47 protein-coding genes (1 of these 47 running past the window's edge) are annotated in these 53,837 nt (G+C 50.2%); 32 read left to right on the forward strand and 15 right to left on the reverse strand.

The features are described from left to right. Positions 1–33: 33 nt before the first annotated feature. A complete protein-coding gene (gene ssb / locus BTJ40_RS02875) occupies positions 34–657 on the forward strand; it encodes a single-stranded DNA-binding protein (RefSeq protein WP_108731682.1) in 624 nt (207 codons plus the stop codon). Positions 658–672: 15 nt separating this feature from the next. After that, positions 673–1,521 (forward strand): sugar nucleotide-binding protein, encoded by an 849-nt coding sequence (locus BTJ40_RS02880; protein ID WP_108731683.1) that lies wholly within the window; start codon positions 673–675, stop codon positions 1,519–1,521. Between the two features lie 59 nt (positions 1,522–1,580). Here BTJ40_RS02880 and fabB read toward each other — a convergent pair whose 3' ends face one another. Then, positions 1,581–2,804, reverse strand: coding sequence for a beta-ketoacyl-ACP synthase I (gene fabB / locus BTJ40_RS02885; protein WP_108731684.1), 1,224 nt, complete (start codon positions 2,802–2,804; stop codon positions 1,581–1,583). Positions 2,805–2,871: 67 nt separating this feature from the next. Beyond that, on the reverse strand, positions 2,872–3,396 hold the full coding sequence (fabA, locus tag BTJ40_RS02890; RefSeq protein ID WP_108731685.1) for a 3-hydroxyacyl-[acyl-carrier-protein] dehydratase FabA: 525 nt from the start codon (positions 3,394–3,396) through the stop codon (positions 2,872–2,874). A gap of 317 nt (positions 3,397–3,713) precedes the next feature. Between fabA and galU the strand changes: the two genes are divergently transcribed. Both galU and BTJ40_RS02900 read left to right on the forward strand, forming a co-directional pair. After that, positions 3,714–4,565 carry a UTP--glucose-1-phosphate uridylyltransferase GalU gene (gene galU / locus BTJ40_RS02895; protein WP_108731686.1) on the forward strand — a complete coding sequence of 284 codons (852 nt, stop codon included), beginning with the start codon at positions 3,714–3,716 and terminating at the stop codon, positions 4,563–4,565. Next, positions 4,562–5,908 carry a phosphomannomutase gene (locus BTJ40_RS02900; RefSeq protein WP_108731687.1) on the forward strand — a complete coding sequence of 449 codons (1,347 nt, stop codon included), beginning with the start codon at positions 4,562–4,564 and terminating at the stop codon, positions 5,906–5,908. The genes galU and BTJ40_RS02900 overlap by 4 nt, the downstream gene beginning before the upstream one ends. An 85-nt stretch (positions 5,909–5,993) precedes the next feature. Here the strand turns inward: BTJ40_RS02900 and BTJ40_RS02905 are convergent, their stop codons facing one another. Both BTJ40_RS02905 and ispB read right to left on the reverse strand, forming a co-directional pair. After that, positions 5,994–6,623 (reverse strand): hypothetical protein, encoded by a 630-nt coding sequence (locus tag BTJ40_RS02905; RefSeq protein WP_108731688.1) that lies wholly within the window; start codon positions 6,621–6,623, stop codon positions 5,994–5,996. Positions 6,624–6,894: 271 nt separating this feature from the next. Continuing rightward, on the reverse strand, positions 6,895–7,857 hold the full coding sequence (gene ispB, locus BTJ40_RS02910; RefSeq protein WP_108731689.1) for an octaprenyl diphosphate synthase: 963 nt from the start codon (positions 7,855–7,857) through the stop codon (positions 6,895–6,897). Between the two features lie 250 nt (positions 7,858–8,107). Between ispB and rplU the strand changes: the two genes are divergently transcribed. The 4 genes from rplU to proB all read left to right on the forward strand — a co-directional run bounded on the left by rplU (position 8,108) and on the right by proB (position 11,299). Beyond that, positions 8,108–8,419: a 50S ribosomal protein L21 gene (rplU, locus tag BTJ40_RS02915; protein WP_108731690.1), complete on the forward strand. Its 312-nt coding sequence runs from the start codon at positions 8,108–8,110 to the stop codon at positions 8,417–8,419. Positions 8,420–8,436: 17 nt separating this feature from the next. Then, positions 8,437–8,694, forward strand: coding sequence for a 50S ribosomal protein L27 (gene rpmA / locus BTJ40_RS02920; RefSeq protein ID WP_073277572.1), 258 nt, complete (start codon positions 8,437–8,439; stop codon positions 8,692–8,694). 189 nt (positions 8,695–8,883) lie between these two features. Next, positions 8,884–10,092 carry an Obg family GTPase CgtA gene (cgtA, locus tag BTJ40_RS02925; protein WP_108731691.1) on the forward strand — a complete coding sequence of 403 codons (1,209 nt, stop codon included), beginning with the start codon at positions 8,884–8,886 and terminating at the stop codon, positions 10,090–10,092. A gap of 70 nt (positions 10,093–10,162) precedes the next feature. Next, positions 10,163–11,299, forward strand: a complete 1,137-nt coding sequence (gene proB, locus BTJ40_RS02930; protein WP_108731692.1) for a glutamate 5-kinase — start codon at positions 10,163–10,165, stop codon at positions 11,297–11,299. Positions 11,300–11,366: 67 nt separating this feature from the next. On the opposite strand, the gene rpsT is transcribed toward proB, so the two are convergent. The 5 genes from rpsT to BTJ40_RS22100 form a co-directional block, all read right to left on the reverse strand. Beyond that, positions 11,367–11,633 (reverse strand): 30S ribosomal protein S20, encoded by a 267-nt coding sequence (gene rpsT / locus BTJ40_RS02935; RefSeq protein WP_108731693.1) that lies wholly within the window; start codon positions 11,631–11,633, stop codon positions 11,367–11,369. Positions 11,634–11,776: 143 nt separating this feature from the next. Beyond that, positions 11,777–13,801 (reverse strand): ATP-binding protein, encoded by a 2,025-nt coding sequence (locus BTJ40_RS02940; protein WP_108731694.1) that lies wholly within the window; start codon positions 13,799–13,801, stop codon positions 11,777–11,779. A gap of 35 nt (positions 13,802–13,836) precedes the next feature. Beyond that, positions 13,837–14,526, reverse strand: a complete 690-nt coding sequence (gene pdsR / locus BTJ40_RS02945) for a proteobacterial dedicated sortase system response regulator (protein ID WP_108735148.1) — start codon at positions 14,524–14,526, stop codon at positions 13,837–13,839. Between the two features lie 211 nt (positions 14,527–14,737). Beyond that, the gene (locus tag BTJ40_RS02950) at positions 14,738–15,424 is read right to left on the reverse strand and encodes an OmpA family protein (RefSeq protein ID WP_108731695.1); all 687 of its coding nucleotides are present in this window, start codon (positions 15,422–15,424) and stop codon (positions 14,738–14,740) included. Positions 15,425–15,543: 119 nt separating this feature from the next. Next, positions 15,544–15,717, reverse strand: a complete 174-nt coding sequence (locus BTJ40_RS22100; RefSeq protein WP_157953867.1) for a hypothetical protein — start codon at positions 15,715–15,717, stop codon at positions 15,544–15,546. A 174-nt stretch (positions 15,718–15,891) separates the two neighbouring features. Here BTJ40_RS22100 and murJ point away from each other — a divergent pair, with 174 nt between their 5' ends. The 12 genes from murJ to BTJ40_RS03010 all read left to right on the forward strand — a co-directional run bounded on the left by murJ (position 15,892) and on the right by BTJ40_RS03010 (position 30,157). After that, positions 15,892–17,502 (forward strand): murein biosynthesis integral membrane protein MurJ, encoded by a 1,611-nt coding sequence (murJ, locus tag BTJ40_RS02955; RefSeq protein WP_108731696.1) that lies wholly within the window; start codon positions 15,892–15,894, stop codon positions 17,500–17,502. 99 nt (positions 17,503–17,601) lie between these two features. Next, a complete protein-coding gene (gene ribF, locus BTJ40_RS02960; protein WP_238152115.1) occupies positions 17,602–18,582 on the forward strand; it encodes a bifunctional riboflavin kinase/FAD synthetase in 981 nt (326 codons plus the stop codon). A gap of 51 nt (positions 18,583–18,633) precedes the next feature. Beyond that, the gene (gene ileS, locus BTJ40_RS02965) at positions 18,634–21,438 is read left to right on the forward strand and encodes an isoleucine--tRNA ligase (RefSeq protein WP_108731698.1); all 2,805 of its coding nucleotides are present in this window, start codon (positions 18,634–18,636) and stop codon (positions 21,436–21,438) included. Then, positions 21,431–21,958, forward strand: coding sequence for a signal peptidase II (lspA, locus tag BTJ40_RS02970; RefSeq protein WP_108731699.1), 528 nt, complete (start codon positions 21,431–21,433; stop codon positions 21,956–21,958). The genes ileS and lspA overlap by 8 nt, the downstream gene beginning before the upstream one ends. A 6-nt stretch (positions 21,959–21,964) precedes the next feature. Further along, a complete protein-coding gene (locus tag BTJ40_RS02975; protein WP_108731700.1) occupies positions 21,965–22,405 on the forward strand; it encodes a peptidylprolyl isomerase in 441 nt (146 codons plus the stop codon). Positions 22,406–22,448: 43 nt separating this feature from the next. Further along, a complete protein-coding gene (ispH, locus tag BTJ40_RS02980) occupies positions 22,449–23,381 on the forward strand; it encodes a 4-hydroxy-3-methylbut-2-enyl diphosphate reductase (protein WP_108731701.1) in 933 nt (310 codons plus the stop codon). A 312-nt stretch (positions 23,382–23,693) separates the two neighbouring features. Beyond that, entirely contained in the window at positions 23,694–24,209 is a 516-nt protein-coding gene (locus BTJ40_RS02985) for a GspH/FimT family pseudopilin (RefSeq protein WP_108735149.1), read from the forward strand. Positions 24,210–24,238: 29 nt separating this feature from the next. Continuing rightward, complete coding sequence (gene pilV, locus BTJ40_RS02990; protein WP_108731702.1) at positions 24,239–24,718, forward strand: type IV pilus modification protein PilV; 480 nt, start codon at positions 24,239–24,241, stop codon at positions 24,716–24,718. A gap of 2 nt (positions 24,719–24,720) precedes the next feature. Continuing rightward, positions 24,721–25,731, forward strand: a complete 1,011-nt coding sequence (locus BTJ40_RS02995; protein ID WP_108735150.1) for a PilW family protein — start codon at positions 24,721–24,723, stop codon at positions 25,729–25,731. A gap of 35 nt (positions 25,732–25,766) precedes the next feature. After that, positions 25,767–26,264: a PilX N-terminal domain-containing pilus assembly protein gene (locus BTJ40_RS03000; RefSeq protein ID WP_238152200.1), complete on the forward strand. Its 498-nt coding sequence runs from the start codon at positions 25,767–25,769 to the stop codon at positions 26,262–26,264. A 12-nt stretch (positions 26,265–26,276) separates the two neighbouring features. Further along, complete coding sequence (locus tag BTJ40_RS03005) at positions 26,277–29,642, forward strand: pilus assembly protein (protein ID WP_108731704.1); 3,366 nt, start codon at positions 26,277–26,279, stop codon at positions 29,640–29,642. A 59-nt stretch (positions 29,643–29,701) separates the two neighbouring features. Further along, the gene (locus BTJ40_RS03010) at positions 29,702–30,157 is read left to right on the forward strand and encodes a type IV pilin protein (protein WP_108731705.1); all 456 of its coding nucleotides are present in this window, start codon (positions 29,702–29,704) and stop codon (positions 30,155–30,157) included. 6 nt (positions 30,158–30,163) lie between these two features. Here BTJ40_RS03010 and BTJ40_RS03015 read toward each other — a convergent pair whose 3' ends face one another. The 3 genes from BTJ40_RS03015 to BTJ40_RS03025 all read right to left on the reverse strand — a co-directional run bounded on the left by BTJ40_RS03015 (position 30,164) and on the right by BTJ40_RS03025 (position 33,928). Then, positions 30,164–30,727 (reverse strand): GspH/FimT family pseudopilin, encoded by a 564-nt coding sequence (locus BTJ40_RS03015; RefSeq protein WP_108731706.1) that lies wholly within the window; start codon positions 30,725–30,727, stop codon positions 30,164–30,166. A gap of 100 nt (positions 30,728–30,827) precedes the next feature. Continuing rightward, positions 30,828–32,228 carry a sigma-54 dependent transcriptional regulator gene (locus BTJ40_RS03020; protein WP_108731707.1) on the reverse strand — a complete coding sequence of 467 codons (1,401 nt, stop codon included), beginning with the start codon at positions 32,226–32,228 and terminating at the stop codon, positions 30,828–30,830. A gap of 116 nt (positions 32,229–32,344) precedes the next feature. Further along, positions 32,345–33,928, reverse strand: a complete 1,584-nt coding sequence (locus BTJ40_RS03025) for a PAS domain-containing sensor histidine kinase (RefSeq protein WP_108731708.1) — start codon at positions 33,926–33,928, stop codon at positions 32,345–32,347. Positions 33,929–34,020: 92 nt separating this feature from the next. Between BTJ40_RS03025 and BTJ40_RS03030 the strand changes: the two genes are divergently transcribed. Beyond that, positions 34,021–35,649, forward strand: coding sequence for an NAD+ synthase (locus BTJ40_RS03030; protein WP_108731709.1), 1,629 nt, complete (start codon positions 34,021–34,023; stop codon positions 35,647–35,649). Positions 35,650–35,709: 60 nt separating this feature from the next. Here the strand turns inward: BTJ40_RS03030 and BTJ40_RS03035 are convergent, their stop codons facing one another. Then, positions 35,710–36,660, reverse strand: coding sequence for an outer membrane protein assembly factor BamD (locus BTJ40_RS03035; protein ID WP_238152116.1), 951 nt, complete (start codon positions 36,658–36,660; stop codon positions 35,710–35,712). 100 nt (positions 36,661–36,760) lie between these two features. Here BTJ40_RS03035 and rluD point away from each other — a divergent pair, with 100 nt between their 5' ends. The 5 genes from rluD to BTJ40_RS03060 all read left to right on the forward strand — a co-directional run bounded on the left by rluD (position 36,761) and on the right by BTJ40_RS03060 (position 45,841). Then, entirely contained in the window at positions 36,761–37,714 is a 954-nt protein-coding gene (gene rluD, locus BTJ40_RS03040; RefSeq protein WP_108731711.1) for a 23S rRNA pseudouridine(1911/1915/1917) synthase RluD, read from the forward strand. Between the two features lie 76 nt (positions 37,715–37,790). Then, complete coding sequence (pgeF, locus tag BTJ40_RS03045; RefSeq protein ID WP_108731712.1) at positions 37,791–38,558, forward strand: peptidoglycan editing factor PgeF; 768 nt, start codon at positions 37,791–37,793, stop codon at positions 38,556–38,558. A 285-nt stretch (positions 38,559–38,843) separates the two neighbouring features. Next, entirely contained in the window at positions 38,844–41,447 is a 2,604-nt protein-coding gene (gene clpB, locus BTJ40_RS03050) for an ATP-dependent chaperone ClpB (RefSeq protein WP_108731713.1), read from the forward strand. Between the two features lie 275 nt (positions 41,448–41,722). Continuing rightward, complete coding sequence (locus tag BTJ40_RS03055) at positions 41,723–42,757, forward strand: efflux RND transporter periplasmic adaptor subunit (RefSeq protein WP_238152117.1); 1,035 nt, start codon at positions 41,723–41,725, stop codon at positions 42,755–42,757. Between the two features lie 18 nt (positions 42,758–42,775). Next, positions 42,776–45,841: an efflux RND transporter permease subunit gene (locus BTJ40_RS03060; protein WP_108731715.1), complete on the forward strand. Its 3,066-nt coding sequence runs from the start codon at positions 42,776–42,778 to the stop codon at positions 45,839–45,841. A 15-nt stretch (positions 45,842–45,856) separates the two neighbouring features. Here BTJ40_RS03060 and BTJ40_RS03065 read toward each other — a convergent pair whose 3' ends face one another. Further along, the gene (locus BTJ40_RS03065) at positions 45,857–46,921 is read right to left on the reverse strand and encodes an AraC family transcriptional regulator (RefSeq protein ID WP_108731716.1); all 1,065 of its coding nucleotides are present in this window, start codon (positions 46,919–46,921) and stop codon (positions 45,857–45,859) included. Between the two features lie 254 nt (positions 46,922–47,175). Here BTJ40_RS03065 and BTJ40_RS03070 point away from each other — a divergent pair, with 254 nt between their 5' ends. Together BTJ40_RS03070 and BTJ40_RS03075 are read left to right on the forward strand one after the other, a co-directional pair. Then, on the forward strand, positions 47,176–48,393 hold the full coding sequence (locus BTJ40_RS03070; protein WP_108731717.1) for a hypothetical protein: 1,218 nt from the start codon (positions 47,176–47,178) through the stop codon (positions 48,391–48,393). A 29-nt stretch (positions 48,394–48,422) separates the two neighbouring features. Further along, complete coding sequence (locus tag BTJ40_RS03075; RefSeq protein WP_108731718.1) at positions 48,423–49,502, forward strand: hypothetical protein; 1,080 nt, start codon at positions 48,423–48,425, stop codon at positions 49,500–49,502. A 13-nt stretch (positions 49,503–49,515) separates the two neighbouring features. On the opposite strand, the gene BTJ40_RS03080 is transcribed toward BTJ40_RS03075, so the two are convergent. After that, positions 49,516–49,983, reverse strand: a complete 468-nt coding sequence (locus BTJ40_RS03080; RefSeq protein ID WP_108731719.1) for a DUF4124 domain-containing protein — start codon at positions 49,981–49,983, stop codon at positions 49,516–49,518. Positions 49,984–50,435: 452 nt separating this feature from the next. Here BTJ40_RS03080 and BTJ40_RS03085 point away from each other — a divergent pair, with 452 nt between their 5' ends. The 4 genes from BTJ40_RS03085 to pssA all read left to right on the forward strand — a co-directional run. Then, positions 50,436–52,172, forward strand: coding sequence for an acetolactate synthase 3 large subunit (locus tag BTJ40_RS03085; RefSeq protein ID WP_108731720.1), 1,737 nt, complete (start codon positions 50,436–50,438; stop codon positions 52,170–52,172). Between the two features lie 11 nt (positions 52,173–52,183). Then, positions 52,184–52,675, forward strand: coding sequence for an acetolactate synthase small subunit (ilvN, locus tag BTJ40_RS03090; protein ID WP_108731721.1), 492 nt, complete (start codon positions 52,184–52,186; stop codon positions 52,673–52,675). A 23-nt stretch (positions 52,676–52,698) separates the two neighbouring features. After that, the gene (gene ilvC / locus BTJ40_RS03095) at positions 52,699–53,724 is read left to right on the forward strand and encodes a ketol-acid reductoisomerase (RefSeq protein ID WP_108731722.1); all 1,026 of its coding nucleotides are present in this window, start codon (positions 52,699–52,701) and stop codon (positions 53,722–53,724) included. Between the two features lie 112 nt (positions 53,725–53,836). Beyond that, a protein-coding gene (gene pssA / locus BTJ40_RS03100) for a CDP-diacylglycerol--serine O-phosphatidyltransferase (protein WP_108735151.1) crosses the window boundary here: on the forward strand, position 53,837 shows a 1-nt sliver of it. The gene runs 875 nt beyond the window's last position; only 1 of the gene's 876 nt is visible here; only part of the start codon is in view: it crosses the right edge, with 1 base visible at position 53,837; its stop codon lies beyond the right edge, outside the window.

The following is a 53,837-nucleotide window of genomic DNA, read 5'->3' on the forward strand; positions in this document are numbered from 1 at the left end:
GGGTGGAGCCCGGGTTGACGAGAGGAGAGGGCCATGGCCAGGGGTATTAATAAAGTAATTCTGATCGGTAATCTGGGGAATGACCCGGAAACCAAATATATGCCTAGTGGCGGTGCTGTTACCAACATCAGCCTGGCTACCAGTGAGAGCTGGAAAGACAAGCAGACTGGCCAGCAGCAGGAGCGCACTGAGTGGCACCGAGTAGTATTTTTTAACCGCCTGGCTGAGATCGCCGGCGAGTACTTGCGCAAGGGGGCCAAAGTTTATGTAGAGGGCTCCCTACGCACCCGTAAGTGGCAGGACAAAAATTCCGGCCAGGATCGCTACACTACTGAAATCGTTGCCAGCGAAATGCAGATGTTGGACGGTCGCGGTGAGCAGGGCGGCTTTGGTCAGGGTATGGGTGGCGCTGGAATGGGCGCTGCCGCAGGTGGTCAGATGGGTGGCGGCCAGCCGATGGGTGGTCCCAGCGGTTTTGACCAACAGGGCGGCGGTTTCCAGGGTGGCTACCAGCAGCAGGGCGGCCAGGAGGCATACGGACAGGGGCGTACCGCTCCCTCACCGATGGCACCAGCTAACCAGCAGCCCCAGCAACAGCCAAACCAGGGTCCTGCCGGTGGCTTCGATAATAGCTTCGATGACGACATTCCGTTCTAAGAACTGGGTTTTCCAGTGTCTGAATTGAATACAGGTTATATGCCGGATACCGTCGCCATTATCACAGCAGGTAATGAGATTGATGGCGCGCTGCAGAAGAGACTGCAGCGCGCGGGCTTTCGCTTACAGCAGCTGGCTCCCGGGGAAATCGATCAATTGAGGCCGGGCTCGATTGTGATTAATGCTTCAGCCTGTGCCGACAATCGAGGCATGCCGGAGTCACTGCTGGTGAGTAAGCGGCTTTGTGCTGCACCCTGTGAACATATTATTCACCTCTCATCCTACCAAGTTTTTTCTGGCGGTGAGCGCCGCCGCTATGACGAGGATGAGCCCGCAGAACCACAGTCCCCGAGTGGACGCGAATGGCTGGCCTGCGAAGATGCCTTTAATGGGCTGCAAAACCTGACGATTTTGCGTTTTGGCTGGATGGTGGACAGTGGTCAGGATGCCTTGTTAGGGCGTATTTTACGCAACTTTGTGTCTGGGGAGCCTTTAGCCCTGGATGGAAGGAACAGTGGCAACCCAGTAACAGTGGTGGATATGGCTCGTGTCGCAGTGGCGGTTGCCCAGCAGCTCGCTAGCGGGGCCAAGGCAGGAGGCGTTTATCACTACGGTAGCTCTGATAGTTGCACAGCGATGGAGTTTGCCTTGGAGGTAGTCGAACGCGCCCAGGCTTTTTACGATGAAGAGCGCTTTGCTCAATTTACTTCACTAGGGGATGAGGCTGAAAAGCAGGATCGCAGCATTGTGCTTTCCTGTGGCAAGCTGCGGGATGTCTTTGGTGTTCAGCAGCGTAGCTGGAGGCAGGGGCTGACGCGCCAGGTTGAGCTGTGGTTGGAGCGCCTGCACGCAACTCCGGAATAGTTTGATTTCTGTTGTGCAGTCAATAAAAAGGGCGCCGCGAGGCGCCCTTTTTATTTCGATTAGATTTTATCGAATATCAGGCAGGCATTAGTTCCGCCAAAACCAAAGCTATTGGACATAGCCCGTTTGACTTCAGTCTCACGCAGCTGGCGGACAAGGTCCATGCCTTCCGCAGCGGGGTCGAGGTTCTCTACATTGGCTGATGCAGCAATAAAGTTATTCTGCATCATCAGCAGGCTGTAAATGGCCTCCTGAACCCCTGCAGCTCCCAGCGAGTGCCCTGTCAGAGATTTGGTAGAGGCGAATGCCGGAACTGTATCTCCGAAGACTTCACGCATGGCCTTCAACTCGGCGATATCGCCTACAGGCGTAGAGGTGCCGTGGGTATTGATATAGTCCACGCTACCCTGCAGCCCTTTGCCGTCCATACCGGCCAGAGCCTGCTGCATGCAGCGGGCGGCGCCTTCACCGCTTGGGGCAACCATATCGTAACCATCGGAAGTTGCGCCGTAACCGGTCAGCTCCGCATAGATGGTCGCACCGCGAGCCAGGGCGTGTTCCATTTCCTCGAGTACCAGGCAGCCACCGCCGCCAGCGATCACAAAACCATCGCGATCTGCATCGTAGGGTCGAGAGGCATGAGATGGATTGTCGTTGTATTTGCTCGATAGGGCTCCCATAGCATCAAACAGGTGGGTGAGACTCCATGCGAGTTCTTCACCGCCGCCGGCAAAGATAACATCCTGTTTACCCATCTGGATTAACTCGGCTCCGTGGCCAATACAGTGGGCACTGGTAGCACAGGCTGAGGAAATACTGTAATTGACCCCCTTAATTTTGAAGGGGGTAGCTAGGCATGCAGATACGGTGCTACCCATTACCTGAGGAACGCGGTAGGCGCCAACGCGGCGCACGCCTTTTTCTTTCAGGGTATGTGCGGCGTCAATAATCTGTTGGGTAGATGTACCCCCAGAGCCCATTACGATGCCTGTACGCGGGTTGGAAACATCGGTCTCTTCGAGGCCAGACATATCAATAGCTTCTCGCATGGCTATGTACGCATAGGCCGCGGAGTCGCCCATAAAACGCAATTGCTTGCGATCGATATGCTCCTTGAAATCGATGTCCACAGGCCCGGCCACCTGGCTGCGCAGGCCGAGTTCCTTGTACTCTTCTTGGAAGCGAATGCCGCTTCGGCCAGATTTTAGTGACTCGGTGACTTCTTTAGTATTGGTACCGATACAGGAAGTGATACCCATTCCGGTAATGACGACCCGACGCATAGTGATCTCCAGCATAGCTTGTCGGCAGAGGACTGATGGTTTCTACCGGTTTTAGTCTTAAACGAGTTTAAAAATTATCCGTACGGGTAAATAAGCCTACGCGAAGATCCTTAGCGGTGTAAATTTCCCTTCCATCCACTGAGACACTGCCGTCGCCAATACCCATAACAAGCCTGCGCTCAACAATCCGGCTCATTTGGATATGGTAAGTCACCTTTTTGCTGGTGGGGAGGATCTGGCCAGTAAATTTAACTTCCCCGCAGCCCAGTGCGCGACCGCGGCCGGGATTTCCTTTCCAGGCTAGGAAGTAGCCCAGTAATTGCCACATGGCATCCAGACCCAAGCAACCGGGCATTACAGGGTCGCCAGGAAAGTGGCAGTCGAAAAACCATAGATCGGGGTGAATGTCGAGCTCAGCGATCAGCTCTCCCTTGCCGAAGGCGCCCCCTTCTTTAGATATATGGGTTATGCGATCAAGCATTAACATATTGGGAGCCGGCAACTGGGCGTTGCCTGGGCCGAACATCTCGCCACGGGAGCAGGTCAGAAGCTCCTCTCTGGTATACTCACTTTTTTGTACAAAATTACTCATCATTTCCCCGTTAGTGGGTGGTTATGCAATTGAGATTGGACACTTTTGCAAGATCGGGCATTCTAAGGGCTGTGTGTCGCTTGTCCAGTCGGTCAAGGCGCTTTTTGTGACTGGCGCGAAAATTGTCTTCACAAATACCATCTCTTTAGCGTATTAATTCCCCAATATATTCTGATAGTTTCGGTGTTTATCCTCGGGGAAATTCACATTTTGGGCCAAGTTTAACGTTATCGTGTGTAAGTGCTCGCGCCACGACGCTATGATACGTTGCCTGCCCTGCGCGGGGTGCGCTGTTTTAAATTGATTGGGGGAGCAGAATGCTCAAGAAATGCCTATTTCCTGTTGCCGGTTACGGCACTCGTTTTCTTCCTGCCACTAAGGCAATGCCGAAAGAAATGTTACCGTTAGTGAATAAGCCACTGGTTCAGTATGGCGTTGAGGAAGCTATAGAGGCAGGACTCACCGAGATCGGTTTTGTCACAGGGCGAGGCAAGCGTGCAATTGAGGACCACTTTGATACTAACTTTGAGTTGGAACACCAGATTGCTGGTACTGGTAAAGAGCGTTACCTGGACTCAGTGCGGAAAGTGATCGATAGAGCGAGCTTTTCTTATACGCGCCAGGGTGAAATGAGAGGCCTCGGCGATGCCATTTTGCAGGGACACCGTCTGGTTGGCGACGAGCCGTTTGCCGTCGTATTGGCTGACGACCTTTGTCTGAATGAAGATATAGGCGTTTTGGGGCAAATGGTTCAGCTATATAAGCAGTTTCGCTGCAGTATTGTTGCTGTAGAGGAAGTACCGAAGGAGCAGATTCATAAGTTTGGTGTGATCGGTGGTAACGAGATTAAGCCCGGCTTGTACCAAGTTACCAATATGGTTGAGAAGCCCGCAGCGGAAGATGCCCCCAGTAATATGGCAATTATCGGTCGCTATATTTTGACACCGGATATCTTTGACCTGATCCGCGATACCCCGCCAGGCAAAAATGGTGAGGTCCAGATAACCGATGCGCTGATGGCGCAAGCTCAACAGGGCTGTGTATTAGCTTATGCCTTCAAAGGTCGCCGCTATGATTGTGGCTCTGTAGAGGGCTTTATCGATGCTACTAACCACGTTTATGAGAATGTGTATTTGCCAGAGCAGGCTGCTGAGGAGAAAAGCAAGTGAGTGAGCTGACTTGCTTTAAGGCTTATGACCTTCGCGGCCGTGTTCCCGATGAACTTAATACCGATGTTGCCTATCGAGTGGGGCGTGCCTTTGCCCAGTTCCTGAATGCTCGTCGAGTAGTTGTTGGGCATGATATTCGGCTTACCAGTGGTGAGCTGACTGATGCACTGGTGAATGGATTGCGAGATGCGGGTGCCGATGTTTTCCATATCGGCGAGTGTGGTACAGAAGAAGTCTACTTTGCCAATTTCCATGGGGACTTTGACGGCGGTATTTGTGTTACTGCTAGTCACAATCCTATGGACTACAACGGCATGAAGTTTGTACGTGCAGGCAGTAGTCCAATCAGTGGTGATACCGGTCTACTGGATATCAAGCGCTTGGCAGAAGAAAACAACTTTGCTCCGGTTGAGCAAAGAGGCACTTTGCAGCGCTTTGAACACCGTGCTGATTTTGTGCAGCACTTATTGGGGTATATCGATAATACTGCATTGAAACCATTAAAATTGGTGGTTAATGCTGGTAATGGTGGTGCAGGGGCGGTAGTTGATGCGCTGGCTCCACACCTGCCGTTTGAGTTTGTGCGAGTTCACCACGAGCCCGACGGCAACTTTCCCAACGGTATTCCCAACCCAATTTTGCCAGAAAACCGCAATTCTACTGCCGAGGCAGTGCGGGCAAGCGGCGCTGATTTTGGTATAGCCTGGGATGGTGATTTTGATCGCTGTTTTTTCTTCGATGAAAGTGGTGATTTTATTGAAGGTTACTATGTTGTTGGCTTGCTGGCAGAAGCTTTCCTGGCAAAAAACAGCGGAGCCAAAGTTGTTCATGATCCACGCCTGCTCTGGAATACCGAGGATATTGTCCGCGCTGCTGGTGGAGAGCCGGTGCAGAGCAAAACTGGTCATGCCTTTATTAAAGAGCGTATGCGCAAGGAAGATGCCATTTATGGCGGTGAAATGAGTGCGCACCATTATTTCCGGGATTTTGCCTACTGCGATAGCGGTATGATTCCATGGTTATTGGTCGCTGAGTTGGTAAGTCGCAGTGGTAAATCGCTGTCACAGCTTGTTGGTGAACGCATGGCTGCTTTCCCATGTTCGGGAGAGATTAATTCAAAGGTTCAGGATGCTGCAGCACTGTTAAAGGCGGCAGAGGAAAAGTATGGACCTGCAGCTGACAGCGTTGAGCACGTGGATGGGTTGAGCATCGCTTACCCCGAGTGGCGTTTTAATTTGCGTATGTCAAATACTGAACCAGTCGTCCGCTTGAATGTTGAATCCCGGGGAAATGAGGTGTTAATGCGGGAAAAAACAGAGGAGATTCTTCAGCTAATAGGTTGATATCTGCTTTCGATTTTAAAAGCCCTGCAAATGCAGGGCTTTTTAGTATGTGCGCTTACCTGAGCCATTGTTGTTTAAGAAGGGCTTACAGGAGTCGGGTGACGGCTTGAATTGGTCCTTTGGGAGTTTTTAGATGCTGAGAATAGATTTGCCACTGATTCTTGACTCGCACCCCAATAACAGAGGCGTAATCTGTATAGGCGTGATGGTGGGGTTTCAGGGCTGAACGTCCAAGAGACTTTTGAACTCCGCCAAAAACCCAGAACTTCCCTCGGTTGATAATGGCATTGTGGGTGGCTAGTCCATTAAGCCCCTGCTTTTTCCTTGGACGAATGTGGGCAACGACCGGCATGTTTGCGTTGTGTCCGCCAATGCAGAAGCAGCAGTCACTGAGTTGCCCGGTAATCATAATGTCGGCACCGCTTCGCATTTGATATGGCTCAATACGATCTAAGGAGAGGTCTTCGTCCCAGTCAATCATGCGGATATGGTGAACTTTAGTTGTCTGTGGATCTTCGATAAAGGTCCCGTTTGGATCAAAAGCAAATAATTCATTGGGTTTATCGTCGCCGGACGCGCCCATGTTCATGGTGTAGGTCCCGAATTGATAACCCATAATTCCGGTCTTCTTTGTACCGGTTATTTTTACTAGATTGCTTCCTAGGAATATCTCTGGGTAATTCTTTAGCTGGTAAAGCGCAGTAGAGCTTTTCATATCCTGGTCTCTCTATGCCAATAATTTTTGGCTTGTCACTTTTGGCACCAGAGGAATCGATGTTGGCGCTTAAAATTGCAAGCAAAACAATCGTACCTAAAACTGTGCAGGTGATGGAAAATAGATATGAATAAAGCTAAGTCGCTGGTCAGGAATGCCTTTTTATGGTTGTGAAATAGTGATGCGGGTAAGGGGGAGTGCTTTATTTTATATTTTGTTGGAGATGTCGACACTGCCCGAGCCGTGACTATAGCTCGGGCAACATATACTTTTAGACGTTTCTCTCTATAGCAAAGCTCGCCAATTGCTGCAGGGCGGTTTTCTGTTCGCTCTCGGGCATAAAGGCCAACTGCTTTTTGGCGTCTTCTACAGCGGCCCGGGCACGATCCATGGTGTAGTCCAGTGCACCGCAGGCTTCAATGGCCTCTACTATTTCACTGAGCTTCTCTGCACTGCGCTGTTCAATTGCAGTTCTCACCAGCAGTGCCTGGTCCTTGCTGCCGTTGGCCATGGTGTAGATCAAGGGCAGGGTCGGCTTGCCCTCCGCCAGGTCATCACCAACATTCTTACCCAGTTCTTCTGAATTGCCGCGATAGTCGAGAGCGTCATCAACCAACTGGAAGGCGAGCCCCAGGTGTCGGCCGTAGAGTTTCAGTGCAGTTTGCTCTTTACTTGAGCAGTTGGCTAATACGGCCGCGGTTTCACAGGCGGCTTCAAACAGTGCGCCGGTCTTTTTGTGGATAACGGTGAAGTAATTCTCTTCGCTTACCGCGGGATCACCGGCGTTGACCAACTGCTGTACTTCACCCTCTGCGATGGTGTTGGTGGTCTCTGAGAGTATTGCCATGATGCTCATGTCTTCCAGGGCAACCATCATCTGGAAGGCGCGGGAATAGAGGAAATCTCCCACGAGTACGCTGGGCGCATTGCCCCACTTGGCATTGGCGGTAAGGCGGCCGCGGCGCATGTCAGAGGTGTCTACAACATCGTCGTGCAGTAGGGTAGCAGTGTGAATAAACTCAATAATTGTGGCGAGATCGATATGGTTCTCACCCTGATAGCTGCAAGCTTTGGCACAAAGCAGTACCAGTAGTGGGCGCAGGCGCTTGCCTCCGGCTTCGACCAGGTAGTGACCTATATTTTCCACCAGGGGAACGTCCGAGTGCAGTTGATCGAGAATGCGCTGGTTAACCGCAGCAAAGTCTTCGGCGGCGACCCGGTGAAAAGGCAGCATGTGAGAGTTCCTTATACGACTAGACAGAGGCCTCCCGGGGGGCCGGAAGGCGAAGGGGCGCTATTGTATCAACCCGGCGAATTGATTAGAATCTGCGCCCCGCCAATTGCGGGCTCTTTGCGGCTATTGGGTCGTCTGCGGGCCTTTTGGCGAATAGATGTTAAACACACGGCGCAAGCTCCCGAAATGCGGAGCAGTGACTTACTGGTCCTCCCGCTGCTTCGTGTCGTCCTTACCGGAGCATAGAAATATGTACGCTGTTTTTGAGAGCGGTGGCAAGCAACACCGTGTAGAGGAAGGCGAAGTACTTCGCCTGGAGAAGCTGGAAGTAGCAACTGGCGAATCCATCGATTTTGATAAAGTGTTCATGGTTGTCGATGGCGACAAGATCAACATTGGCGCTCCTGTTGTAGATGGCGCTAAAGTAACTGCTGAAGTGGTAAGCCACGGCCGCGGCGAGAAGGTGAAGATCATCAAGTTCCGTCGTCGTAAGCACTCCATGAAGCGCCAGGGCCACCGTCAGTGGTACACCGAAGTTAAAATCACTGGCATCAAGGCATAAGAGAGGAGTAACGACTCATGGCACATAAGAAAGCTGGCGGTAGTACGCGAAATGGTCGCGATTCCGAGAGTAAACGCCTGGGCGTGAAGCGCTTTGGCGGCCAGTCTGTAGCAGCAGGCAATATCATCGTTCGTCAGCGTGGCACCAAGTTCCACGCCGGTGTTAACGTTGGTATGGGCAAAGACCACACCCTGTTCGCCACTGCGGACGGCGTTGTGAAGTTTGAAGTTAAGGGCCCCAACAACCGCAAGTTCGTTTCTATCGAAACTGCTTAAGCGGTCATTAGCCCAAGCTTCATAAAAAGCCCCGCTATTGCGGGGCTTTTTTGTTGGAAAAGTCGCAAAAAGACCGCGACGGGAAGTTAGGGTGGCAGTTGCCCACAGGAGGCGGCTTGTCGGCTGGTATGATGATAGTGCGCGCATCTGCGCACCGGATGAGACAACCGCTGTGGCGGTGGAGTGATTATGAAGTTTGTCGATGAGGCGCCCATCTCTGTGCAGGCAGGCAAGGGCGGCAATGGCTGCCTGAGCTTTCGCCGGGAAAAATTTGTTGAGAAGGGTGGCCCGGATGGCGGTGACGGCGGCGATGGCGGCTCCGTGTACCTGGAAGCTGATGATTCCCTGAACACCCTGGTGGATTATCGCTACCAGCCCCGCTACGCCGCCGAGAGTGGCCAGCCGGGTCGGGGGCGCAACTGCACTGGCGCCAAGGGTGAGGACCTGGTCCTTAAGGTGCCGGTGGGCACCACGATCATTGATGCGGATACCGGCGAGACTATCGGCGATATGACCGAAGCCGGTGAGCGTCAGCTGGTGGCCCAGGGAGGCTTCCACGGCCTGGGTAATACCCGATTCAAGTCCAGTACTAACCGTGCGCCGCGTCAGACCACACACGGCACTGAGGGTGAGATGCGCAGTCTCAAGCTCGAGCTGAAGGTTCTGGCAGATGTGGGCATGTTAGGACTGCCCAATGCGGGTAAATCCACGTTTATTCGCGCCGTCTCTGCGGCCAAACCGAAAGTGGCCAACTACCCCTTTACCACCCTGGTACCAAATTTGGGGGTGGTGCAGGTTCAGAAGCATCGCAGCTTTGTGATTGCAGATATTCCCGGCCTGATTGAAGGTGCAGCCGAAGGGGCGGGCCTGGGGATTCGCTTCCTCAAGCACTTAACTCGCTGTCGTGTTTTGTTGCACCTGGTTGACCTGGCTCCCTTTGATGGCTCTGATCCGGTAGAGAATGCCCGAGCCATTGAGCGTGAGTTGTCCACCTTTAGCCCGACACTGGCTGGGCGTGAGCGCTGGCTGGTATTGAACAAGACCGACCTGGTTCCCGCTGCGGAGCTGGAAGAGCGCTGTCAGGCGGTAGTGGATGCTCTGGGCTGGGAGGGGCCTGTGTTCCGTGTGGCAGCTATTCGCAAAGAGGGTACCGATGCCCTCGGTGGACGCTTGATGGATTACCTGGAAGAGCGCCAGGAAATTGAGGAGCGAGATCCCGACTTGGCTGTGGCGGAGCTGGAAGCGCAGCGCCAAATGCAGCGCGAAGCTCGCGAGCGAATCGAAGAGTTGAGAGAGAGTCATCGCGCCAAGCGCAAAGCGGCCAAGGGGCAGGTGGATGACGACGAGGATTGGGATGATGACGACGACCACGATGTGGATGTTGAGTATCGCTCTTAAATTGTGTGGAGCGAGCAGTTGCTGAGTTCGCCTGGCTCGCTCAATAGTTATCTTGTCCTGAGGGGGAAGCATGGACTCCGCAACAGTGTCCCGGCAGGCGTTGACCAAGGCCCAGCGGTGGGTGGTAAAAATTGGTAGCGCCCTTCTGACAGATAATGGTCGAGGTGTGAATACCGCTGCCATTTCTGCCTGGGTTGCACAGATGGCTGATTTGCGCCGTCGAGGGATCGAAGTTGTTCTGGTTTCATCCGGTGCTGTTGCGGCCGGAATGGACCGGTTGGGTTGGTGTCGCCGGCCCGAGTCTATCCACCAATTGCAGGCGGCTGCCGCTGTGGGGCAGAGCCACCTTGTGCAGGTGTATGAGCAGGCTTTTGGGTGCTTTGATATTCGCAGCGCTCAGATCCTGTTGGATCACGATGACCTTTCCAATCGCACTCGCTACCTGAATGCTCGCAGCACCTTGCGGACGCTCCTGTCACTGGGGGCTGTGCCTATCGTGAATGAAAATGACACGGTAGTGACTGATGAGATACGTTTCGGCGACAACGATACCCTGGCGGCCCTGGTTGCAAATCTGGTTGAGGCAGATGCGCTGCTAATTTTGACAGATGCGGATGGGCTGTTTACTGAAGATCCCCGCGATAATCCCGAAGCAGAATTAATTAGTGAGGCATCTGCGCTTGATCCCAAGCTGCTGGAGATGGCGGGGGATTCCCGCAGCGGTCTGGGTCGTGGTGGTATGACCACCAAGGTGCGCGCAGCGCAGCTGGCAGCGCGCTCAGGGGCTCGCACAGTGATCGCTGGCGGCGCCCTGGAGGCGGTGATAGATAAAGTCTGTGCCGGCGAGCAGCTGGGTACCCTGTTGCTGCCAGAGGCAGACCCCTTGGCGGCGCGTAAGCGCTGGCTCGCGGGGCAGTTGCAGGTGCGCGGAACCCTGTTAGTGGATGCCGGTGCCGAGGCGGCTATGACTGGGAGTGGTAGCAGTCTGTTGCCGGTGGGGGTTACCGCTGTTGAAGGGCGTTTCAGGCGGGGGGATCTGGTGTCTTGCAGGAATGCTGAAGGTCGCGAGATAGCGCGGGGCCTGGTCAATTATGACAGTAGTGAGAGTGGTCGGATTCTGGGGCAGTCATCGGAGAAGTTTGCCGACCTTTTAGGGTATCGGGATGACGATGAATTGATTCACCGCGATAACCTGATCCTGCTCTAAATTGGCAAGTTTCGAATACAAAAAAGCCCCGCAATGCGGGGCTTTTTTGTGTCTGCTGCCTAAGGGTTTAGGCGGCCAGAGCTTTGATCTGAGCGTTCAGACGGCTCTTATGACGAGCGGCTTTATTCTTGTGAATAATGCCTTTGTCTGCCATACGGTCAATAACGGGAACTGCTTCTGCGTACGCAGTTTTTGCTTTTTCCGCATCGCCGGCATCGATGGCCGCAACTACCTTCTTGATGTAGGTGCGCACCATGGAGCGCAGACTGGCGTTGTGCATGCGGCGCTTGTCGTTCTGGCGCGCGCGTTTCTTCGCTTGAGGTGAGTTGGCCACCGGTTGCTCCTGTCTGGAATCTATAAATCTGTAACTAACAGGCCCTGGGGCCCGATCGGGACGCGACATTATCCCCACAGTTGGTTGTTTGTCAACCATAGCGGGCATCTCGGTGCAGATATGTTGTTAATCCACAACGGCGGTTACCCGGTCGGCAACTCCAGGCTGAACTCTACACCGCTGCCCTCGCTGCGGTTTCGGGCTTTTAATGATCCACCGTGGAAGTCTGCGATCAGCTTGGCGATATGCAGTCCCAGCCCCAGGTGGCCGGCATTATCGCCTTGGTCGCGCACAGAAACGAGAGAGTCAAATAGCTTGTGAGCGTAACCTTCCGGGAGCAGAGGGCCGTCATTGCCTACTGTGATCAGGTACATTTCTCTGTTTATTGCCACTGACAGGCAAATTTCACTGCCTTGTGGGGCGAAGCTGCAAGCGTTATCCACCAGCTTGTCCAGCAATTGAGCCAATAACTCCGGTGCGCCGTGGCAGGCTAGCTCCCCAGTGGGTTTGTTCAGAGTAAATTGGTGTTCACTGTGAGCATCGCCATAGCACTGTGTCATGACTTCAAGCAGGTCTGCCAGGTCGAAAGGCTCCCGCTCCGCTTGGTGGATGCTGGTTTCAAGATTGCTGGCTGCGGAAAGACTGTTGAGAATCCCCGACAGCCTTGCACTGCCATCCATAGCCCGCCCTGCATAGCGGCGGCTGTGGTCGTCGAGTTCCCCGGCGGCGAGGTTATCCAGGGACGAGCGAACCACTGCCAGCGGTGTGCGTAGCTCGTGTGACAACTTACTGGCGAGAGTGCGCAGGTACTGGTGATATTGGTCCAGTTCTGCGAGCAGGCTGGCGAAGGCTCGGTTTAGGTCTCCCAGTTCATCGCCTGCCTTTGAATGGGGAAAGTTGCCGCGCAGTTTGCCGCTGGAATCTACTGCGTTGCGGGCGGCCTGGTGTAGCTTGCGCACGCGCCAGGAAAGCCAGCTGGCGTAGCCCAAAAGGAAGAGCAGGGCGGTTGCGGCTGCGGCGCAGCTGATCAACCACAACCGGTGGGCTGCTCCCTCGGTGACTGATTGCATCGCTTCGCCAGATTGCAGGACGAGGACCTGCCCCAGAAGTGGCCGCTCAACCACTTCGTCGACCCGAGTGATAACGGGCACACTCACCGCACCAATTCGGGATTGCAGCGGCCCTGAATACCATTGCTCCTGGGGGCCACGGCTGTCAGGTGTCGGAAGAGGCAAGCTATTTTCCGGCAGCTGTGGCAAATCCCCCCTGGAAAGCAATTTGCGATAAGCCCAGTCTCTCAGCCACGAATCGCTTTCGGAATCTGTAAGGTGTAGTTGTCCGTTGCTGGCAAGAAGAAACCCCTCGCTGTCCACTACTGCGAGGCGCAGTCCAGGGCGCGCAAAGTGGTCGAGTTCTCTTTGAAGGTCTGGCAGAGGGCTTACCAAGCGTCCTGGGTGACCATCTGCCGGAAGTGTGCTGGCGCTGCGAGTCGGTGAGGAGCCACTGCTGTTTGCCCTGTCGTGAATACGGATAGCGAGGGCTCCACCGGTTAGGGTTTGTGGTAGAGCCAGCTCCAATTGGTAACCGGCACCAGAAGTAGTCCATCGGCCCCTGAAACGCAGCTCGCGCTCGTAGCGGCCCTCTCTAGGGTTGTGCCACAAGGCGCTGGCGGCCCCCTGGCTGGCGACGGGCAGGATATAGTGCTGGTCAGCGGTAAACAGCTCTACGGTGTCACCACCAGCGATCAGGCCTGTGCGGGGATCCCGGTAGGCGGGAGTTGAGTCCGAAACAGTGAGAAGCAGGTAGACTTGCTTATCCAGTTGCCCCAGCGTCACCTGGGCCATAGGGGATAGCTGCCCGTCCTCAAGGGTTCTGGGCTCAAGTTGCTGCGCTCGCCACTCATCGCCATAGCCGTCGACTCTCGGAGCTTGAGATAGGGGATTCAGGTAGAGCTGAGCCCCTGGTGGGCGCGATAGGCGCTGAGGATCCGGGGCGATAAGCTGGGGGGCGCTGGCCAAGCGCGCGGCAATTGCCGCCGCAGTTGCTTCAATTGCCTGAATCTGGCCTTGCGCTAGGGCGGCGTCCACCTGGCGGAGGTACTGGCAGCCGGCCCAGGGCAGGGTGAGTGCGACAAGGCTGACGAGCAAGAGTTGGCGGCGTAGGTTCATACTTAAATTTTTGAAATTGTTCGCCCGATGGCGGTTTACAGCTGCCAGCGATACCCCATGCCGTAGGCGGTTCCTATGGCATTAAATTCGGTGTCCAGCGCCTGGAACTTGCGCCTGATTCTTTTGACGTGAGAGGTGATGGTGTTGTCATCCAGCACTACGCGGGCCGCTTCCATAAGTTGGCTGCGGGATTTAACGTGACCGGGCCTTTTGGCCAGGGCGTGGACAATCCAGAATTCGGTCACGGTCAGGTCCACGGGTTGCTCATCCCAATGGCAATGGAGCCTGGAAATATCCAGCCATAGCTTTCCCTGAGTTAAGCTCTCGCCTTCATCGTTTTGATCTCGCAGCACGCTAACGCGGCGCAGTAGGGCGTTAATTCGCGCCTGCATATGGGGTAGGGAGATATCCTTGGTGAGGTAATCATCAGCCCCCAGGCGCAGTCCGGAAATAATATCCAGCTCTGAGTCCCTGGCGGTGAGAAATAATATTGGCAGGCTCGGTGCCATAGCGCGCAATTCCCGGCAGAGCTCAAAACCGCCCTCCACCTCGCTGCCCAGGCCAACATCGATCACGGCCAGGTCCGGCAGCCGCTGGCGAAAAGCATCCATGGCCTCAATCCTGGCGCTGTATAAATCGACCCGGTAACCGTGGCGGCGCAAAGCATCGCGGTAGTTTTCTGCGATAGCGCGTTCATCTTCGACAATGGCGATGGTTGCACTCATGACAAATCCCGACTTAATTCCTTTCTGGCGGAGAATCATGCACGAAGTTGCAGGGGTTAGGCAAAAAGGCGGGCGCAAGGCGCCCGCAAATACAACAGGGTTTCTATCAGCTTGGAGTTGCGTGAGTGGATTTGCGATCCACTCACGCTTATGTAGTGCGGCTTGAAGGCGAAGGGATATGCGGATTTGTTGTCCGCCGTGCCCCTTTAACTCAGAAGTTTCCCGCCATGGACTCCGGAAGGGAGAAGCGGATGTCGACGCGGCGCTCCATGGCGTAGGCGTCTACATCGCCTCGGGCTGCCTGGGAGTAGGTGGAGCCGAGTGCGCTGCGGCTGATTCTTGAGGCATCAACTCCCAGCGATACCAAAGCCTCTTCCACACTCAGGGCGCGTTGATCGGACAGTACATTGTTGTAGCCGTCGCTGCCGCGAGGATCTGCGTGTCCCTCCAGGTGAATTTGCAGGTGGGGGTGGCGCTTTAGGAAGTCAGCCATGGCACTCAGTTGGTGCATTTGGCCCTCCTGAAGCTCGTCCTCCCCAGTGGTAAACAGCATTTGGAATTGCAGTGAATCCAGGGCCAGTTGGCTGGCGTCGTTCGCGGACAGTTGAGCCGCATCCAATTGCTGTGCCAGGTTGCTGAGCTCTGCACGGCTCTCTGTCAGTTGTGTTGCCAGCATATCTGCCTCGTCTGCTTGCTTGATCTGCTCTCCGAGCCAGGCTCCGCCGAGTGCTCCGGCGATAAAGCCAACGGGCCCACCCAATGCTGCACCGGCAATTGCAGAGCCGGTAAAGACTGAGGCCTGCTTGGCCGGAGTCAAATTGGATTCGTTTTGTTCCTTAGCGTGGGCTCCGGTGGCAATCAGAGAACCCAGGGCGACGGCCATCACTACTTTTTTCATTGTTCTGCTCCTTAGCGGCTTTTCTTACTCGTTTGGGCCTGTTCTGTTGTGGCCCGTTTGAGTGTTATTAAAAAGCTCCAAGGAGGCGCTGGCGTGGCGCAGCTATGACCAACTGCGGCTCAATTGTGGCGAAATATGGCGATCGCTCCGAAACCCAGCTCAGAAGCTGGAAGGGGCTGGGCGACCGCAGTTATAGCAGGGGTGGATGGACAGACGGGGCTGGGGCCATCAACAGCTGCTATGTACCGCACAATTGCCAGAACCAGGGCAATAATCAAAGCACTAATGGTCATCCCTTTTCTCTCCGCACCACCAGCTCCTTGGGTGGCGCGACTAGCTCGCTCTTAGTATAGGCTCGCGGTCCCGCAGTCGCAGGGCCTCAGCTCTGTAGAGGAGCCCATATATCCCCAGGTTTTGGGGTAGACTTGCCGGCCAACAAGTTTCAACTTTCGCCAGGAGTCCGAGTTTTGTCGCAGTCATCCCCAGCTCAGGAACAGGCAGTCGAAAAATCTGGTGCTTCCAGATTGCTGCGGGGCAGCTCCGTGGTCGGTGCTGCCACTATGCTGTCGCGAGTGGCCGGGCTGGTTCGCGATGTGGCGCTGGCCCGCTTTGCCGGTGCGGGTGATGCTGCCGATGCCTTTTTTGTCGCATTCAAGATTCCCAACTTTTTTCGCCGTCTATTTGCCGAAGGTGCATTTGCCCAGGCCTTTGTGCCGGTACTGGCCGAATACCGCCAAAAGGGCGGTAAGGCGGCTGCGCGAGAGTTAAATGATCGGGTTGCGGGCGCCCTTGGCGGCGTACTTTTGTTGGTTACTCTGTTTGGTGTTCTCTGCGCTCCACTAGTTACGGGTATTTTTGCTTTTGGTTGGTGGTGGGACGGCAGTGAGCGTGAGAAGTTCGATCTCGCTACCGATATGTTGCAGATCACCTTTCCCTATTTAATGCTGATTTCCCTGGCGGGATTTACCGGGGCAATACTCAATACTTTCGATCGTTTTGCGATTCCGGCGCTAACCCCGGTGATGCTCAACCTGGTTTTGATTGCTGCGGCGACTGTTGCTACCAGCTGGTTTGATCCGCAAATTATGGCGCTGGCTTGGGGTGTCTTTGTTGCGGGGGTGGTGCAGCTGCTGTTTCAACTGCCTTTTCTCGCTCGTGAAGGTTTGCTGCCTAGCCCTAAGTGGGATTGGCAGCACAAAGGAGTGCGTAAAATTTTACGCCTGATGGCGCCGGCGATTTTTGGTGTGTCAGTGACCCAGATCAGCCTGGTGATGGACACCCTGCTGGCTTCATTCCTGCCCAGCGGCAGTGTTTCCTGGCTCTATTTTTCCGACCGCCTCACCGAGCTGCCCCTGGGAGTGTTTGGGGTTGCAGTGGCCACGGTAATTCTGCCGAGCTTGTCGCGTCAGCACACTGATGGAGACCCTCGCCGGTTCCGTCATACCCTCGACTGGGCTTTGCGCAGTGTCACGCTAATTTCCCTGCCCGCTTCTGTAGCCTTGGTGGTACTGGCTGAGCCGCTCCTGACAACCCTTTTTCAGTATGGGCAGATGCAGCCGCGCGATATGCAAATGGCCGCCTGGTCCCTGCGCGCTTATGCCATGGGGCTGTTGGCGTTTATGCTGATTAAAGTGCTGGCGCCGGGCTATTTTGCCCGCCAGGACACCTATACCCCAGTGCGTTTTGGCTTAATTGCTATCTCGGCCAAAATGGTGTTGAGCCTGCTGTTTGTGATACCGCTTAACTACTACTTCAAACTCGGCCATATGGGCCTGGCACTGGCTACGGCTTGTCAGGCCGCTATTAACGCCTGGTTGCTCTATAAGGGCCTGCGTCGAGATGATGTCTATAAACCTGAGGCTGGGTGGGGCACTTACCTGGTAAGGTTGCTTCTGGCGAATTTGGCGATGGTAGCGATTTTGCTCGGGGCCCTGCACTTGTGGTCACAGTGGAGTGAATGGGCCTGGTATGACCGTGCCTGGCGTATGGGTCTGATCGTAGCTGCGGGGGGAGCGACCTATCTGTCCGTTTTACTGGTTTCGGGATTGCGCCCCCGCCACTTCCGCGCCACAAGTTAGTTTATTAAGTGGGCATATCTGGATAAATATGGCCTCTGGCCGCCCAGTGGGAATCCGCTATACTGTGCGGCTCGATTTTATGAGGATGGGAAAATCGCTTTGGCCCAGGAGCGCGAACTAATTCGCGGGTTGCACAACCTGCGCCCCCGCCACCGGGGAAGCGTGGCGACAATCGGCTCGTTCGATGGTGTACACCTCGGTCACCAGGCGATTATTGCGCAGCTCAAGCAGCGCGCGCAGGAACATGATCTGCCCTCGGTGGCGATTATCTTTGAGCCCCAGCCACATGAGTTCTTCTCTGGGGAAAGGGCGCCCGCGCGTCTGATGCGCTTTAAAGAGAAGGTATTGGCGCTATTTGATGCTGGTGCCGACCGGGTGCTGTGCCTGCAGTTTAACGAGAAACTGCGCAACCTGAGTGCCGATGCCTTTGTGCGCCGTATTCTGGTGGACGGCCTTGGAATCCGCCATTTGGTGGTGGGAGACGATTTCCGCTTCGGCTGTGATCGCAGTGGCGATTATCAATTCCTTCAGGGCGCCGGGGCCGAAAATGGATTCACGGTGGAAGACACGGCTACGCTTGAGATTCGCGGAGCCCGGGTGAGCAGCACCCGCATTCGCGAAGCCTTGCAGCGGGGCGAGTTTGAGTTGGCCGAGGCCTTACTCGGACGCCCTTACAGTATTACCGGACGGGTTGCCCCCGGCCGCGCCTTGGGCCGGCAACTGGGTGCTCCCACAGCCAACGTGCGTTTGCACCGCTACCGCTCTCCGCTGGTTGGCGTTTACACCGTTCGCACCAAGGCCGCGAATGGAAGTGAACTCGCAGCTGGGCGGCCGGAAATTGACGGTGTTGCCAATGTGGGGTTTCGCCCAACAGTTGAGGGAGAGGGCGCCCGGCCACTACTGGAAGTCAACTTGTTTGATTTTGATGGCAACCTCTACGGGAAAGAACTAGCAGTAGAGTTTTGCCACAAACTTCGCAATGAAGAGAAGTTTGCCTCCCTGGAAATCCTCAAAGCCCGCATCGCTCAGGATATTGACGATGCTAAAGACTGGTTTGTGCAAAACCCTAAGGGGCACTAACCGGTGTATAGACGATGAATTATTCTCTACTAGAGCTGAAGTAGACATCCAATGACTGATTATAAAGTGACCTTAAACCTGCCTGAGACCGACTTTCCTATGCGCGGCAATCTGCCCCAGCGCGAGCCGGCTATTTTAAAGAAGTGGCAGGAAACCAAGCTCTACGAAAAAATCCGCGAAGCGCGGGCGGGGCGCGAGCAGTTTATCCTGCACGACGGTCCTCCCTACGCCAACGGGGATATTCACATAGGTCACTCGGTCAACAAGATTCTCAAAGATATTATTATCAAGTCGAAAACCCTGAGCGGTTTTGACGCCCCCTATGTGCCGGGCTGGGATTGCCACGGCCTGCCGATTGAGCACCGCGTCGAGAAAAAGATTGGCAAGGCTGGCGCAAAGGTGGATCACAAAACTTTCCGCCAGAAGTGTCGCGAGTACGCAGCCAAGCAGGTGGACGGACAGAAGAAAGACTTTATTCGCCTGGGGGTGTTCGGTGAGTGGGACAACCCCTACCGCACCATGGATTTCCAATTTGAAGGCGATATCATCCGAGCGCTTGGACGAGTGGTCAAAAATGGCCATTTGGCACGGGGTTTCAAGCCCGTGTACTGGAGCGTTGTGGGAGGATCAGCCCTGGCGGAAGCGGAAGTGGAGTATCAGGATAAAACCTCCTACTCCATTTACGTTTGCTATCCGGCGACGGAAGAGACATCCCTGGCTATCGCCGATGCGGCAGGTGGACACGCGGGTGAAGGCCCCCTATCTGTTGTTATCTGGACTACAACCCCCTGGACGCTTCCTTCCAGCCAAGCGGTTTCTGTCAATGCTGAGCTGGAATATGTTGTGGTGCAAACGGCTGAGCGCCGATTGCTCGTTGCCGAAGCACTCAAAGATGCCGTATTGGAGAAGGCGGGGCTCGAAGGTGAAGTGGTAGGCCGTATTCGCGGTGCCGCCTTGGAGCACCTGAAGCTAAACCATCCTTTCTACGAGAAGCAATTGCCGATGATCCTCGGCGACCATGTCACCACTGATGCAGGTACAGGCTGTGTACACACTGCGCCGGACCATGGTCCCGATGACTTCCAGGTGGGCAAGCGCTACGGCATCGATACCCTGAACTATATCGATGACAATGGCGTATACCGCGATATGGTACCGCTGTTCGCCGGTGAGCACGTCTACAAGGTGGACGACAAAATTGTGGCCTTGTTACAGGAGCGCGGAGTACTTCTGCACCAGGGTAAGATGGAGCACAGCTACCCCCACTGCTGGCGCACCAAGACGCCGCTTATTTACCGTGCGACTCCGCAGTGGTTTGTGAGCATGCAGCAGAATGACCTTCTGGAGAATGCACAGAAGGCTGCGGATGAAGTTCAGTGGATCCCCGGTTGGGGCAAGGCTCGTATCGATGCCATGCTCGATGGTAGTCCGGATTGGTGTATTTCCCGCCAGCGCACCTGGGGCGTGCCCATCGCTTTGTTTGTTCACAAAGAGACCCATGAAATCCATCCGGACACCCCCGCTTTGATGGACAAAGTGGCTGAAAAGGTCGATGCCAAGGGTATGGATGTCTGGTTTGACCTGGACCCGCAGGAGCTCCTGGGAGATGAAGCAGACCAATATCAAAAGGTAACCGACACCCTGGATGTCTGGTTCGATTCAGGTGTGACTCACTACGCCGTACTGGAGCGCCGCAACGGCCTGCGTTTCCCGGCAGATCTGTACCTTGAGGGCTCTGATCAGCACCGAGGCTGGTTCCAGTCTTCACTGAAGACCTCTATCGCCATCAACGATTGTGCCCCTTATAAGCAAGTGTTGACTCACGGTTTCACAGTAGATGCACAGGGACGGAAAATGTCCAAGTCCATCGGCAATACCGTTGCGCCACTGGATGTGATAAATAAGTTGGGTGCAGATGTACTGCGCCTCTGGGTCTCCGCCACTGACTTCAGTGGTGAAATGGCGGTTTCCGATGAGATCCTGAAGCGCACAGCGGACTCTTACCGTCGCCTGCGCAATACGGCTCGTTTCTTCCTGTCCAACCTGGCTGGGTTTGACCCGGAAAAAGATTTGTTGCCGGAGAGTGAACTTCTGGCGCTGGATCGCTGGGCGCTGGATAAGGCTGCGCGTCTACAGGATGAAATTATCGCGGCTTACGATAACTACCAGTTCCACCAGATCTATCAGAAGTTACATAACTTCTGTGTCGTGGAAATGGGTGGTTTCTACCTGGATATCATCAAGGATCGCCAGTACACCACCAAAGAGGACAGTACTGCACGCCGCTCTGCGCAAACTGCCCTCTATCATATTGTTCAGGCATTTGTTCGCTGGATTGCGCCTATCCTGAGCTTTACCGCAGAAGAACTGTGGCAGTTTATTCCCGGTGCCAAAGCGGACAGCATCTTTATTGAAGAATGGTATTCGCTGCCGAAGCTGCCCGCAGACTCGGTTAAAGGTGCGGACTATTGGGCTGCCATCGCCGAAGTAAAAACTGCAGTAAACAAGGTGCTTGAAGAGCAGCGTGGAGCCGGTGCTATTGGCGGCTCCCTGCAAGCGGCGGTGACTCTGTTCGCCGAAGATGACCTGCGCGAAAAGCTCCTGGAGCTCGAAGACGAGCTGCGCTTTGTATTGATTTGTTCCTCCACTTCTGTTCAGCCGCTCAGCGATGCTGCTGGTGCAGAATCCACAGAACTGGAAGGGTTGAAAGTCAGCGTAAGCAAAGTGGATTACCCCAAATGTGCGCGCTGCTGGCATTACCGTGCTGATGTAGGTGCAAATGTGGACTACCCGGATATTTGTGAGCGTTGTGTAGAGAATGTCGCAGGTGAAGGAGAGGTAAGGCACTATGCCTAATTCCAACCCTTTATGGGGACACCCCTGGCGCTGGTATTGGCTGGCGCTGGTAGTGGTTGCCCTCGATGTCGCCAGCAAAGTCTGGGCTGTGGATATGTTTATGCACGGCCCGTCGATGCAAATTATTCCCGGCTTGCTGCAATTTACTTATGCGGAAAACTACGGTGCTGCCTTTAGCTTCCTATCTGATGCTGGGGGGTGGCAGCGGTGGTTTTTCGGAATTATTGCCTTTGTATTTAGCGTTGTTGTCAGTGTTTGGCTATGGCGTTTGCCGGCAACAAAGCGCTGGGAGCCCTGTGCCCTGGCGCTGATTCTGGGGGGAGCCTTGGGCAACTTGTGGGATCGCGTGCTGCTGGGCTATGTAAGAGATTTTATTTCGGTTTATTACGGCAACTGGCACTTCCCGGTATTCAATGTTGCGGATATGGGAATTAGTATCGGCGCAGCAATGTTGGTTATTGAGCTACTTTTTTTTGCAGAAAAAGATAGTGGCAAAGCAAAAAATAACGTGGAAGTTTAACGAACTATGAGTAATGCCGTTATCGGTGAGCACTGCCGGGTGACACTGCATTTTAGCCTTAAATTGGACGATGGTACTGAAGTGGATTCAACCTTCAAAGGTGATCCCGCTTGCTTCAGTGTTGGTGATGGCAGTTTACTGCCGGGTTTTGAAAAGGCGCTTTTTGGTTTGAAGGCGGGTGATGAAGCCGAAATCGAGATACCGCCAGAGATAGGATTTGGCCAGCGTAACCCGGAAAACCTGCAAAAGGTAAGGCGGGATACTTTTTCTCCCGATATGGAGCTGGAACGCGGGTTGGTAGTCTCTTTTGATAATGGCAGTGGCGAGCTTCCTGGAGTAATCAGTGAGATTGGTGAGGATGATGTTACTGTCGATTTTAACCATCCGTTGGCCGGTCAAACCTTAAATTTCCATGTAAAAATTATTGCGGTGGACTCGATCCAATAGGGTCGGGTTCCCCCTTTGCAGCAAGTAGAGTACTGAAGTAGACATGCAAATCCGAATGGCTAACCCCCGGGGCTTTTGTGCCGGTGTTGACCGGGCAATTGATATTGTAAATCGCGCCCTGGATGTATTTGGTGCTCCAATCTATGTCCGCCATGAAGTGGTACACAATAAGTTTGTGGTGGAGAGCCTGAAAGAGCGCGGCGCAGTTTTTGTCGATGAACTCGATGAAGTGCCCGATGAGGTTATCGTTATCTTCAGTGCACACGGTGTTTCAAAAGCTGTGCAGCGCAAAGCTGAAGAGCGAGGCCTGCGAGTATTTGATGCTACTTGCCCGCTGGTTACCAAGGTGCATATTGAAGTGAGCAAGTTCAGCACAGACGGTGCCGAGTGCATACTTATCGGCCACGCCGGGCATCCGGAAGTGGAGGGCACAATGGGACAGTATGATAACTCTGCTGGTGGTGCCATTTACCTGGTCGAAGACGAAGAGGATGTTGCCAACTTAACTGTTAAAGACGAGAGCAATCTCGCCTATGTTACCCAGACAACTCTATCCATGGATGATACCGCTCGAGTAATTGACGCTCTGAGAGTACGTTTCCCTGAAATCCGTGGGCCTCGTAAAGATGATATTTGTTACGCAACTCAGAACCGCCAGGATGCCGTGAAACAGCTAGCTTTGGAAAGCGATCTGGTTCTTGTTGTCGGTAGTCCAAATAGTTCTAACTCCAATCGTTTGCGAGAACTTGCAGAGCGCTGTGGCGCTGATGCCAAGTTGATTGATGGTGCGGATGATATTGATGCTGATTGGCTAAAAGGTAAGTCGGCGATTGGAATTACTGCTGGAGCTTCGGCGCCTGAAGTTCTTGTGCAAGGAGTGATTCACCGGCTGCAACAACTAGGTGCAAGCCTTCCTGAAGAAATGGATGGAAGGGCTGAGAATATACGTTTCTCCCTACCTAAAGAGCTGCGCTAATCAGCAGCTCTACCCCCTTCCGGCTCTGACTAGCCCACTTATCGCTCCCCTCAATCCGTTTGTCGGCAAGCGGCAAAACTATCGATCCCATCGCTTACCTGCTCCCTGTAAACTGGTATATATACGCAGATAGAACGAATCCGAGAACTGAGTTTTCACTTTGCTTTCACATTGTTTGTGAACGATGAAACAGGTCTTTTTTTGTGTGAATTTTATACTGTCTGATTGCATACTTCAGAGAGCAATAGGTTTACTCTTTTTATGATGTAGAAATATCGCTCAGTATTTTTGGATTCTTTAAGGCATGGATTAATGAAAAATTTTAAATGTATCAAAGGGGTAACCCTTATAGAGTTAATGGCCACTGTTACTGTTTTAGGGATAGTTGTGGCTATCGGACTTCCTTCCTTTAATGCGTTAATTGAGCACAATCGCCTGGTAGCTATGACTAATGACTTGAATGGAACTCTTCAATACGCACGATCAGAAGCTGTGCGCCGAGGGGGCGGTGTAGAGATCACGTCTATCAATGATGATATAGAAAATGGCGTAATTATCTGGGTGGATGATGATGGAAATGATGCTTACACGGATGGTGAAGAATTAAGAATATTAAGAGTCGAACATGAGGATATTAGTATAGTTGCTGATGTTGCAGGAGCTGCTGTGACAGACTTGGAATTTAGCTTTAATGCTCATGGCGAAATCAGTCTCGGAACCACTTTGACATTAGACTTATGTGATAACCGAGCAGGTGATTATGGCCGTCAGCTGCAACTTCTTGTCTCTGGGGCTTTACGATTGAATACAGGTATAAACTGCCCATAGTAGGGGTATGTTAGAGGAGAAAAAGTTAAATGCTCAAGCAAAAAGGGGCAACCTTAATCGAAGTGCTTGTATCGGTATTGGTTCTGGCAGTCGGGCTATTAGGGCTGGCTGCAACGCAGGTGATGAGTTTGAAAAATGGTAATGGGGCTCATCATCGGTACATGGCTGCGCTAGCGGCACAGGAAATTATCGAACGTATGAGAGCGAATCCCACTGGGACTATCGATGGAGAATATGATGGTACTGTTGGTGGTTCAGGTGATGGTGGTAGCAGCTCGACCCCAGACTGTAGCAGTGCTTGTTCAGTAAGTGAATTAGCTGAGTTGGATTTGTATGAATGGGAACTGATCCTGTCTTCAAATTTACCTGCAGCCACAGGAACGATTGCTCATAACTCAGGTGAAGTGACAGTAACCATTTCTTGGAGTGAGCAGCATACAGGAGAAAATTACGGGGAATTAGATGGTGGTTTGGATGATGCCACATTTGAGATGATAGTGGAGCTTTAATAATGCAAGCTTTTAGTAATCAAAGAGGGCTATCATTAATTGAGTTAATGATAGGAATTTTATTAGGCTCTCTACTTTTACTTGGTGTTTTACAGATATTTCAAAGTAATAACGATACTTATCGTATGCAGGATGGATTCTCACGAGTGCAGGAGAGCGGTCGATTCGCAATAGATCTTTTGAGCAAGGAAATACGTCTTGCTGACTATTGGGGTTGTACACCAGATCAAGACAGTATTGAGAATAGGCTGGATACTACTGATGCTTTCTTAACCTCGATTGGTTCTGATGGAATTCAAGGGATTGATAATGCAAGTAGTCAAACAATTGGCTCAACGAATGTGCTGGATGGTAGTGATGTATTAATTCTTGGGGGAGTTGTCAATGCCTGCAGTGGCTCTGGACGTATGCTAGACCCAAGTGGTAGCGATTTGATTGTAAGCTCCAATTGTCCCGTAGAAGCCGGGGATATTGTCTTAGTTTCAACCTGTATTAACGGTGACATCTTTACCATAACGGATATCGATGGGGATATTGGTGATGGCGACCGAACCTTAGAGCATGAAGACGGTGCTATCGACAGCGATTGGGTTCAAAACCTGAGTGATACTCTTCAGGAAACCTATGGAGCAGACTCAGCTATCTTTTTGCCATATCAAAAAACCTACTTTATTGCTGAAAATACAGCTGGGACCAATTCTTTATTTGTAAGTGATGAGAATAATTCCGTCGAAGAACTAGTGCCCGGTATAGAAGATATGCAGGTTTCATATGGTCGAGATACAACCGGTAGTGGAATAGTTGATACCTGGCAAAGTGCAAGTTCGGATGCTGATGAAATGTCAGAAGTTATTGCTGTTAAATTGGAGTTATTGGTAGCTAGTGATAGCGATGCAAGTGTAAATAGTCAAACTATTAGCCGACTTGATGGTAGTGAAACTGAATATACGGACGGACGAATTAGAAAGCTATACGTTGCAACGGTAAAAGTACGCAATCGAGGTGATATGTAATGAGGGTAATCAGGTCGCAAAATGGCGCTGTGTTAATGGTTAGCCTGATAATTTTATTAATACTAACTCTGATTGGTATTTCAGGAGCTAGGGGTGTTTTGATGAGTGAGCGTATGACCTTTGCTTCCCGTGATGCCAAAGTGGCTCTCGAGGTGGCAGAGTCTGTTGCGCGTCGAGGTGAAGATTATATTGAGACACTGACAAACTTAGATGATTTTGGAACTACAGGTTGGCGGCGTACTGCAGGTGATGGTCCAGATGATTTATTTGATGGGAACACTTGGACCGATACCAACTCAGTAGAGCAAGAGGTATCTATGGAGGGGGTTGATGGTGAGGTCCTAACTGGTCGTATGTTTATCGAACTTGCAGGGCTTACTGAAGATGACACAAATGTTACGGATGTAGATCTGAGTGCAGGTTCTAATGCAAGCGACGGTGTAACTATTCAGGTGTTTAAAATTGTTTCTCGTGGCGTTGGGATAGGTGGTACAGAGAGAATCATTATCACTCTCTATGGTAAAGAAATATAAAAGAGTAAAAAAATGAATTTTTCGCTATCAAGTAAAGTCCGATTTCCATTGAAACCTATAGCTGCCGTTGTGTTGTTTTTTTGCGCTAGCAATGAGGCTTTTTCTGCACCGGGTGAGTTGTCTGATGTTCCACTTTATTCCCGCGGTTCAGCAGAGCCCAACTTGATGTTTGTGTTGGACTCTTCTGGATCCATGAATGAAATGGTTTTGCCGGTAGATGGCTATGATACTTCAGATCCTGCGGGGTCTAGCTGTAGCTCTCCAATATCAATGACGTACACATCAAACTCTTGTCGAGGCGGTGGTTCCTGTACACGTTATTATGATGACGTTGAATATCAAGTTGATACTTCCGATGGGAGTGTTGATATTAAATTAGTGGATAGAAATCGCGCAGAAAGTGAGTGGTTTACCTGGAATAGCAGCAGTAACTGTTTTGACGAAGACGAAAATTATTCTGCCTGGCTTTATGCTGCGAGCAGTAGCGGAGGGGGTAGCTATTATACTACAGGTTCTTCCTCAGGGTATTATAGAGAAACCGTTACTGGTCATTTCCTGAACTGGTTTTTCTCCAAAGAAAATAGTAGTGGAGGCTATGAGGCGGACGAATTTAAGGATGATGATGATAATGCAGCTCGTTCCAAAGTAGATATACGTCGAACCGATATTATGATTGGCGCTGCCCAAGAGTTAGTAAATGGGTTGGATGATGTACGTATTGGGTTGATGCAATTTAACAGTACTTCAGGAGCTAGATTACTTTTCGGGTTGGAAAGTCTAACGGATAGTAATCGAACAGATATTCTCGATATTATTGAGGATATAGATGCAAATGGTTATACCCCTCTTGCAGAGAGTTTTGCAGGTGTTGGGCGTTATTTTATTAGTGGCTATGAGGGAAATAATCTCACCTATATAGATTCTACTGGAGCAGAAACACAGGATCCCGGAGAGGATATATTTGTTGGTGCAACTTCTGGGAATAGTACAACCACGATACTTGATTGGAATAACATTAGTGCACCTGACAATACGATTGATGGCGGGGCTATCCAGTATTATTGCCAAAAGAGCTTTATGGTGGCTCTAACTGACGGTGAGCCCACAGAGGATAACAGCATCAGCGATGACTTAACCGGCTATGATTATGGTTGCTCCTCAAATAGTGGAGGCTGCACAAGTGATGAGATGGATGATGTCGTTAAGGCTCTTTACGATATTGATTTACGACCGGATTTGAAAAAGACTGATGGTGAAGAGGTTGTTAACAATATTACCAGTTACATCATTGGCTTTGCTGAAGATGGTTTGTCAGATACTGATCTGATGAAAAATGCTGGGGAATTAGGTGGCGGTGGTGTGTATACTGCAAGTAATGCTACTGAACTTCAGCTCACCTTTAACACTATTATAAATAATGTTCAGTCTATTGTTGGTAGTTCAAGCTCTGTATCATTTAACACTTCTTCACTCGAAGCAAACTCAGCCATATTTTCTGCAAGTTTTGACAGCAGTGCATGGTCAGGTGATTTAGAGGTTTGGTCACTTGATGATGAAGGAAATATCTCCTCTACTTCCTCGTGGCAGGCTAGCTCTGAGCTAGAGTCTATAAGCGCTGATAATAGAGTAATGCTTTCCTATCGTGGTGGTGCTGGTGTAGCTTTCACTGCGTCTGGGCTAGGCACTTCGGGAACAGATCATGCTGACGATTTAAATCTTGATATTCAATCCAACGCGGGGGTTGATGATGGCCGTGCCTCAGATCGTATTGATTATCTAAGGGGGGATCAAACTGACGAGGGAACTGAGGCAGGTGACTTCCGAGTTCGAGAAAGCCGCCTTGGTGATATTGTAAGTTCAACCCCAGTATATGTGGGGGAGCCCAGTTCGTCTTGGTCCGAAGCTGAATTTAGTGAAGCTTCCAGCTATGATAGTTTCGTTAGTTCAAACAGTAGCCGTACGCCAGTTGTTTATGTGGGGGCGAATGATGGTTTTTTACATGGCTTTAATGCGAATGTGAGTGGAGCTGACGCAGGTAAAGAATTAATTGCTTACTCCCCTGCAGCCTTATTAAGCACTACTGCAGATGAAGGTCTACATGCACTAAGCTCACAGTACTATACCCATAAATATTATGTTGATGGTACTCCTACCGCTTCCGATGCATATATTGATGGAAGCTGGGAAACAGTCCTTGTGGGTGGTTTAGGTGGCGGCGGTAAAGGGTATTATGCACTGAACATTACTAACCCCTCAGATTTTACCGAGGCGAATGCTGCCGATATTGTTATGTGGGAGTTTACGGATTCAGACAATAACAACCTAGGTTATACCTTTAGTCGACCTCAGATTGGTCGTATGTCAAATGGTGAATGGGCTGCGATATTTGGAAATGGATATAATAGTTCAACGGGTGATGCTGGCCTGTTTATCGTATATCTGGATGGTGAAGATAGTAGTGGTAATTCCCATATCTATATTTCAACAGAGACTGCCGACACCGATGACAAAAATGGGATGTCAACGCCAGCGATTGTCGACTCCGATTTGGACGGTACTATAGATCGTATTTACGCTGGAGACTTAAAGGGAAATATGTGGGCTTTTGATGTCTCAAAGACAGGAAGTTGGGATGTTGCTTCGTCAACTACTTCCCCATCGCCACTTTTTTCAGTTTCAGGAGAGGCAATTACTGGTGCTCCTCTCGTTGCAAGAAATACAGATAACTCTTCCGGCGCTTCCCCTAATTTATTGGTTGCATTCGGTACTGGGCAATACTTAGTAGACTCAGATACTAGTGATACTAACCCAGGTGGATTTTACGTTGTATCTGATAATGACGTATTTAATTTAGACACAGATAACTTGGAAGAACGCACTCTGACATCTGAGGTTCTTACCTTGGATGATGGAAGTACTACAATTCTGAGGACTGTGTCAGGATCAGAGTTTACCTGGAGTGATAAATCGGGTTGGTATATGCCTTTGCAAGAGGGTAGTACAGCAAGTCAGGATGGAGGTGAGCGTGTTATTACTCGGCCAGAACTACAGAACTATGTCTTATTTTTCAATACCCTGATCCCTACAGGACAAGTTTGTGCTGCCGGGGGCTATGGTTGGTTGATGTCGGTGGATGTTTGGACTGGCTTGGCTCCAGAGGACTCCGTTTTCGACGCAAATAATGATGGTGTAATTGATGAAGATGATTATGGTTATGTAGGTGAAATGCTCTCCGAAAGTAGTCCAAATGAATCAGGCTTCTTGGGTACTAAGCAGTATACCGGTACCAGTGATGGTGAGGTTCATGAGCGAGAGGTGGATTTTGGTGATGGAGATAGAGCCGGTCGCTTATCATGGGAAGAAATTACTCCAAATTAATGGCATTTGGTTAAAATATAGTGCCCGGCTTTGCCGGGCCATTCCAGGTATGAAAATAAATGAAAAATTATAGTGGGTTTACTTTAATTGAGTTAATGGTAGTGGTAGCAATTATTGGTATTATTGCTGGACTGGCTTGGCCTGCATATCAAAATCATATAGTTACTTCTCAACGCGCTGACGCTCAAGGAGCATTAATGAGTATGGCGCAAGCAATGGAGCAGCATTTTACACAGAACGGTTCTTATACTGGAGCTGCAGATGGGGGAGCAGATACTGGATCTCCTTCTATATTTTCTACAGAAGCTCCTCTCGATAGTAGTAATAAGACTTATGATTTGACCATTGAGAGCGCCGATGACTCTTCCTACACCATTCGGGCCACACCCAAAAATACTCAGGCTGGTGATGGGGTAATTGAACTCCGCTCTAGTGGCGTTCGTGCTTGGGATAGAGGAAATGACGGAGCCTTCGCTGATCCGGATGATTTGTGTTGGAGTTCTGTTTGTAACTAACACCTTTTACTGACAGGTTAATTCAACTCCACTACCATTTTCTACAATATTATTCCCATCTTTATCTTTTGCATAATAGGGTCTTCCAATAGCATTAAGAATGATAATCCATCCATACTCTGCCTCGCCACTCTCGGGGCAGAATGAAAAATTTCCACTTTGAGAAGGAGTGGTTCCCGTTGGCTTATAAATCAGGAACCCCTTATTATTAAACGCATTCCAGCTAAGAGAAGCTCCCTTTTCAGTTTGACCTAAATATCTGATTATTTGATCTTCTGAATCCAGCTTGCCATTGCCGTTTTCATCAGCAAATAATAAAGCTCCATCTGACCAGTCACTGGAGCACTCATTAGCTAATCTTTTCTTTGGGCAAAGTGTGAAACTGCGCTTCTCATTCAGCGCTCTGTTACGCATAAGTATAAGTAGTTCAAAAAGCTCTCTCTGTTTGACTTTGTTTTTATAGCGTTTAAAAAAGTCGTTAAAAGAGGGCAGGGCTATAGCTGTTAATACAGCAATAGTCATTATGCAAATGATTAATTCCATGAGGGTAAATCCAGCAAGGCGTTTCATTGTGCAAACTCCTTCGATTTGAATTTACACTAGAATACTATCTGGATTGCATATTCCAACTACATTAAATTACGGTACGACAGTTCCAACTATGACGAATCTAATTCTCAAGTCCAAGCTTTTTTAACCTATACCTAAGAGAGCGAAAGCTGATACCAAGCTTTTGGGCTGCAGCAGTTCGATTCCATCGTGTTTTAACTAAGGTTTCCTCGATAACTTCTTTCTCTATCCTTTGTAGGAATTCGTCCAGTGAATCGCTCTTGTTTGCGTTGAAGTTTTCTATGCTGGTGGTTTTTTCTGCCTGAGGTAGGGTAATGCTGCGCTTTTTATCTAAAGAGTTTTCTTGACTATTGTTACACTCAAGTAGGAGGTCTTCCTCTCGAATTATGTTTTGATCAGATAAAGTGAAAGCTCTTTCAAGAATGTTCTCAAGTTGTCTGACATTTCCTGGGAAGGAATAATTTTGCAAAGCAATCATAGCTTCATGTGATAAGGCTGGAGGGGTAAGCCCTGCGCTAGAGGCTATACGTTGCATAATGACATCAGTTAGTAGAGGGATATCTTCGGTCCTGTCACGAAGAGGAGGGACAGTAATTTCGATAACATTTATACGATAATAAAGGTCGTTTCGGAAACGCCCGCCTGTTACTTCTTCACTTAAGTCCTTGTGGGTTGCACTTAGAATGCGTGTATCTATTGATATTTCTTTGTTGGAGCCAATTGGTCGTATGGATTTTTCTTGAATTGCTCTGAGAAGCTTTACTTGCATTTCCAGAGGAAGGTCTGCTACTTCATCCAGAAAAAGGGTACCGCCCTCCGCGCTTTGCAGAAGGCCTTTATGATCTTTGTGCGCACCGGTAAAACTTCCCTTTTGGTGGCCAAAGAACTCACTCTCCATAAGTTCAGAAGGTATGGCACCGCAGTTTATCGCAATAAACGGATTTTCAGCTCTGGGGCTTTGTAAGTGGATAGAGCGAGCGGCTAACTCTTTGCCTGCTCCGGATTCACCACTAATGTAGATAGGGGCATCACTGCGGGCCACCTTGCTTATTTGCTTACGCAACTTACGTATATTAGCCGCCTCTCCCAGGAGGAGCTCTTTTTTAGAGTCACTCTGTTGTGGTACTTGATCGCTGTCTAAGCGAAGGGCGAGCTGTGCCAAATTTCGCAATCGTTCGAGATCTACTGGTTTACTAACGAAGTCAAATGCCCCGAGTTTTAGTGCTTTAATCGCTGTATCCATATTCCCGTGGGCCGTTATGACCGCTATGGGAAGTTCTAAATTAGGGGTCCCTTGAATGTATTCGACTAATTGTAAGCCGTCCCCATCAGGCAGGCGTAAATCGGTCAGGCAAAAACTATAGGTATGCTTGTGGAGTGCCTGTTTAGCTTCTGAAAGTGTTGCTGCTGTATGGCAGTCAACGTTCATCCTTTGAAGTGTGAGGCTGAGCAGATTACATATATCTGGTTCATCATCGACAACTAGTGCCAGTGGGCGCATTTTTATTCTATCTTTCTCGTTTCATTCACTTTATGCCAAAAAGGCATGAGATACGATTATGTCAGAAAATTTTCGTAAATAATGGTCTATTCAGCGGAAAAATTTTCTGCGCTAGATCAGTTCACCGCCATAGAGTGGGAGAATTCAAGTCTGAAACAACTTTTATCATCCTCACTTTGACAGTGATATAGGCTGATCCTGTTTGCTTCGCAAAGCTCTCGAGCGATGTATAGGCCAAGCCCGCTACCACCATTATCTGTAGTGAAAAAGGGCTCAAATACCTGATTCTTCAGATCAGAGGGGATACCACTACCGTTGTCTTTGACGTCCACCACAGAATAGCCCTTCTCGTTATTGTAGTAGGCATGTATGGCTGCATAGCGTGTCCCAGTTTCCATCTCTGAGTGACGGAGGGCATTATCGGTAAGATTTGTAATGACCTGAGATAATTGTGCAGAATCAAATGAAGCCGGCAAAAATTGATCTGGTAGATCTAGATCTACTTTATTGTTTAGAGTGTTACCAGCATTGAAATCGATAGTAAACTGTTGTAGCCAGTTACGAAGGTCGTGCTCCTCTGGGGAATTTGCTCGCCGCCTTGAAAGCTGCATTACGTTTTCAATGATCTGGTTTATGCGACGACTTTGTCGGCAAATAATATGCGTAAGGTGGAGATCTTCATCTGTGAGCTCTGTGGACTCTGATAATAGTTGAGCGGCGTGGTTGATAGCAGCGAGAGGATTGCGTATTTCATGTGCAATAGATGCTGTTAAATGGCCCAGTGATGCTAGTTTAAGCTTCTGTGCAGCCTCTGTAAGCTTTCTGTTGTCTTCAATAAAAATTAATGTGCTATCGCCACTCTTATGGCGTAGTTTAGCGAAACTGAGTTGTAGTTCGTCGTTATTGTCTGCCTGAATTAAAACACTTGCGGTACCATTTTGATCGCGCCAAGAGTGAACTTGACGATAGAGTTCAGAATTATGGCTTTCATCAGGAGCAAATTGACCACCTAGAAGTCGGGTTGCAGCTCTGTTGATCAGCTCTGGCTTATTGGATGGCCCCAAAACAAGTACGCCAGTATTCATCCTTTCAATAATCTGTTGTGCCAATCTTTGGAGGTGTGCTGCCTGGCGGCTTTGCTGGTCTGCCCGAAGGTTGGCTTTGTGAATACGTTCAGATAAATATTGAATTGCGCTGACTGTTACGAACATCAGTAAGCCAAGCCCTCCCGCAGAAACAATTTCCTGACTGGAGCCGGAGCCTGACAAAAGGTGAAACAGTTGGAGGGAAATTACCCCCAAGCTGGCTATGGCTGCAAAGAATACGCTCAATCGCCTATCCAATAAAATGGCACCGATTGAGCAACTGATCAAAAGCAGGTATCCCAGGCCGGAGTTCAGTCCCCCACTAGCCTCTATCAGCAATAGAAAAACCAGGATATCGCATCCCAAAATAATCCCGACTTGACTGCTATTGGTTTGATACGCTTTTTGGCGAAGAAAAAGTAACCAGGCGGTATTAAGCAGGGCATAGGAAGCAGCCGTATATATAAACAGTGTTGGTAAGTGCTCACCAAGAGAGCCCTCCCCAATATCTGAGAAAAATACCCCTAATAAAACCAAGGCTATTGCAACCCGATATATTGCGCTAATCCGCAAGAGTTCGTGGTGTTGTAAAGGGGATGTTTGGGAACTGCTCACTTTAGGTACCCGGTATTCTTGTTGTGGTGAGCCGCTGCTGTTGTTACTTCGATAGGGTTACAATAGCGGCCTGTCATGTCCGAGGTTCAATGATGTCTACTTTGCAGTTAGTGCTGGCACAAATCAATTCCCTGGTTGGAGATATTCCTGGGAATACCAAGCAGGTGATAGAAACTGCGCGCCGGGCGCATCGAGAAATGGGTGCTGATTTGGTACTCTTTCCAGAATTGACTCTGTGTGGTTACTCCCCCGAAGATCTGCTGTTGCGACCCAGTATGCAGATTCGTATTGATGCAGCATTGGATCAGCTGAAAGCTGCAGAATTGCCCTGTGCCATTGTTGTGGGTTATCCGAAGTTGCACGGTGGCAATATGTTCAATATGGCTGGTGTCATAGTCGAGGGACAGCTGATCGCTGAATATGCCAAGCAGAAACTGCCCAATTACCAAGTATTTGATGAAAAGCGTTACTTCAAGCCTGGCAAAGGTCCTTGTGTTGTAGATATTAAGGGAGTCCCTGTGGCTCTCAGTGTGTGTGAAGACATCTGGTATCCAGAGCCAATCAAGCAGGCGGTGGATGCTGGGGCCAAGTTGATTCTCAATATCAATGCTTCACCATTCCATCGGGGCAAAGCGCAACAGAGATTGGATTTGCTTTCCAGGCAGGCGAGGGGTGCCGGGGTACCAATTGCCTATGTTAACTGGTGTGGTGGGCAGGATGAGCTGGTGTTTGATGGCGGCTCCATCGTCGTTGATGCGGAAGGAGAGGTCTGTGCAAGGGCTGAGGAGTTCCGAGAGCAACTGCTGCCCGCTTCAGTATCTCTTCAGGGACAGAGCTTGACAGTGCTTCCTGCAGAAATAGCTTCTCCACTAAGTGATTTGGCCTCCGTATACCAAGCTTTGGTTCTCGGAGTACGTGACTACGTCAATAAGAATGGTTTCAATGGTGTTGTGCTGGGGCTGTCGGGTGGAATCGATTCGGCTCTGACTTTGGCGGTCGCGGTTGATGCGCTGGGTAAAGAGCGCGTCGAAGCTGTGATGATGCCATTTCGCTATACATCTGATCTCAGCAAGGATGATGCCGCTGATCAGGCGGAAAGAATGGGCGTCCACTACCGGGAAATCAGTATTGAACCCATTTTTGATTCCTTTATGGGGGCTCTCGCTGAGGAGTTTGCTGGTAGTGAAAGAGATACCACTGAAGAGAACCTGCAGGCTCGCTCCCGAGGGGTGCTTTTGATGGCTATCTCTAATAAAAAAGGAGCGATGGTCCTGACTACCGGTAACAAGAGTGAGATGGCCGTTGGTTACGCCACGCTATACGGGGATATGGTAGGGGGCTTCAATGCCTTGAAAGATGTCCCCAAGGTATTGGTATTCGAGTTGGCCCGTTACCGCAACACAATATCTGAAGTGATTCCTGAGACGGTGATTACCCGTCCACCCAGTGCTGAGTTGGCACCGGATCAAGTGGATTCCGATAGCCTGCCGCCCTACGAAGTTCTAGATCAAATTCTCAATCTCTACGTAGATCACGACCACAGTGCTGAGGCAATTATTCTGCGTGGGTTCCGCAGAGAAGATGTGGAGCGGGTAGTGAAACTGGTTGGGCGCAATGAGTACAAGCGGCGCCAAGCAGCTATTGGGGTGCGTATTTCTGAACGGGGATTTGGAAGGGATCGCCGTTATCCAATCACTAACGGCTGGAAGCTGGGTGAGTAGAAAGTTTTCCTGGAAGTAGAAACGGCGCCGAATGGCGCCGTTTCTACTTTAAATGACTGATTATAGAAGCTCTGGGGGAAGGGGAGTTTCATCCCGATTGTATTCGGGGTTATAGAGCTCGCGGCTATCGAAGCCTCGAGGGTCGGATTTCTCAAATAAGCCCAGAGTGACCCTGTGTACCAGACTGCGGCCGCTTGGGCCTTTGTAAAAATCGTAGTTAAAGGTGCCATCTTCGTTAAAGGCGGGGTGTTTTGGATAGTTGTTGCGCAGAACATCCAGGGCATTGGCCTCGAGTTCAGGCATTTCCATCAGGTGATAGCCTTGGACCATAACAGCCAGGGCGTCCGGAATGGCGGGGGTTTGCTGGAAGTTCTCCACAATGTAGCGACCGCGATTGGCTGCCGCCAGGTAGGCACCGCGCTTGAAGTAATAGTTAGCTACGTGAACTTCGTAGCGGGCCAGCAGGTTGCGCAGGTGGATCATGCGCTTTTGGGCGTCGGGAGCATAGCGGCTCTCGGGATAGCGGGCCATCAACTGGGAGAAATAGGCGAATGACTCTCTCGCTGAGCCGGGGTCGCGACTGGTCAAGTCGGTAGGCATAAAGCGTTCGAACAGACCGGTACCCTCAGTGAAAGAGGACAGGCCTTTCATGTAGTAGGCGTAGTCGACATTGCGATGCTGGGGGTGTAGACGGATAAAACGGTCTGCAGCGGCAATGGCTGCGTCATTTTCATAGTTGCGGTAGTAGGCGTAGATCAGCTCCAGCTGAGCCTGCTCTGCATAGTTGCCGAAGGGGAAGTTATCTTCCAGGGCGCGCAGGTTCCTGATTGCAAGGTCCCACTGGCTGGTTCGCAGCTGTCGCTGGGCCATTTCGTAGTATGCTTGCTCAGTACGAGCTCCGGTGGGTAGGCCCACTTCCGAATCATCTGTGTTGGCGCAGGCAACCAATATTGCGGACACCAAGGCCAGCCACAGCATTTTCCAGGTCTGCATAGCCCCTCGCTCTATCATTCTCACACTCTACCTTATTAAACTACCCACCAGTATTAACCTGGCGCGTCGGACATTTAACCACAGTCGCGGAGCTGCCCAAAGTATTTGCAATTGATTGATGATTGAACACCTAAAACTAGATATTCAAGTTCCGGCCAGCATGGCTGGTCGACGTTTAGACCAGGCAGCAGCCGAATTAATTCCCGATTTCTCGCGCGCGCGCCTTCAATCGTGGATCAAAGGGGGCCAGCTCACCCTTAACGGCGCCCCAGCCAAAGCCAAAGAGAAGCTCTTTGGCGGCGAGCTTATCCAGCTTCGCGCAGAGCTGGAACCCCAGGGCAGCTGGGCGGCCCAGGACCTCGACCTGGACATTATGTACGAAGATGACTGCCTGATGGTGGTCAATAAGCCTGCAGGCCTCGTAGTGCACCCCGCTGCCGGCAATCCCGATGGTACTCTGCTCAATGGCCTGCTTTATCACAATCCAGCCCAGGAGCTGATACCGCGTGCCGGCATTGTGCATCGCCTGGACAAAGACACCAGTGGTCTGATGGTTGTGGCCAAGACCCTGGCTGCTCAAGCCCATCTAGTGGATCAATTAAAGCAGAGAACAGTCAGTCGACAGTATGATGCCTTGGTCCAAGGATACATCACCGCAGCAGGCCGTGTTGATGCACCGATTGGTCGGCATCGCCAAAATCGTCTTAAGATGGCTGTTTTGGACTTTGGAGGCAAAGAGGCGATCACCCATTATCGTGTACAGGAGCACTACAGCGCTTACACACTCTTACGCTGTAAACTGGAAACCGGCCGTACTCACCAGATCCGGGTACATATGGCTCATATCAGGCATCCGTTAGTTGGAGATCCACTCTATGGCGGCCGCTCAAAGTTGCCGCCGGAGGCCTCGGCAGATCTCATCAATGCCCTGCAGAGCTTCCCCCGACAGGCGCTCCATGCGGCTGAACTCGCGCTTGTGCATCCTACAAGTGGACAGGAGATGCATTGGTGTGCGCCAATACCGAGGGATATGCGGGCGCTTCTCGAGCAGCTGAGGACAGATGGCTGCTGAGGTGCCAATTGTCAATTCGTGTGGGTACCTGTAGCAGGTTCTCAAGTAGAATTATTCTGAAGAGCAAGATACCTCAATGTCGAGTAACCATTACCTGATACCGAATTGGCCTGCACCTGCCAGGGTGCGGGCTGCGACGACTTTGCGTACTGGCGGCCACAGTGCTGGTGGCTTTTCTTCTTTCAACTTGGCTGCCCATGTAGGAGACCAGGAAGAAGCTGTTGCCGCTAACCGTCTTCAACTGCGGGAGGAGTTGAAGCTCCCATCAGAGCCACAGTGGATGGAGCAAATTCACAGTGACAAGGTAATCGAAGGGAGTAACGACGATCTGGTTCGAACGGCAGACGCATGCTTTAGCTGCAATAATGATGTTGTTTGTGCCGTGCTAACGGCTGACTGCCTACCAGTTCTTCTTTGCGATAACACTGGCACGCGGGTTGCGGCTGTACACGCGGGCTGGCGTGGCTTGGCCGGTGGGGTTTTGCGCAACACTGTGGAGGCAATGGCGTGTGAGACCACAGAAATGATGGCCTGGTTAGGCCCGGCTATTGGTGCAGAAGCCTTTGAAACAGGGATTGATGTCCTGGAAATGTTTTTTGAAAACTCCATGAGTGGTGGGCATACAGGAGCAATTGCCAGCTGCTTCCGTCCACATGTAAAAAAGCCTCTGTACTTCTTGGCTGATATCTACGCCCTTGCCCGGGCAGAATTAGCGGAGATGGGAGTTACCCAAGTGTATGGAGGTGATTTTTGCACAGTGTCAGAACCGGAGAGATTCTTCTCCTATCGTAGGGAGAAAGTAACTGGTCGGATGGCATCACTGATTTGGATGGAAAACCCTTGATAAGGACAGACCTATTACTATGGAGGTAACCTCTGACAAACCATCGGTATTTATTGGGGGTGCTCCTTGAGATTGCAAGGTAGCTATTTTACTAATCTACAAAAAATATAAGAATTTAATTGTCGTTAAAATAATTTACATCGAAAAAATGTCGTGATTGATTTAAATCATTGAAAACCCTTCCTGCGTCCCTATTTTACTTCTCGGCACCACATTAAATGCAAAGTGAAAAATAGCGTCACTATTGCATTGATTCAGAAAAACTGAGTAAAAGAGGTTTCGTTGATGCGAATTGACCGAATGACAAACCCGCTACAGGCGGCATTTGCCGATGCGCAATCCCTGGCGGTAGGGCGTGACCACAATCAGATCTATCCTGAACACCTGATTCTGGCACTGCTCAACCAGAACAACGGCAGTGTGCCCGCATTTCTATCTCAAGCCGGCTTTAACCTCAACGGGTTGCGCAATGATCTCGCAAAGCGGTTGGACAGTCTGCCAAGGGTGACTTCTCCCACTGGCGATGTGGGAATGTCCCAAGAGCTAATGCGACTTATGAACCTCACTGATAAGAGGGCCCAACAAAACGGTGATAGTTTTATTTCGAGTGAGACCGTATTGCTGGCAGCATTTGACTCTGGGGCGGGAGAGATCTCCAAGATCTTAAATGCCAATGGTGACGTTAAACAACTTGAGGCGGCAATTCAAAAAGTGCGCGGCGACGAAAAGGTGGATGACCCCAATGCGGAGGAGGCGCGGCAAGCGCTGGATAAGTATACCCTCGATCTGACCGAGCGTGCCCTGGCAGGCAAGTTAGATCCAGTAATTGGCCGTGATGACGAAATTCGCCGAACGATTCAGGTATTGCAAAGACGCACTAAAAATAACCCTGTGCTTATTGGGGAGCCAGGTGTAGGTAAAACCGCCATTGTTGAAGGGCTTGCCCAACGCATCGTCAATGGCGAGGTGCCGGAGGGACTTAAAGACAAGCGGCTTCTCTCTCTGGACTTGGGAGCCTTGCTGGCTGGAGCAAAATTCCGCGGCGAATTTGAAGAGCGATTAAAGGCTGTGCTCAACGAATTATCCAAGCAGGAAGGACGTATTATTCTCTTTATCGATGAACTCCATACCATGGTGGGCGCTGGTAAAGCTGAGGGGGCAATGGATGCAGGAAATATGTTAAAGCCCGCGCTGGCGCGGGGTGAATTACACTGTGTCGGTGCCACCACTCTGGATGAATATCGCAAGTATATTGAAAAAGATGCAGCGCTTGAGCGGCGTTTCCAAAAAGTATTGGTAGATGAGCCCACTGAAGAGGATACCGTTGCGATTCTGCGCGGGCTAAAAGAACGCTACGAAGTTCACCATGGTGTCGATATCACAGACTCTGCGATCATTGCCGCGACCAAGTTGTCACAGCGCTACATTACCGATCGCCAGCTACCGGATAAAGCAATCGATCTTATTGATGAGGCAGCCAGCCGGATACGGATGGAAATAGATTCCAAACCGGAGTCAATGGATAAATTGGAGCGTCGCTTAATTCAATTAAAGATTGAAAGAGAGGCTGTAAAAAAAGATACAGGTGATGAAGCGACCAAAAAACGACTGTCAAAACTAGAGGATGAAATCCTACAGCTGGAGCGAGAGTATTCGGATCTCGAAGAAGTTTGGAAAGCGGAAAAAGCACAACTTGCTGGCAGCCATGATCTAAAGGAAAAACTTGAGCAGGCCAAGCTGGATATGGAGTCTGCCCGCCGCGCCGGCGATCTTACAAGAATGTCTGAGTTGCAGTATGGGGTCATCCCTCAGCTGGAGCAACAACTTAAAAGTGCCGCTAATGCCGAGGCTTCTGAAGAACCACGTTTGCTGCGCAACCGGGTAACAGATGAGGAAGTGGCTGAAGTCGTTTCCCGTTGGACTGGTATTCCTGTTTCCAAAATGCTTGAAGGGGAGCGGGAGAAGCTCCTTAGGATGGAGGATGAACTGCACAAGAGGGTAATTGGGCAGGGTGAGGCGGTGGATGCTGTTGCTAACGCAGTGCGCCGTTCCAGGGCTGGCCTGGCAGACCCCAATCGACCCAATGGCTCATTTTTATTCCTTGGCCCAACCGGTGTTGGTAAAACTGAATTATGTAAAGCCCTGGCCCAATTCCTCTTTGACACCGAAGATGCCATGGTGAGGATTGATATGTCAGAGTTTATGGAAAAACACTCCGTTGCTCGTTTAATCGGTGCGCCTCCCGGGTATGTAGGGTATGAAGAGGGCGGCTATTTAACTGAGGCAGTTCGGCGCAAACCCTACTCTGTGGTACTTCTGGACGAGGTTGAAAAAGCGCACCCTGATGTATTCAATATTCTCCTGCAGGTGCTTGACGACGGCAGATTGACCGATGGTCAAGGTCGCACGGTGGACTTCCGTAATACAGTTGTTGTAATGACGTCAAACCTGGGGTCCGACTTGATTCAAAAGTTCGCCACAGGAGAAAGTGGAGATGACTTGGATGCTGAAATTCGTTACCGACAGATGAAAAGTGCGGTTATGGAAGTTGTCGGCAACCACTTTAGGCCTGAATTTATTAACCGTATTGATGAGGTTGTCGTCTTTCATCCGCTGGACAAAGCGGAAGTGCGTTCAATTGCGGAGATTCAGCTGCAACAACTATGTAAGCGCCTGACCGAGAGGGACCTGAAGCTAGAGGTTTCTGAAAAGCTGTTGGACAAATTAGCGGAGGTGGGATTTGATCCTGTATATGGTGCCCGTCCGCTAAAACGCGCAATACAGGTTTGGCTGGAGAACCCTCTGGCGCAAGATGTTCTTGCGGGTAAGTTCTCTCCCGGAGCAACGATTCACGCAGATGTTGAGGGGGATAAAGCTGTTTTTCGGTAAATATTCAAAACGGGGCGCAGATATCAGGCGCCCCTGGTTTCCTTCCCAATCGCCAATCCCCCCATATCTATACTCACAAGTGCGCTAATCTGTTTTGCTTGGATTTCTCTACGGCAAGTTATTTTTGCTGTGAGACCTCCAAGTCTATTTCGGTTTTAAGGATTTATTAACGACAGCTTACGGGGGCAGGTATCAGTAAGCGTATGTTGCTAATGCTGCTGGGATGTCTTTTGCTTTTCGGCGGGATTTTTGCTTTCAAGCTATTTGGCAGGCATATGTTGAATCAATTTCTAGACAATATATCCCTGCCAGCGGCTACTGTTACTTCAGCTACTGCGGAGGTTCAATATTGGAAAGAGGACCTGGGCGGTATAGGGACAGTACGGGCTGTTAATGGTGTGGAGGTAACTACTGAAGCTCAGGGAGTTATCAGTGCTATTCACTTCAAGTCCGGGCAATACGTACAGAAAGGAGATCTATTAGCGGAGATATTTGCTGAGCCTGAGAAAGCACAGCTTCAGGTATTGGATGCAGAGCTCCGCTTGGCCCGTCGTAACTATGTTCGTATAAAGGCCCTGCTGGACCGAGGTGTGACAACTGAGTCAGACTTGGATACAGCGCGCAGTACGTTAGATCAGGTTGTAGCAAATATAGAAGTGCAGCGTGCCCGAGTGGACCAGCGTGTGATAGTGGCGCCTTTTAGTGGGGTATTAGGAATTCGACAGATTGATCTCGGGCAGAATGTAAGTCCCGGTGAGGCAGTGGTTTCCCTGCAACAGCTCGACCCTATTTTTGTTGATTTTTCCTTGCCTGAGAAAAATTATGCCACGGTGAAATCGGGGCTGCCTGTTATCCTAATTACAGATGCTTTTCCAGGAAATTCCTATAGGGGAAAAATCACAGCGGTGGACCCCCAAGTAGACAGTGCTAGTCGAAACTTCCTTATCCAAGCAACCCTAAAGAACCCCAAGCAACATTTAAGACCAGGTATGTTTGCCCAGGTATCAGTACAGATTGATGCGCAGAGAAAAGTGCTGGTTATTCCTAGGACGGCTTTGATTTTTGCGCCTTACGGTGTTGCAGTATTCGTACTTGAGCCAGATGAAAATGGTGATCAAATGATTGCTGCCAAGCGATTTGTAAAGACTGGTGAGGAGCGCGGGGACTTGGTAGAGATTACCCAAGGATTACTTGAGGGGGATATTGTTGCAAGTAGTGGCCTGTTAAAACTGAGAAATGGCGAGAGCGCAATAATCAACAATCAAAATCAACCACCAGAAAATGCCAATCCCAAACCGGGGAACAGTTAAATCTGGAATAAATAACTCGTGAATTTCACAGAAATTTTTATTCGAAAACCGGTTTTGGCTTCTGTAGTAAGCCTGTTTATTTTCCTATTGGGTTTGAGATCTCTGACAGAACTAAATGTGCGGCAATATCCTGAGCTTGAAAATGCTGTGATTACCGTAACAACAGTGTATGTCGGTGCAGATTCTGATTTGGTTCAAGGTTTTATAACAACGCCTTTGGAGCAGGAAGTTGCCACGGCTGATGGTATTGATTACATGGTATCCACCAGTGTGCAGGGGCTTTCGACGATCAATATATATGTGAGATTTGACTATGATCCAAATGAAGTTTTAACCCAGGTAGTGGCCAAGGTTAACAAGTTGCGTAGTGAATTGCCCGATGAATCGGAGGACTCCAGTGTAGAGATGCAGCTTGGGGAGACTACAGCTGCTATGTATCTTTCCTTTTCTTCTAATATCCTCGCAAATAATCAGATTACAGATTATTTAACCCGAGAGGTTCAACCAAAATTAGCCACTATCGCTGGAGTTCAAAGGGCGCGGTTATTGGGCGATAGCACTTTTGCGATGAGAGTATGGCTAAAACCAGCTGAAATGGCAGCGCTGGAAGTAACACCGGCAGATATAGCGGATGCATTAAGGGATAATAATATCCTCTCAGCGGTAGGGTCGACAAAGGGAACCCGTGTCGCACTGGAAATCCGGGCGGATACTGATATTGCCCGCCAGTTAGATTTTCGCAAACTGGTTGTTCGCGCCAATGGAGATAAGCTTGTTCGATTAGGTGAAGTGGCAGAGATAGAGTTAGGTGCGGAATCCTATGATAGTTCTGTCACCTTTAATGGACAGTCTGCTACCTTTTTCGCTATTGAAGTGGCACCCGATGCAAACTCTCTTGAAGTTATTAAAAAAGTTCGAGAGGAATTAGAGGGGAAAATTTTCCCTCAGCTGCCCGAGGGTATGTTGGGAGAAATTCCATATGATAGTACTGAGTATATTCAAGATTCCATCGAGGAAGTCGTAAAGACAATTATTGAAGCCGTATTAATTGTTATTCTGGTCATTTATCTGTTTCTTGGATCAGTCCGCAGTGTTTTGATTCCGGCAATTGCATTACCCTTATCTCTCGTTGGGGCACTTTTCTTAATGCTGCTAATGGGCTTTTCCATAAACTTACTGACATTATTGAGTATGGTTTTAGCCATTGGAATTGTTGTTGATGATGCCATTATTGTTTTGGAGAACGTCCACCGACATATTGAAGAGGGCTTGTCACCAAGAAATGCAGCTATCGTTGGGGCTCGTGAGTTAGCATGGCCTGTAGTCGCTATGACCACTACATTAATTGCAGTTTATATTCCCATAGGTTTTCTCGGTGGTTTAACAGGAACGCTATTTATCGAGTTTGCATTTTCGCTGGCGGGGGCGGTGCTGTTGTCCGGGGTGGTGGCCCTTACTCTCTCACCAATGATGGCATCTAGAATTTTAAAACCGCGTGATGGGGGAGGGACCCGACTCGAAATATGGCTGGAGCGTCAGTTCGGGAGGCTGCAAGTGAGTTTTGAGCGGGCGCTACATGCGTCACTTGATGAGCGCCGTGTGATTTTGGTTTTTGGCTTGATTGTATTGGTAAGCTGTTATTTTCTGTTTGTCACCTCCCCCCAAGAGCTTGAGCCCACAGAGGACCGAGGACTGGTTCTAACTATCTCCACAGCAGATGCTTATGCAACTTTGGATTATGTAGAACAGTATAGTGGTGAGCTCAATGTGATAGCCGAGCGATTTACTGAGGTTGAGAATATTTTCTTACTCAATGGAATCGGAACTTTTTCCAGTGGTGTGAACAATGCGGTGGCAGGTTTTGTTTTGGCCCCCTGGGAAAACAGGAGCCGTGATACAGAGGATATGCAAGAACTAATTAGTAATGATGTCCAGCAAATTGCTGGGTTAAAAGTGGCAGTCGTTGTCCCCCCAAGTCTGCCTACTGCCGGAGGGCAACTGCCAGTAGAGTTTGTTATTGGTGCAACCGAGCCTATGGAAAACCTGGCGGCGGTAGCCAGTGAAATTATGTCTAAAGCCCTCGAGAGCAGAAAATTTATTTTTTTGGATTCTGATTTAAAGATTGATAAGCCCAAGGTGGTTATTGAAATTGATCGAGACAAGGCGGCTACCATGGGTGTACAGATGGTGGACTTGAGTCGCGACCTGGGGGCCATGCTGTCCGGTGCTTATGTTAATCGTTTTTCCTTAGACAATCGTAGTTACAAGGTGATACCGCAGGTAGAAAGGGTAGATCGCCTGACTCCGGCCCAATTAGAACAATATTATATTCGTGCAGTTAATGGAAACCTGGTTCCGGTGAGTACTTTGATAAAGCTCAAAGAAACGGTTGAGCCACAGCAGCTTAAACGTTTTCAACAATTAAATGCTGTCACTATTTCTGGTGTACCGCGTCCCGGTATTACATTGGGTGAGGCTTTGTTGGTATTGGAAAATGCCGCTAACGATATTTTGCCGGTCGGGTACTCTGTTGATTATTCGGGGCAGTCCAGGCAGTTTAAAACAGAGGGGTCGGACCTGGTAATAACTTTTTTCTTTGCTCTGATTGTGATTTACCTGGTGTTAGCAGCGCAATTTGAATCCTGGCGAGACCCGCTGATTATGTTGGTTACGGTACCAATGAGTGTTTGCGGTGCAATGATTTTTGTCAGTCTGGGATTGACGACTCTAAATATTTATACACAAGTGGGGCTGGTTACATTGATCGGGGTAATTTCCAAGCATGGTATTCTAATTGTTGAGTTTGCCAACAAATTACAACTTTCAGGGCTCGATAAACGATCAGCTATTGAGCAAGCTACATCAATCCGCTTGCGGCCAATCTTGATGACTACGGCATCTCTGGTTCTGGCGATGGTCCCCCTGTTAATCGCTTCGGGGCCAGGGGGAGGAGCGCGCTTTGCAATGGGCCTGGTAGTTGCTACCGGCATGACAATTGGAACTTTGTTTACTTTATTTGTCGTGCCGGCGATGTATATGTATTTGGGGCGGGACTTTGAAGTTAAGGGTGTTGTGGCCTCGTAACCACCCTCTCATTTTTTACGCTTCAAAGATATTCCTGCCGGAATTACTGCGGCGAAATTCAGAAGGTGTGACCCCCTCATGCTTTTTGAAGAAACGTGTAAATACTGCTCGTTCGGCAAAATGAAGTTGTACCGCGATACTTTCCACTGAGTCATTGGTTGACAGAAGAAGGTGCTTGGTCAAAGAGAGCGTGACGCCATCTTTTAGCTGCTGAAAGGTTACTCCTTGTTCTCTCAGTCTGCGCTGCAAGGTTCTGCCGCTGGTACGGAAATATGTAGCGGCTTGTTTGATGGTAATTTCTTCCTTGAGCAGATGCTTTTCAAGCCAGGCACGCAAGCTCGCTGCCAGGTTGTAACTGGTCAAAGTATTGTGTAATACCGCCTTTAAGATATTGCGACTTTGGCTGCGGAGAATCTTATGGTAACTGGGAATTGGAAAGTCCAGAATTTGGGAGCCCAGGATTATCGCATTTTCATTGGCTGAAAACTCGATCGGACACTGGAATATTCTCTTGTGGATTGAGTCATCCTCTGGTTGCTCACCACGCAGTTTTAACCCCTGAACCTCTGGAAATTTCGGGTTTAAGGTACGTAACAGGTCTACCCCGCGACTCATCAGCATTTCAGCAATAAAATGATTGACTGGAGCACTGAATAGCTCTTGTTGCCAGTTGAGTGTAAGTACCTCTGCATCTCCTTCCTGGTAAGTTTGAAAACGCAGCAGGGGTGCCAAGGTTTGTGAAAGTACGATTTCGGCAGGGCGAAAAATCTCCCTCGGCCGTCTCAATGAGGGCTGAGCTTCAATAATAGTTTCTTCAAGCCAGAGCATAATCGGAAAGCGGCTAAAGCTGAGACCCGGTGAGGTAACAGGGGATAGCGCCAATATGCTTTCAATCAAGGCATTGAATTCACTGTAGTTAAGCCACTCACTCTCCGCTGGGTTCCAGCTAAATGAGAATGGCAATCGCTCAATTAGTGTCTCTGTGGGGATACCGAGCCTGGCTGCGGCAACCACAAAGTAGGGTGCAAATATTTTGGGCACGCCGGCAGAGCCGGACATATTTTTATTTTGGTCTCTCATGACTTACTGCCGTCCGGGTGGCGTTGTCGGCATCATAGCAAAGGCGCCTCAAACCTCGAATACTATTTGAGAAATATGACGAATTGGTCGCTTCACGTGGCGGATTCAACCCCCCTCTGGCGCCATTAATCCTATTCTCAAACAGAGCCTAGAGGATAAGTTTTATTGGTCTGCAGTACATTGCGTTATTCAGATAATTAAAACTCTTCGGTCACAAGAGTTGCCACTTACTAAAACAATAAAGGAAAACAACAATGGCACTGTCTAAAAGGCTGGGTTCAGGCCTGTCTATTTTTTTCTCAGCGATAATTGGCGCTTCATCAGCGGTGGCGGAAAACTGCTATATCCTAGTTCATGGACATGGAGTCGAAGGGCATACAACAAGCGTAAATAGTAATGGGAGTTTAGTGCAGCCAGCATTGGATTATTGGAGCGAGGCGGTTTTTGACGAATATTCCAATAGCGATTTTATTCAGCAGTTGCTGGTTGATGGCGGCAACTACGGCGTTGTCGGATACAACTCAACGGATGAAGGCGAATACCCCTACTGGCATGACGAGACAGCCGGCGAAATTGCTCGTCAAATTATAGAGATCCGCTCAGGTCAGGGGGATCGGTTTGAACACGACAGCCAGTGTTCGGCAGAGGACACTTTCTGGATTATTTCCCACAGCCAGGGCGCCGCGCAAATGATGTATATCGCCGGTAATGCTGTTGAGGGGTCGCCCTACTACAATCGCGCCTATAACCAGTTCGATACCAATACAGAAATTCAAGAAGTAAAAAAATGTTCCACAACCTGGTATGGCAGTAAATCCTGTAAAACAGTTGAAGAGGAAGTCCGAGTTGCCGGGCTCAATGATAGCTACGCAGTGAGTGTCGATTTTGATTCGGCGATCAGCGGTGTTGCTGCGATATTTACCACGGGAGGTGCAATTACCGGTACCGAGGGCGTTGATCGGATATGTAATGGCAGTTGGTATGACGATTTGGTCAATGCACTGTTTCTGGGACGTGAATGTTCTGCGGTTCGCTATATGCAGACCAATGATGTTTATACCGTGAGAAATTATGTGGGTACGAATCTCGGTGCGCCAGTCTATAGCATTGGGGGCTATGCAGGCTTCCCAGGTATAGAAAGTGCTACCTCCATGCTGCTGAATGGTGAGGACGACGGTTATATTAATTTGGCTTCGCAAATGAATTGTTCCGGGTCTGCCAAACGCAACCTATGGTCAAACCTCAAAGAATATGAAACCCTGTTTGGCGTAGCTTACGGCAGCGCAATATTTTCCTGCGACAACGACAGTAAAGGTACCGCCCGATCTTACAATCTGGCCAGTATCTACACGGATCATGATGCGCAGCGTAATGGTGGCATTCTATCCCCAGACTACGATTCCATTCCCGATGGGTTGGATTGTGGCTCAGGTAAGAATAGCGCGGGAAGAATCTCAGCCTGCACAAATTAACAAAAAAATAAACGGCTTCGGGGGTATTGATGTCCACATCAATCAAAGATCGATCAAAGGTCCGGCTGGCAGTCTGGGGTGTTGCAGTCATAGTTGCCGGGCTGGTGGGCTACTGGGCCCTGGTAGGCAGTGATGAGGTGACGCCCACTGTTGTTGCCAAAGCTAAAGCTGAGGAGCGATCTATCCGGAGCCATAACCCAGATACTATAGAGCCGGCGGAACCAGAGCAGGAGGAAGAGGGGCAATCGGTAAGGCTCTGGAAGGAAATCCAGTCATTGCCCAACAAAACTGAGTTGCATGAGTCCCTGCTCTCAGACATGGCTCGCTTCCATCGCTACCCCCCAGAAAACAGGGCGATTAAAACTCCAGAGCAGGACCCTATTACCCAGACATTCGCTGTGGATGAAAGAACCACTCACAGTGAGGAAGGGGATTCGCTGACTCTGTGGACGGATGAAAAGTTCTATTTGCGTGGCGACATCATACGGGTCTTTGCTTATCAGGCCGACAGTGATGGAGACCGGGTCAGCGCTGAGTTGACTGCACTGCTGGTTTACGAGGATCAAGAGGTGGTGGGCACTTTGGCCTTCAGTGATTCCGATGGAGACTTAATCTATGAAGTGCTGATGGAGGCGGGCTCCTTTAATGGCCAGGCACTGGAAGCTGGGATCTTCAAAGTCATTGTCGACACTGATATTGACGGCCTCCGCGATGCAGCAGCCTTTACTCTTTCTGAGGATACGGGAAGCTATACAGGATCTTTGCGAGATTCTGTTACTGCCGATGGCAATTTGCTCATTGAGGCGGAAGTCGAGATTAGCAGGGATGGGCGGTATTATTTTCAGGGCTCCCTGTATAACGATGATCAATCCCCGATAGGTACAACGCAAAATGCTTTTGAATTAACGGTGGGGCGGCACTGGGTTCCCTTGGAATTTTACGGACTACTGATTCGTGATGCCGGGCAGGACGGCCCATATCTGGTAAAACAACTGAGTATCGCCAGGGTAACGGTGCCTATGGCCAGGGATAGTGCTTTTGAACCAGGCTATTACACTGAGCGCTACAGCCTGGATCAATTTACTGATATTCCCTACCGGGAGTTGTAGGGGTAGTTAGGATCTAACAGTTATTTAGGATACGTTGTTGAGCGGTAGATATACGTTGCTGCCGCTCATCCTCTGATAATCTTCTATGATTTCCGTTTTGGTCGACTTCACTAATACGAGAGTGAGCATTTAAAGAATTCAGAGACTTCCTTGCGGATTCACAACGTCTGGCGCGCAGTGCAGCTTCCAGTTGGGCAGTTTTCTGCTGTTCTTGCTGGTGTAAGTCTGGTTGCTTTTCGGGCTGCTTCGCTGGTGCGGGTTTTGGCTGTTCTACAGGCTTTTGGGAGCTTAAGGCCTCCTGTTCAGCCTCCCATTTTTTATAGCGCTCCGACTTGGGCTTCTTGATTACGTCCACCTGGGCATTGCCTGGAGGTTGCTCACCAAAGTGGACTACACCATCCTCATCCACCCACTTATAGATACCACTGGCGTGAACGGTCGTGGCTGTAACTGCAATCAGTAGCGACAGTAAGATGCGCATGGTGCTTACCCCTTATGTTGGTATTCCTTCCGTTTCCCCATTGTACCGATACTGGCGGGTTTTCCTGTAACTGTCTTAACACTTTCATGAACGCCTATTGACAGCCAGGGCTCAATTGGCAAAATCGGGGGTTTACTCAGTGGCTAGATCTCACCGCACACCCGTGGTTTTGAGTCTAACCCTGGTGGGACACCCCCCATCGAAATTCCGCTGAGTGGCCCTCCTCACCCCTGGAGGCCTGCTAATCCTGTAGTGAACTTGTGTAGCTTTACTCAGGCTTAGGTGTTTATGCGCGATCAGTTCATCCTAAAAATCGGCAGTTAAACACGCAACAGGCTGATATTTGTCACCATTTTCCCCTATAATTGCTGTCTGGCATTCTCGCCAATCGGCGTTTTATACGTTCTCTGGTGATGGCTATCCTACGAAACAGGAAAATTGAGGAGACTCAAGTGGAATTACTTTCCGGCGGCGATATGTTGGTTCGCGCGCTGCAGGATGAAGGGGTGGATCTGATTTTTGGATACCCGGGCGGCTCAGCGTTGCATATCTATGATGCTATTTTTCGACAGAAGTCGATTAAGCATGTTCTCGTGCGCCACGAGCAGGGTGCGACCCATGCTGCCGATGGCTATGCACGGTCTACTGGTAAGGCGGGTGTAGTGCTGGTGACATCTGGTCCTGGTGCTACCAACGCGATTACCGGTATCGCAACTGCCTATATGGATTCTATTCCCATGGTGGTGATATCCGGTCAGGTGCCCAGGGATAAGATCGGTGAGGATGCGTTCCAGGAGACGGATATGGTCGGCTGCTCCCGGCCGATCGTAAAACACAGCTTTTTGGTCAAGAATGCGGAAGATATTCCCACGGTCGTAAAAAAAGCTTTTTTTATTGCCAATACGGGCCGTCCAGGCCCGGTAGTCATCGATATCCCGAAAGATGTCACCAACCCGGCAGAGAGGTTTCCTTACCGTTATCCAGAAAAATTGCGGATGCGCTCCTATACACCTGCCGGTAAAGGGCATAGTGGCCAGATACGCAAAGCCGTAGCAATGCTGCTCTCTGCTCGTCGCCCGGTAATTTATGCCGGTGGGGGGGTAGTACAGGGCGATGGTGCTGAGCTGCTCACTGAATTGGCAAAAAAGCTGAATTATCCGGTGACCAATACTTTGATGGGGCTCGGAGCATTTCCAGGTAGTGACCGGCGTTTTCTCGGTATGCTCGGAATGCACGGCACCTTTGAAGCCAATACGGCAATGCACCATGCCGATGTGATTTTGGCCGTGGGCGCGCGTTTTGATGATCGGGTCACAAACACACCTGGCAAATTTTGCCCAGGGGCCAAAATTATCCACATTGATGTCGATCCGGCATCAATTTCTAAAACGATTGTTGCCGATATCCCGATTGTGGGAACGGTTCAGGCGGTCCTCAGGGAAATGCTTGAAGCGCTTAAAGCCAATGATGAGCAACCGGATCACTCTGCAATAGTAGATTGGTGGCGTCAGATCGACGATTGGCGTGAGCGCCACGGCTTGTACGCGGCCCCCCGTTATCAGACCAATGGTGCCCTGATAATGCCGCAGGATGTAATCAAGGCGGTGTATGACATTACCGAGGGTGATGCATTTGTTACCTCCGATGTAGGACAGCATCAGATGTTCGCTGCGCAGTATTACCTCTTTGATAAACCTCGTCGCTGGATTAACTCCGGTGGGTTGGGAACCATGGGTTTCGGCTTGCCGGCGGCCTTGGGGGTGAAAATAGCTCATCCAGACAAAGAGGTTGTGTGCGTAACTGGTGAAGGGAGTATCCAGATGTGTATTCAGGAGCTCTCTACAGCTACCCAGTATCATCTGCCCGTAAAAATCCTCTGCCTTAACAATCAGGCCCTCGGTATGGTGAAGCAGTGGCAGGAGATGCAATACGAAGGGCGCCTTTCCAATAGTGTTTATGAAGAGTCGCTACCTGACTTCGTGAAACTCGCTGAGGCTTACGGCCATGTCGGGGTGAAAGTGGAGCGGCGTGAAGATCTTCACAATAAGTTGCAAGAGGCATTTGCAATTAAAGATCGCACTGTATTTATCGATGTTTACGTCGACCCATCCGAGCATGTCTATCCCATGCAAGTGATGCCGAACGGCTCCATGCGTGACATGTGGCTGAGCAAAACCGAGCGAACTTAAAGGGTAGGGCGATGCGTAGAATAATTTCGGTTCTGATGGAGAACGAGCCCGGGGCTTTGTCCCGCGTAGTTGGTCTGTTTTCCCAGCGTGGTTATAACATTGAAAGCCTCACTGTGGCGCCTACTGAGGATGCGACTTTGTCGCGCCTCACACTGGTGACAATTGGTGATGATCACAAGATTGAGCAAATTACCAAAAATCTAAACAAGCTTATCGATGTTGTGAAATTGGTAGACCTCACAGAGGGCTCGCATATTGAGCGGGAATTGCTGCTGGTGAAAGTGCGAGCCAATGGTGCCCAGCGCGATGAAGTGAAACGCAGTGTCGACATTTTTCGCGGACAGATTGTCGATGTCACCAGCAGTATGTACACGGTTCAGGTGGCTGGAACTGGTGAAAAAATTGATGCGTTCCTCCAGGCATTGGGGGAGCACACAATTATGGAAGTGGTGCGGTCCGGGGTCTCCGGGATTGCCCGCGGTGAAAAAGTATTAAGTGTATAGAGTAAAAGAACAGGAACTGAGCGATGCAAGTTTATTACGATAAAGATTGTGACCTTTCTTTGATCCAGGGAAAAACAGTTGCGATTATCGGTTACGGGTCTCAAGGTCATGCCCATGCCAACAACCTGAAAGACTCTGGTGTAGCGAATGTTGTTGTTGGCTTGCGCGAGGGGTCTGCCTCCTGGAAGAAGGCTGAAGACGCGGGCCTGAAAGTGGCGGAAGTTGTTGATGCGGTTAAAGATGCCGATGTAGTGATGATTCTTGCGCCTGATGAATACCAGGCGAATATTTATAAGGATCAAATTGCTCCAAATCTTAAATCGGGCGCGGCCCTGGCTTTCGCTCATGGTTTTAATGTGCATTTCGAACTGATTGAGCCGCCTTCAGATGTCGATGTGATTATGATTGCCCCTAAAGGCCCTGGCCACACTGTTCGTTCGACTTACCTTGAAGGGGGCGGTGTGCCCACATTGATTGCGGTTTATCAGGATGCGACTGGTAAAGCAAAAAATTTGGCGCTTTCTTATGCTTCAGCCAATGGTGGCGGCCGCTCAGGCATTATTGAAACCAACTTCCGCGAAGAGACTGAGACAGATCTTTTTGGTGAGCAGGCTGTGCTCTGTGGGGGTGTTTCCGCACTGGTAACTGCTGGTTTTGAGACTCTGGTAGAAGCTGGGTATGCCCCGGAAATGGCGTATTTTGAGTGCTTGCATGAATTGAAGCTAATTGTCGACCTGATGTATCAGGGGGGCATTGCCGATATGCGCTACTCTATTTCCAATACTGCTGAGTATGGCGACTACGTTACAGGCCCGCGTATTGTCACGGATGAAACCAAGGCGGAAATGAAGCGGGTTCTTAAAGATATTCAAACCGGAAAGTTTGCCAAAGACTTTATGCTTGAGTCACTGGCGGGGCAGCCGCGCTTGAAGGCGGAGCGCCGCATTGGCAGTGAACATGGAATTGAGCAGGTGGGAGCAAAGCTCCGCGCTATGATGCCGTGGATCAAGGCGAATAAGATTATTGATCGCACTGAAGGTAATAGCTGACCTGAGGTGTAGAAAAACGGCAGGGGTGACCCTGCCGTTTTTTTTTGCTCTGGGCTCAGGCGGTAAATTGGCGTTAAACTCGCTGACTGCACAATGCATCAATGGAGAGTATA

It is taken from the genome of Microbulbifer sp. A4B17 (assembly GCF_003076275.1).
Classification (GTDB): Bacteria; Pseudomonadota; Gammaproteobacteria; order Pseudomonadales; family Cellvibrionaceae; genus Microbulbifer.

Excerpts from the sequence above, each read along its gene's own strand:
- lspA (WP_108731699.1), top strand. The coding sequence starts at position 21,431 with ATGCCTAATTCCAACCCTTTATGGGGACACCCCTGGCGCTGGTATTGG.
- rplU (WP_108731690.1), top strand. The coding sequence starts at position 8,108 with ATGTACGCTGTTTTTGAGAGCGGTGGCAAGCAACACCGTGTAGAGGAA.
- BTJ40_RS03020 (WP_108731707.1), bottom strand. The coding sequence starts at position 32,228 with ATGCGCCCACTGGCACTAGTTGTCGATGATGAACCAGATATATGTAAT.
- fabA (WP_108731685.1), bottom strand. The coding sequence starts at position 3,396 with ATGAGTAATTTTGTACAAAAAAGTGAGTATACCAGAGAGGAGCTTCTG.
- BTJ40_RS03035 (WP_238152116.1), bottom strand. The coding sequence starts at position 36,660 with ATGATAGAGCGAGGGGCTATGCAGACCTGGAAAATGCTGTGGCTGGCC.
- BTJ40_RS03005 (WP_108731704.1), top strand. The coding sequence starts at position 26,277 with ATGAATTTTTCGCTATCAAGTAAAGTCCGATTTCCATTGAAACCTATA.
- BTJ40_RS03010 (WP_108731705.1), top strand. The coding sequence starts at position 29,702 with ATGAAAAATTATAGTGGGTTTACTTTAATTGAGTTAATGGTAGTGGTA.
- ssb (WP_108731682.1), top strand. The coding sequence starts at position 34 with ATGGCCAGGGGTATTAATAAAGTAATTCTGATCGGTAATCTGGGGAAT.
- ispH (WP_108731701.1), top strand. The coding sequence starts at position 22,449 with ATGCAAATCCGAATGGCTAACCCCCGGGGCTTTTGTGCCGGTGTTGAC.
- BTJ40_RS03075 (WP_108731718.1), top strand. The coding sequence starts at position 48,423 with ATGTCCACATCAATCAAAGATCGATCAAAGGTCCGGCTGGCAGTCTGG.
- BTJ40_RS03015 (WP_108731706.1), bottom strand. The coding sequence starts at position 30,727 with ATGAAACGCCTTGCTGGATTTACCCTCATGGAATTAATCATTTGCATA.
- BTJ40_RS02905 (WP_108731688.1), bottom strand. The coding sequence starts at position 6,623 with ATGAAAAGCTCTACTGCGCTTTACCAGCTAAAGAATTACCCAGAGATA.
- BTJ40_RS02940 (WP_108731694.1), bottom strand. The coding sequence starts at position 13,801 with ATGAACCTACGCCGCCAACTCTTGCTCGTCAGCCTTGTCGCACTCACC.
- BTJ40_RS03055 (WP_238152117.1), top strand. The coding sequence starts at position 41,723 with ATGTTGAATCAATTTCTAGACAATATATCCCTGCCAGCGGCTACTGTT.
- pgeF (WP_108731712.1), top strand. The coding sequence starts at position 37,791 with ATGTCGAGTAACCATTACCTGATACCGAATTGGCCTGCACCTGCCAGG.
- BTJ40_RS22100 (WP_157953867.1), bottom strand. The coding sequence starts at position 15,717 with ATGACCATTAGTGCTTTGATTATTGCCCTGGTTCTGGCAATTGTGCGG.
- ilvN (WP_108731721.1), top strand. The coding sequence starts at position 52,184 with ATGCGTAGAATAATTTCGGTTCTGATGGAGAACGAGCCCGGGGCTTTG.
- BTJ40_RS03080 (WP_108731719.1), bottom strand. The coding sequence starts at position 49,983 with ATGCGCATCTTACTGTCGCTACTGATTGCAGTTACAGCCACGACCGTT.
- BTJ40_RS03065 (WP_108731716.1), bottom strand. The coding sequence starts at position 46,921 with ATGAGAGACCAAAATAAAAATATGTCCGGCTCTGCCGGCGTGCCCAAA.
- fabB (WP_108731684.1), bottom strand. The coding sequence starts at position 2,804 with ATGCGTCGGGTCGTCATTACCGGAATGGGTATCACTTCCTGTATCGGT.
- clpB (WP_108731713.1), top strand. The coding sequence starts at position 38,844 with ATGCGAATTGACCGAATGACAAACCCGCTACAGGCGGCATTTGCCGAT.
- ispB (WP_108731689.1), bottom strand. The coding sequence starts at position 7,857 with ATGCTGCCTTTTCACCGGGTCGCCGCCGAAGACTTTGCTGCGGTTAAC.
- BTJ40_RS03030 (WP_108731709.1), top strand. The coding sequence starts at position 34,021 with ATGTCTACTTTGCAGTTAGTGCTGGCACAAATCAATTCCCTGGTTGGA.
- cgtA (WP_108731691.1), top strand. The coding sequence starts at position 8,884 with ATGAAGTTTGTCGATGAGGCGCCCATCTCTGTGCAGGCAGGCAAGGGC.
- BTJ40_RS03070 (WP_108731717.1), top strand. The coding sequence starts at position 47,176 with ATGGCACTGTCTAAAAGGCTGGGTTCAGGCCTGTCTATTTTTTTCTCA.
- rluD (WP_108731711.1), top strand. The coding sequence starts at position 36,761 with ATGATTGAACACCTAAAACTAGATATTCAAGTTCCGGCCAGCATGGCT.
- proB (WP_108731692.1), top strand. The coding sequence starts at position 10,163 with ATGGACTCCGCAACAGTGTCCCGGCAGGCGTTGACCAAGGCCCAGCGG.
- BTJ40_RS02975 (WP_108731700.1), top strand. The coding sequence starts at position 21,965 with ATGAGTAATGCCGTTATCGGTGAGCACTGCCGGGTGACACTGCATTTT.
- pilV (WP_108731702.1), top strand. The coding sequence starts at position 24,239 with ATGCTCAAGCAAAAAGGGGCAACCTTAATCGAAGTGCTTGTATCGGTA.
- BTJ40_RS02950 (WP_108731695.1), bottom strand. The coding sequence starts at position 15,424 with ATGAAAAAAGTAGTGATGGCCGTCGCCCTGGGTTCTCTGATTGCCACC.
- galU (WP_108731686.1), top strand. The coding sequence starts at position 3,714 with ATGCTCAAGAAATGCCTATTTCCTGTTGCCGGTTACGGCACTCGTTTT.
- ilvC (WP_108731722.1), top strand. The coding sequence starts at position 52,699 with ATGCAAGTTTATTACGATAAAGATTGTGACCTTTCTTTGATCCAGGGA.
- BTJ40_RS02985 (WP_108735149.1), top strand. The coding sequence starts at position 23,694 with ATGAAAAATTTTAAATGTATCAAAGGGGTAACCCTTATAGAGTTAATG.
- rpmA (WP_073277572.1), top strand. The coding sequence starts at position 8,437 with ATGGCACATAAGAAAGCTGGCGGTAGTACGCGAAATGGTCGCGATTCC.
- pdsR (WP_108735148.1), bottom strand. The coding sequence starts at position 14,526 with ATGAGTGCAACCATCGCCATTGTCGAAGATGAACGCGCTATCGCAGAA.
- ileS (WP_108731698.1), top strand. The coding sequence starts at position 18,634 with ATGACTGATTATAAAGTGACCTTAAACCTGCCTGAGACCGACTTTCCT.
- BTJ40_RS02995 (WP_108735150.1), top strand. The coding sequence starts at position 24,721 with ATGCAAGCTTTTAGTAATCAAAGAGGGCTATCATTAATTGAGTTAATG.
- BTJ40_RS03000 (WP_238152200.1), top strand. The coding sequence starts at position 25,767 with ATGGTTAGCCTGATAATTTTATTAATACTAACTCTGATTGGTATTTCA.